We start from the raw sequence: 56,197 nt of genomic DNA, 5'->3' as shown, positions 1-56,197 counted from the left end.
TGGTGACCGGTTTCGCCCTGTCCGCCTCCAAGATCGTGCTGGACGGAGGCGTCGGCCGGATGCTCCAGATGGCCCGCTCCAACCTGCGCAACGTGCCCCGGCCGTAGGGGGTTCACCGGGGCCGGGGCTTCCAGCCGCGTGCCGAGGTGTCGTACTCGTAGTGGGGCAGGCCCTCGATGCCGCTGGTGCGGAACGGGCGGCCCCGGTCGTCGACGCGGACCGTGCCGGTACGGCCCTGCGAGGACCAGTCCAGCTCCAGGTACCAGCGGCAGTCGCAGTGCGCGGTCCGGGCGGTGACCAGCAGCACCTCCGGGTCGGTCGCGGAGACCCGGTAGGGCATCCGCACGGCCGGGATCGGCGTACCGGCGTCGTTCCCGGCGACCGCGCGGGCGAGGGGCCGGTCCTTGTCCAGGTCCACGTCGAAGTACCGCGGGGTGAGCGCGCCGCCGCAGCCCTGGTCCATGGCGTACGCGTTCCCCGGCGCGGGATCGGCGCGGCCGGCCACGCGGACGCGCAGCGCGGTGAGGACGACGGCCGTGTCGGAGGTGCCCTGCACCGACAGCTCCACCAGCGTCTCGCCCCCGTGCACGGCCGACTGCGTCGCCGCCCAGGTCCCGGCGTCCTGCGGGACCGGCGGCGGCGGGACCTGCTCCGGCGGCTTGGCCACGACGTAGTCGTGCCCGCATCCGTACGCCCAGGCATGCGAGTCGGCGGACCAGGTGAGCGGCGGCGCCCCGACGGGCGCGGACCCCTCCGGAGCCGTGGCGGGGGCGGAGGTGCTCCGTCGCGGCCCGGGGGAGGGAGAGGGGCGTTCCTCCGGTGTCGTGGAGCCCGGGGCGGACGGGGTGGGTGAGGGCGTGCGACCGCGCGGCGCGGCGGGACCGGTCGTCGCGGACGTGCCCGGGGGCGTGGCGGCGGGCCCTCGCCCGGCGGACGGCCTCTGCCCGTCCGGCAGCGCGGACAGACTCCCCACGGTCGCGAGCAACGCGCATACGGCGGCCAGGGCGACGGCGACCCGCTTGTGCCGCCGGTACCAGGGCCGCGGATGCCCCGCCCCCTCGTCCAACGGCCCGCTCACCACGTCCCCGTCGCCCGAGGGGGGACCCGCGGGCCCGGGGGGTTCGGCGGTCTGCCGTACCGGGGTGGCGGTCGCGTGCGGGCCGTCGGCGGCACCGTGTCCGGCGGGCCGGCCGCCGAGCCCGTCGGCCGACGGCCCACCGGTGACGTCGTCGGGCGTGCCCTCCCCGGCAGCCGACACCTCGGGGGCGGTGCGCTCTGCTTCCGGGGCGGCGGGGGCGCCGCCGTCCGTCCGTTCCCGCGGCGCGGTGCGCTGCTCGCCGGAGCCGGAGCCGGAGCCGGAGCCCGGCGCCACGTCCGCCTCGGCCGAACCGGTTGCCGTGCGCGGACGCCGGCGTGCCTCCACCGCGCGGAGCCAGCGGTGGTGGAGGTCCACGCGTTCCGCCCGCGACGCGCCGCACAGGGCGGCGAAGCGCTCCACGGGCGCGAAGTCGACGGGGACCGCCTCACCCGCGCAGTAGCGGTGCAGCGTCGAGGTGTTCATGCCGAGGCGGCGGGCCAGCGAGCCGTAACTGCGGTCCGTACGTTCCTTCAGCTCCCGCAGCAGCGCCGCGAACTCAGCCACGTCGTCCTGTGCCGACACCGTCACCCCGCACTCGTATGACCCCGACCGGGCCCTGGGACGGCATCCCAGGCACCCCCTGTACCTGCACGTCGGACGGGCTGGGACGGTTCCATGCCGGCGAAACCGGCGACGACGCTTGCGCCCGCCTCCTGAGGCGGCTGATGCTCTTGGTACCGCGAACCGCCCGACGGCCGCCGGACGGACCGTCCGGGCCGTCACGGCGCACCGCCCCGTCATTCCATCACGCACACCTCACGGGGGACATCCATGCCCATGCGCACCCGCGCCGCCACGCTCACGGCGCTCACCGTCGCCGCCCTCGCCGTCGGTACGGCACTCACCGCGCCGGCCGGCGCCGCGCCGCGGAAGGCGGCCCCGCCCGCGTTCCTCGCGGCCTCCGAGCTCCCCCCGCACCCGTCGTCCGCCTGGACGGCGGGCCCGGTCACCGACGGCTTCCCGTCGGAACTCGCCTACTGCCTGGGCGAGGGCGTACCCGCGTACGACTACCGGCACCGCGTCTTCCACACCGACCTGGACACCGGCGCCGTACAGGTCACCGTCGTCACGGGATCCGCCGCCAAGGGCAAGGCGCTGGCCGCCCTGCTGAACGAGGAGATCCGTACCTGCGCCGACCGGATCGAGCGGTCCTACCCGGACGTCGAGGCCACGGGCCGGTACTACGGCGAACTGCCGGTCGAGGAGGGCGCGCAGGTGCACGGGTTGCACACCGAGACCTCCTGGGGTGCCACGGACGTCCATCTGCTGTCCGTCGGACGCGACGGGAAGACCGTGACCGTCGTCGGCTGGGGGCAGCTGGGCGACTTCGGTGACGCCCCGGTGGGCGCGTTCAGGAAGACGACGACGAAGGCCGTCGACAAGCTGTACTGAGGCCGCACGGCCGCCACGACCACCATGGGAAGCCGGGGTCGTCCTCTCGCCACGGGGGTCGGGAGGACGGCCCCGCGCGTGTGCGTGGCCATCGCACTTCGGCCAACTACCGTTCGTGGCCGTCCGGCATGACTGGCGTGTGGGTGATCGGGCAAGGATTCCCGTGAAGGTGTTCGAGTACAGGGGGAATCGACATCGGCACGCGGGCGGGGGCCATGAAGAGTCAGGCTTCGGCGGATCGGCTGAGGCGCACACTGGGCCGGGCGGATCTGCGGGCGGTGCCCGAGTCCCGCAGGGCACTGCGGGAACTGCTCAGGCACTGGGGGACACCGGAGCGCTCCGCGGTCGCGGAACTGCTCACCAGCGAACTCGTCACCAACGCGCTCGTCCACACCGACCACGAGGCGGTCCTGACGGCCACGGTGGGGCCCCGTGGACTGCGGGTCGAGGTACGGGACTTCGTGGACCGGGAGCCCCGGCCGCGGGCACCGAGCACCGACGACGGCACGCACGGAAGGGGCCTGGTGCTGGTCGAGTCCCTCGCCGACGGATGGGGCGTCAGGAAGCACCGGGTGGGCAAGTCCGTCTGGTTCGAACTCGGCGCGGACGCGGCCTGAGGGGTGCGGTCCGCACCCCTCAGGCCGCGGCGGGGCCGTCAGCCGAACTGCTGCTCCAGGTCCTTGAGCTTGCGCTCCAGGGAGTCCAGGCGCGGCAGGGCCTGGGTGTCGTCCTCGGCGGTGAGGTCGACGGTCTTCGGGTCAGCGCCGGTGCGTACCGGCTGCAGGGAGGGACGCGCGCGGACGGGCAGGGACTCCGGCGCCGATATGGCAGGCTCCGCGGAGACCAGGTCGGAGTCGCGCTCCACCGTGGGGGCCTCCAGCTCGCGTCCACCGCCACGGCCCACGAAACCGCGGTGGCCGCGGCTGATCGCCTTCAGCCGGGCCCGCTCCACGCGCTGCTGGTCCCGCCGGCGCTGCTTCGCCTCGTTCTTGCGGGCCTTGTCCTCGCGTACTTCCTCGACCGCCTCGTCGAGGCTGCGCACGCCCTCCAGCAGCATCAGCGACCAGGCCCCGTAGGTCTCCCGGGGGGCGCGCAGCCAGCGGACGATACGGATCTGCGGCAACGGGCGCGGCACCAGGCCCTGTTCGCGCAGGGCGGCCCGGCGGGTCTGCTTCAGCGCGCGGTCGAACAGGACCGCCGCCGACAGGGACATGCCCGCGAAGAAGTGCGGGGCGCCGTCGTGTCCGATGCCCCGGGGAGCGTGCACCCAGTTGAACCAGGCCGCGGCGAAGGCGAACGTCCACACGAGTATCCGCGAACCGAGGGCCGCGTCACCGTGGCTGGCCTCGCGCACGGCGAGCACCGAGCAGAACATCGCCGCGCCGTCCAGCCCGAAGGGGACGAGGTACTGCCAGCCGCCGGACAGGCCGAGGTTCTGCTCGCCGAAGCCGACCAGGCCGTGGAAGGAGAGCGCGGCGGCCACCGCCGCACAGCAGAACAGGAGGACGTAGGAGACGGTGCCGTACAGGGCCTCCTTGCGCCTGCGGCGCTCCTCGCTGCGCTCCCACGAGTCGTCCGCGCTCGTGCTCTTGACCGAGGAGCGCTTCCCGCGCGCCAGCACCGCCACCGCCGTCAGCATGCCCAGGAGCAGCACGACGCCCGGAAGCAGCCAGTTCAGCGATATGTCGGTCAGTCTCATCTAAGGGGTCCCTTGCATTGGGATAGGGCGTGTAACGCCCGCCATAGTGGCCCAATCCCAGCGGCCCTCAGGGGGTTTCGGGGCAAGAGGCCGCCAAGGAAGTGTGAGGGGGATGCCCAGGGCGGCGTTCTGCTCGAACTGCCGCGTGAGGGGCGGGAGTTGAGTTCGAATAAGATTACCCGTACGGGTGGTTCCGCGGAAAGTTCCCGCGACGGGTGGGGGAATCGTGAAGCTCCTGTGACCTCTGCGGCGTACTCAACGGATGATCTTACGCGCCGGACGGGGGTGCCGCTGTCCGACGTGGTGTCAGCCGGCCTGCGCGACCGCCGCGGTGACCCGCTCGGCCGTCCGCCCGGTGGCGCAGGTGCGCGGGCAGGTGGCGCAGATGTCCGCGGGGCGCAGCGTGTAGAACATGCAGCAGCTGACCCGGTCCCGGGTGACGGGCGCCGGCTCCCCGCCGGGCCCGGCCGGCCGGCGGAAGGCCGCCGCGCCGACGTACGGCTCGGTCGCGCCCGGCAGCAGCAGCTCCAGCTCCCGCAGCCCCCGCTCCTCCTCGCCGAGCAGTTGGGAGACGTACCGCAGGCTCTCGACGATCTCGTCGGTCGCCATGCCCCACAGGGCCCGGCCGCGACGCCGCATCCGGGGGCCGAAACCGGCCAGCACGGGTTCGAGGTGCTGGGCGACCGCCTCGCGCACCTCCGCCCGCAGCGCCTCCTCGTCGGGCACCACCCGGGCGCCGGGCAGCGCGGCGGCGGGGTCGCCGGGCAGACAGGCGAAGCCGTCGGGCCGTACGGCCATGCGGCCCAGGGCGAAGCCGGCGGCGGTGCGGTCGAACGAGACGTGCGTCACGGGGTAGCGCGGCACGCGGCGGTGCAGGAACCACGGCACGGTGATCAGCAGGCAGGCGGGCCAGGCGTAGCGGTGCAGACCGAAGCCGGCGATCACGTCCGGACGGCCCTGCTGCCCGTAGTCCCGCAGCACCTGGGTGTCGTCCCAGGCGAGGAACCGCTCCAGCTCGGCCCCGCCCTCGGCGAGCCCCGACGCCGCGACCCAGCCGCCGCCCCGGGGTGCCGCCTCGCCGGCGCCGAGTTCGGTGATGCCCAGGGCGGGGAACGCCTCCGCCAGACGGGCGTACGCGTCCGCGACGGCCGAACCGGGCACCGGCATGGGGCCACCCCTTCACGTCTCGAGGAGCAGGGCAATAAAGGTAAGGCTCACCTTACCGAACATCGTGACGATATGAACCGGCGCCTCTGTGCGTTTATCGTGCTTGACGGACAGGTGACAACCCGCCGTAATGACCTCAAGTACCGAAACGTCCGCAGGAGGACCTTGTGAAGCAGGGCACGCAGGGCTCCGCAGCGACGGGGGACGCGGTGACCGGCCCGGCCGCCACGGGCCGGTTCCGGGTGCCCGCGCAGCCGGCGGGGCCGGACGCCGACCGGGAGCGTGACCGGCGTGACCGGCCGAGCTGTGCCGACGGCGGTGGCGCGCGCGGTGAGCACACGCACAGCGAGCCTGCTCTTCCCCGGCCCCGGCCCGTCGTCCAGCGGTCCTCCGTACGCGGACAGGTCCTCGACGCCCTGCGGACCGCGCTGGTGACGGGTGACCTGCGGCCCGGCGAGGTGTACTCCGCGCCCGTGCTGGCGGAGCGGTTCGGTGTCTCCGCCACGCCCGTGCGGGAGGCCATGCAGCAGCTCACGCTGGAGGGCGCGGTGGAGGTCGTGCCCAACCGGGGGTTCCGGGTCGTCGAGCGGGGCGCGCGGGAACTGGCCGAGCTCGCCGAGATCCGGGCGCTGATCGAGGTCCCGGTGATGATGCGGCTGGCGCGGACGGTGCCCGCCGAGCGGTGGGCCGAGCTGCGGCCGCTCGCGGAGGCCACGGTTCGGGCGGCGTCGTCCGGGTGCCGGGCCACGTACGCGGAGGCCGATCGGGTCTTTCACCGGGCGGTGCTCGCGCTCGCGGGCAACGAGCAGCTGGTCCGTATCGCCGAGGACCTTCACCGGCGGGCACAGTGGCCGCTGGTGGGGGGTGTCCCCGGTGGCCGCGGGCGGGCGGAGCTGGTGGCCGACGCCCATGAGCACACGGCGCTGCTGGACGCGTTGATCGCGGGGGATTTCGATGTGGTGCGCTCGCTGGTGGGGGAACATTTCAACGGGGCGGTGTGAGGGTGCCGGGTTTTCGCCCCCGCCGCCTCTTCCCGTCCCGACCCCGGGGCGCTGCCCCCGGACCCCCGCTCCTCAAACGCCGGAGGGGCTGGAAGTCAGCCCGTCCGGCGTTTGAGGACGAGGCCCGTTCAGGGCCGAAGGGGGGTCTGGGGGCGCAGCCCCCAAGGACGGGAAGGGAAGGGGCGGCGGGGCGACATCCCTACGCCGTCGCCGCCCCCGGTGGGGCCAGCTGGCGGGCCAGCCAGGTGGGGACGCCGCCCAGGAGGCGGAAGAGGCGGCGGGCCTCCTCGCGGAGGCGGGAGGCCTCCGGTTCGGTCTCCGTGTCGGCCAGGGAGACCAGGGCCGGGGCCGTGCCGACGAGGTAGCCCAACTCCTCGCGGATGCGCAGGGATTCGGCGAAGCCGTGCCGGGCCTCCGCCAACTCACCGTCACGCAGGGCGAGTCCGGCCAGGTGGCGCCAGGTCGCCGAGAGCAGCAGCGGGTCGGCGTGCGCGGTGGCGCCCGCGTGGGCGCGCCGGTACGCGGCCCGTGCCGCCTGCGGCGACCGGGTGAGGTTCTCGGCGATCAGCCCGCGCCGGAAGTCCAGCAGGGCCCGCCCCGCCGCGCCCGGAGCGATCAGCGCCGCCGCCCGGCCGAGCGCGGCCCGCGCCTCGTCGGCACGGTCGCGGACCTGGAACAGCGTGGCGGCGTAGGCCAGGTAGCCGCGTTCACAAGCGGCGGCCCCCCGTTCGTCGTCGCTGTGCGCCGACGCCTCGGCCGTACGCAGCGCGTCCTCGGCCTCCTCCCACCCCGCCTCGGTGTACAGGCACCGCTCCACCAGCAGCGACGCCCGCTGCAGCGCCGCGTCCGGGCCGGCCGGTTCGAGCAGGGCGGCGGCGTCGGCCCAGCAGGCGCGGGAGCGCAGCCGCCACACCGCCGTCTGGAGGGGGTCGTCATCGGCGGTCGTTCCGTCACCGGACATGGCGGTATGCGCCACGTTGCCCTCCCCGAGCACGCCATCGAGCTGTTGAGTGGTGGCCGCATCTCAGCACGAACCACCGGGCCCGGCCAAGAGGGTGGGTGAAGGATTTCACAAAGTCCTGGATCGCGGACGCGAATCGCGCGCCCGAATGCGCGCCCGCGTCCGGACGGGTTCAGCTCATCCGCAGCGCGAGGAAGAAGTCCAGCTTGTCCTCCAGCCGGGACAGGTCACGGCCCGTCAGCTGCTCGATGCGGCCGACGCGGTAGCGCAGCGTGTTGACGTGCAGGTGGAGACGGGACGCGCAGCGGGTCCAGGAGCCGTCGCAGTCGAGGAACGCCTCCAGGGTGGGGATCAGCTCGGCGCGGTGCCGGCGGTCGTAGTCCCGCAGGGGATCCAGGAGGCGGGCCGTGAAGGCGCGCCGTACGTCGTCGGGGACGAAGGGGAGCAGCAGGACGTGCGAGGCGAGCTCCTGGTGGCCGGCCGCGCAGACCCGGCCCTGACGGGCCGCGGCCACGCGCCGGGCGTGCCGTGCCTCCTCCAGCGCCCCGCGCAGTCCCTCCGCCGAGTGCACGGCGGCGGAGACGCCGAGGGTGAGCCGGCCGTCGCCGTCGAGCCCGGCCGTGAGCGGGTCGCGCACGGACGCGAGGAGCGCGTCGGCGAGGATGCCGGTACCGGGGCCGTCGTGCTCGCCGGTCACCGCGGGCAGCGGTACGAGGGCGACCGCCTCGTCGCCGGTGTGGGCCACCGCGATGCGGTCGGAGTGCTCGGGTCCCGTGGCCCCCGGGTCGACCAGGATCTCCTCCAGCAGCGCCTGGGCCACCGGCCCGCCGTCGACCTCCCCGCCGTCCCAGTCGACGTGGGCCACCACGACCTGCCAGTGCGGTGCGGCCCCGAGCCCGGGCAGCAGCACCGGCGCGGCCACCCGCAGCCGTGCCGCGATCTCGGCGGGTGCGGCGCCCGTCTGCACCAGCTCCAGCACCTCCTGCGCGAGCCGGCGCCGCACCGTGCGCGCCGCGTCCCTGCGGTCCCGTTCGACGGCGATCAGCTGGGTGACGCCCTGCAGCAGATCCAGCCGCTCCTCGGCCCAGTCCCCGGCGTCCGCCTCGACCGCCAGCACCCAGTCCGACAGCACCGTCTCGCGCACGTCATGCGACGCCGGAGCGGAACGCCCGCTGCCGCGCACCGGGAAGAGGCTGTACGTCGTCTGGCCCTGCGTGACCCGGTGCGGGCCGCGCCGGCCGGTGCGGGAGGCCGCCAGCTGCTCCGCGGCGAGCCGCGCGCACACGTCGGCGGGCAGGGACGGGCCCGCCGCCTTCGACCCCGCGATCAGCCGGCCCGTGGGCGAGAGCACCCACGCCCGCAGGTCCAGGTCCGAGCCCAGCAGGTCGAGCACGACCTCCGGGCCGCCGCCCGCCGGACCGGAGGTCATCATCCGCCGGTGCCGGTCCACCACGGCCGCCAGGTCACCGGCGCGCTCACCGGAGACCTGCCGCACGACATGCTCGGTGATGGTCGCGAAGGCCACCGACTCGTGCACCGCGAACAACGGCAGCCGGTGCCGCGCGCAGGCCACGACCAGGTCGTCCGGCACGTCGCCCAGCTCCGCCGTACCGGCCGCGACGGCGGCCACCCCGGCCTGCGCCAGGATCCGTACGAACGGCTCGGAGTCCGCCGCGTCCCGGCGCCAGGCCAGGCCCGTGAGCACCAGTTCCCCGCCGGAGAGATAGCGGCTGGGGTCTCTCAGGTCGGTGGTCATCACCCCGCGCACCCCGCGCTCCAGCTCGTCCTCGCCGCCGAGCAGCCTCAGGCCCAGCGCGTCGGTGTCCAGCAGTGCGCGCAGCCGCATTCTCGTCTCCGTCGTTTCTTGTCTCGATACCTGCGATGGACCGTGGAGGGATCTTCCGGAGAGGGCCCGTCGGGTGGCTGATCAGCGGTGTCGGCCGTGTCCTGGACCGTGGCCCCTGTTTCCGGAGGAAGGTGGGGAGGTTGCAGAGGACCTCCGTTCATACGAATCTACAAGATGCCCTCGCTGGCCAGCCAACTCCTTCATGGTTTCCGTGACTGACCCCCGTGGAGGGCACGGCGGTGTACTGGCCGCACTCCGAGTGAACCGCACAGGAACGAGCCGGGCCCGCCGCACACGGATTGGCTCGATCCGTACGCCCCACGAGACGAAGAAGAGAGCCGGTCATGGACTTCCTTCGCCCCGCCAGCTGGGAGGAGGCGCTCGCCGCGAAGGCCGAGCACCCCGCCGCTGTGCCGATCGCGGGCGGCACCGACGTGATGGTCGAGATCAACTTCGACCACCGCCGGCCCGAGTACCTCATGGACCTGAACCGCGTCGGCGACCTGTACGAGTGGGAGGTCGGCGAGGACAGCGTACGGCTCGGCGCCTCCGTCCCGTACGCGCGGATCATGGAGCACCTGCGCGCCGAGCTGCCGGGCCTCGCCCTCGCCTCCCACACGGTCGCCTCCCCGCAGATCCGCAACCGCGGCGGCGTCGGCGGCAACCTCGGCACCGCCTCACCGGCCGGCGACGCCCACCCGGCGCTGCTCGCCGCCGGAGCCGAGGTCGAGGCCGAGTCGGTGCGCGGCTCGCGGCGCATCCCCATCGACGCGTTCTACACGGGAGTGAAGCGCAACGCGCTGGCGCCCGACGAACTGATCCGCGCCGTCCACATCAAGAAGGCCGAAGGACCGCAGCAGTACTCCAAGGTCGGCACCCGCAACGCCATGGTCATCGCCGTGTGCGCCTTCGGCCTCGCCCTGCACCCCGGGACACGGACGGTGCGCACGGGCATCGGCTCGGCCGCCCCGACGCCCGTCCGGGCGCGGGCCGCCGAGGAGTTCCTGAACGCGGCGCTGGAGGAGGGCGGCTTCTGGGACAACGGGAAGGTCATCACCCCGTCCGTCGCGAAGCGGTTCGCGGACCTGTGCGCCGCCTCCTGCAACCCGATCGACGACGTGCGCGGCACCGCGGGCTACCGCCGTCACGCGGTCGGTGTCATGGCCCGCCGCACCCTGACCTGGACCTGGGAGTCGTACCGCGGCGCCCACCGCAGCACGGAGGGAGCCGCGTAATGCGCATCGACTTCACCGTCAACGGACGCCCCCAGGAAGCCGACGACGTCTGGGAGGGCGAGTCCCTGCTGTACGTGCTGCGCGAGCGGCTGGGCCTGCCGGGGTCCAAGAACGCCTGCGAGCAGGGCGAGTGCGGATCGTGCACCGTGCGGCTCGACGGCGTGCCCGTGTGCTCCTGTCTCGTCGCCGCCGGTCAGGTCCAGGGCCGCGAGGTCGTCACCGTGGAGGGCCTGGCGGACTTCGCCGAGCAGCGCTCCCGCGGCACCGGCGCCCGCGGCACCTCACTGGACGAGGCCCAGGGGTGGCAGGCCCGGGGCACCGACTCGCAGACCGGCGAGGGCACCGAACTCTCCCCGGTCCAGCAGGCGTTCATCGACGCCGGCGCCGTCCAGTGCGGCTTCTGCACCCCGGGTCTGCTGGTCGCCGCCGACGAGATGCTCGAGCGCAACCCCGATCCGACCGACGCGGACATCCGCGAGGCCCTGTCGGGCAACCTGTGCCGCTGCACCGGCTACGAGAAGATCATGGACGCGGTCCGCCTGGCCGCCGCCCGCCAGTCCGAGGGGGCCTGAGCATGCCGACGAACGGGATTCCCACCACGATCACACAGGGCTCGGGGACCAGGGGCGGCATCGGCGAGTCCACCCTCCGCCCCGACGGCACCCTCAAGGTCACCGGCGAGTTCGCGTACTCCTCCGACATGTGGCACGAGGACATGTTGTGGGGCCACATCCTGCGCTCCACCGTCGCCCACGCCGAGATCGTGTCGATCGACACCAGTGAGGCCCTCGCCACCCCCGGCGTGTACGCCGTGATGACGTACGACGACCTGCCGACCGACGTGAAGAACTACGGCCTGGAGATCCAGGACACCCCCGTCCTCGCCCACGGCAAGGTCCGCCACCACGGCGAACCGGTCGCGATCGTCGCCGCCGACCACCCGGAGACCGCCCGCCGCGCCGCCGCGAAGATCAAGGTCGAGTACCGCGACCTGCCCGTCATCACCGACGAGGCCTCCGCCCTCGCCCCCGACGCGGTCCTCGTCCACGAGAACCGCGACGACCACCACAGCGGCCACGTCCCGCACCCCAACATCGTCCACCGCCAGCCCATCGTGCGCGGCGACGTGGCCGCGGCCCGGCGCCGCGCGGACGTGATCGTCGAGGGCGAGTACACCTTCGGCATGCAGGACCAGGCCTTCCTCGGCCCCGAGTCCGGCCTCGCGGTCCCCGAGGAGGACGGCGGCGTCCACCTCTACATCGCCACCCAGTGGCTCCACTCCGACCTGCGCCAGATCGCGCCCGTCCTCGGCCTGCCCGAGGACAAGGTGCGGATGACCCTGGCCGGCGTCGGCGGCGCCTTCGGCGGACGTGAGGACCTGTCCATGCAGATCCACGCCTGCCTGCTGGCCCTGCGCACCGGCAAGCCCGTCAAGATCGTCTACAACCGCTTCGAGTCCTTCTTCGGCCACGTCCACCGCCACCCGGCCAAGCTGTACTACGAGCACGGGGCCACGCGTGAGGGCAAGCTGACCCACGTCACGTGCCGCATCGTCCTCGACGGCGGCGCGTACGCCTCCGCCTCCCCGGCCGTGGTCGGCAACGCCTCCTCGCTCGGCATCGGCCCGTACGTCGTCGACGACGTCGACATCGAGGCCCTCGCCCTCTACACCAACAACCCGCCCTGCGGCGCCATGCGCGGCTTCGGCGCGGTCCAGGCGTGCTTCGCGTACGAGGCGCAGATGGACAAGCTGGCGGCACGGCTCGGCATGGACCCGGTGGAGCTGAGGCAGCTCAACGCCATGGAGCAGGGCGCCCTCATGCCCACCGGGCAGCGTGTCGACTCCCCGGCGCCGGTCGCCGAACTCCTGCGCCGCGTCAAGGCGATGCCCATGCCGCCGGAGCGCCAGTGGGAGTCCAGCGAGGGCGCCGACGTGCGCCAGCTGCCGGGCGGCCTGTCCAACACCACGCACGGCGAGGGCGTCGTCCGCGGGGTCGGCTACGCCGTCGGCATCAAGAACGTCGGCTTCTCCGAGGGCTTCGACGACTACTCCACCGCCCGGGTCCGCATGGAGGTGGTCGGCGGCGAGCCGGTCGCGACCGTGCACACCGCGATGGCGGAGGTCGGCCAGGGCGGCGTCACCGTCCACGCGCAGATCGCCCGCACCGAGCTGGGCGTCGGCCAGGTGACCATCCACCCGGCGAACACGCGGGTGGGCTCGGCGGGTTCGACCTCCGCGTCCCGGCAGACGTACGTCACCGGCGGCGCGGTCAGGAACGCCTGCGAGCTCGTCCGGGAGAAGGTGCTGGAACTCGGCCGGCGCAGGTTCGGGTCGTACCACCCGGCCTGGGCGAGTGCCGAACTCCTCCTGGAGGGCGGCAAGGTCGTCACCGACGGCGGCGAAGTCCTCGCCGACCTGGCGGACGTCCTCGGCGACGAGGCCGTCGAGGTCGAGGAGGAGTGGCGGCACCGGCCGACCGAGCCCTTCGACCTGCGCACCGGGCAGGGCAACGGCCACGTCCAGTACTCCTTCGCCGCGCACCGCGCCGTCGTCGAGGTCGACACCGAACTCGGCCTGGTGAAGGTCGTCGAGCTGGCCTGCGCGCAGGACGTCGGCAAGGCGCTCAACCCGCTGTCCGTGATCGGCCAGATCCAGGGCGGCACCACCCAGGGCCTGGGCGTCGCGGTCATGGAGGAGATCGTCGTCGACCCGAAGACCGCGAAGGTACGCAACCCGTCCTTCACGGACTACCTCATCCCCACCATCCTCGACACCCCGACCATCCCCGTCGACGTACTCGAACTCGCCGACGACCACGCCCCGTACGGCCTCCGAGGCGTCGGAGAGGCCCCCACCCTGTCCTCGACCCCGGCGGTCCTGGCGGCCATCCGCGACGCGACGGGCCTGGAACTGAACAGAACCCCGGTCCGCCCGGAACACCTCACCGGAACCGTGTAGAGGCCGAGGCCCGCCGCGACAGGCAGACACGTGCCAACACCGCGCGCCGCTGCGGGCAGTCGTGCCGCAGGGCGGCACGGGTGGGCGGTGGGGGTACCTCCCGCTCGAGCGCAGCCGAGAGCGGGGGAGGCACCCCGACGCCGGGCAGGCGACCCCACCCCAAGGTCACCACCACCCCACGGTCGCCCCCGGCGCCGTACACCTTGTTCGTCTCGGGCCGTCCCCCGGGTCGTGCACCTCCCCACATCCCGACCCTGCCCCGAGCGGCAGCGTCAGGGTGCCCCTATGAACCTTGGGAGCAGGCCCACATGACCCAGCAGCCACTCAAGCCGGCGACCACCGCCGACGACGTGGACGCGGGACCCCGCGTCCCCGCCGGCCGGTCCTGGCTCGACCGGTACTTCCACATCACCCGCAGAGGATCCACCGTCGCCCGTGAAGTGCGCGGCGGCGTCACCACCTTCATGGCGATGGCGTACATCCTCCTCCTCAACCCTCTGATCCTGTCCGGCCAGGACGCCGCCGGGAACACCCTCGGCCGCACCGCCCTGATCACGGCGACCGCCTTCGCCGCCGCCCTCACCACGCTCCTGATGGGCCTCGTCGGCAGGGTGCCGCTCGCCCTCGCCGCCGGCCTCTCCGTCTCCGGAGTGCTCGCCTCGCAGGTCGCGCCCGTGATGACCTGGCCGCAGGCCATGGGCATGTGCGTGATGTACGGCGTGGTCATCATGCTGCTCGTGGTCACCGGCCTGCGCGAGATGATCATGAACGCGATCCCGCTCGCGTTGAAGCACGCGATCACCATGGGCATCGGCCTGTTCGTCGCCCTGATCGGCTTCTACAAGGCCGGCTTCGTGCACCAGGGCGAGGCGACCCCGGTCACCCTCGGCCCGGCGGGCGAACTGGCGGGCTGGCCGGTCCTGTTGTTCGCCGTCACCCTCCTCGCCGTCTTCATGCTCCAGGCGCGCGGCATCCCCGGCGCCATCCTGATCGGCATCGGCGGCGGCACCCTGCTGGCCGTCACGCTCAACGCGTTCGGGGTCGTCGACCCGGAGCAGTGGGCGAGCGGCGCCCCCGAACTGCACGGCGGTGCGGTCTCGATGCCCGACTTCTCGGCCTTCGGGGACGTCGAGTTCGGCGGCTGGGGCGAGGTCGGCGCGATGACGGTCGGCATGATCGTGTTCACGCTCGTCCTCGCCGGCTTCTTCGACGCGATGGCGACGATCATCGGCGTCGGCACCGAGGCGAAGCTCGCCGACGACAAGGGCCGGATGCCGGGCCTGTCCAAGGCGCTGTTCATCGACGGCGCCGGCGGTGCGATCGGCGGTGTCTCCGGCGCCTCGGGCCAGACGGTGTTCGTCGAGTCGGCGACCGGCGTCGGCGAGGGGGCCCGCACCGGCCTGTCCTCCGTCGTCACCGGGCTCTTCTTCGCCGCCTGCCTGTTCTTCACCCCGCTGACGGCGATCGTGCCGGGCGAGGTCGCCGCCGCCGCGCTGGTGGTGATCGGCGCGATGATGATGACGAACGCGCGCCATGTCGACTGGGCCGACCGCGCCACCGCGGTCCCGGTGTTCCTGACCGTGGTGATCATGCCGTTCACGTACTCGATCACCGCGGGCGTGGCCGCCGGGGTCATCTCCTACGTCGCCGTCAGGACCGCCCAGGGCAAGGCGCGGGAGATCGGGGCCTTCATGTGGGGCCTGACGCTGATCTTCGTCGTCCACTTCGCCCTCGCCCCGATCGAGAGCTGGCTGGGCGTGCGCTAGCCGCCGTTCACGGGCACCTGTCACGCAACCGCAGTCGAGGAGACCGAGACATGCTGGACATCGCCGAGGAGCTGAACCGGTGGACCGGGCAGGACCGCGACTTCGCGGTGGCCACCGTGGTGGCGGTCGGCGGCAGCGCGCCCCGCCGGCCCGGAGCCGCGCTGGCGGTGGACGCCGACGGCACGGCGATCGGCTCGGTCTCCGGCGGTTGCGTGGAGGGCGCGGTGTACGCGCTGTGCGAGCAGGCGCTGAGGGACGGCGGCACCGTCCTGGAGCGCTTCGGCTACAGCGACGAGGACGCCTTCGCCGTGGGTCTGACCTGCGGCGGGACCATCGACATCCTGGTCACACCGGTACGGGCGGCGGATCCCGTCCGTCCGGTGCTCGCGTCCGCGCTCGCCGCCGCCGCACGGGGGGAGGCGGTGGCGGTGGCGCGGATCGTGAGCGGACCGGCGGAGCTGACGGGCCGCGCGCTGACGGTCCGCCCGGACGGCTCGTACGAGGGCGGCTTCGGTGACCGTCCGGAGCTGGACCGCACGGTGGCCGCCGAGGCGGGCGCCTTCCTGGACGCCGGCCGCACCGGCACCCTGGAGATCGGAGAGGGGGGCTCGCGTTGCGGAGCACCGCTCACGCTGCTGGTCGAGTCCTCGCTCCCCCCGCCCCGGATGATCGTCTTCGGCGCGATCGACTTCGCGTCGGCGCTGGTCCGGGTGGGCAAGTTCCTCGGCCACCACGTCACGGTGTGCGACGCGCGGCCCGTCTTCGCCACGAAGGCCCGCTTCCCCGAGGCCGACGAGATCGTCGTCGAGTGGCCGCACGAGTACCTGGAGCGCACGTCGGTCGACGCGCGCACGGTGCTGTGCGTCCTGACCCACGACGCGAAGTTCGACGTACCGCTGCTGAAGCTCGCCCTGCGGCTGCCGGTGGCGTACGTCGGCGCCATGGGCTCCCGCCGCACCCACCTGGACCGCGACGCCCGGCTGCGCGAGGTCGGCGTGACCGAACCGGAGCTGGCCCGCCTGCGGTCACCGATCGGCCTGGACCTGGGCGCCCGCACACCGGAGGAGACGGCGCTGTCCATCGCGGCGGAGATCGTCGCGAGCCGGCGCGGCGGCAGCGGCGTGTCCCTCACCGGGGCCCACACCCCGATCCACCACGACAGCGCGTCCGGGCCGGCGGGCCGGACCGGGTCGGTGGCCTGAGCGCCCCGGAGCCCTCACGCCTGCCGCAGCAGGCGGTTCACCGCCCGCCCGAACATCCGGCGGCCCGCCCCCGCCAGTACCGCGTCGCAGAAGGAGGGCAGGAAGCGGACCCGGATGTCCTCCCGCCAGATCACCCGCGCCCGGCCGCCCGGCCCCGGCCGTACCTCGATCTCCGCCCAGCCGGTGACGACACGGCCGCGCTTCTCCAGACGGCAGTACCCCGGTGAGCCGTCCTCCGGGGGCCGCCACACCGTCACGTCCATCGGATCGTCGAAGGAGAGCGGGCCGAGGCCCGTGCGGGCGACGACCCTCGTGCCCTCGCCGACGGGCGGGGGAGTGGTCACCGTCATCCGGGTCAGCGGGACCACCTCGCCGTGGCGTGACCACGTCGTGAGTCGCCGCCAGGCCTCGTCGAGGGGGAGGGGCGCCGTGCGCTGGAGCTGGAAGGTGGCCACGGGGGAATCCTAGGAAATCCCCCTGGCCCGTCGGCACGTCCGGGTACGGGTCATCCGCCCGGCCCGGTCCCCGGTGGTACCGGCACCGCTCGCGCCCGGCGGCAGCACGCGGTGACGACGCTCACCGCGTTCCGAGGTCATGAGCGGTGCCGTCGGCGACGGCCTGGAGTTTGTCCGGGTTGGCCACGTTGTGGATGGCGGTGATACGGCCGTCGGCGTCGAAGTCGAAGGTGACGGTGGCGATCACGCGTTCCGGCCCGCTGAACACGATGCCCGGCCCACCGTTGATCCCGACGAGTTCGGCTTTCATGTCGGCGGGCTCGACGCCCTGGTAGGTGACGGTGCCGATGGCCGCGAACCAGGTGGCCACCGTGGCCGCGCCCACCACCGGGCGCAGGGCCTGGCGGACCTTGCCGCCGCCGTCGGTCCACAGGGTGACGTCCGGGGAAAGCAGTTCCATCAGGGCGTTGACGTCCCCGCCGGTCGCGGCGGCGAAGAACCGCTCGGTGGCCTCGCGCTGCCGCGACCGGTCGGCGGCGAAGCGCGGCCGCCGGGCCCGCACGTGCTCGCGGGCCCGGTGCGCGGCCTGCCGCACCGCGACTTCGGAACGCTCCACCGCCTCGGCGATCTCGGCGTGGCTGAAGTCGAAGACCTCCTTCAGCACGAACACCGCGCGCTCCAGCGGGCTGAGCGTCTCCAGCACCACCAGCATGGCCATCGACACCGACTCGGCGTCCGTGACGACCTCGGAGGCGTCCCCTCCGGTGAGGACGGGCTCCGGCAGCCACGGCCCCACATAGGTCTCCCGCTTGTGCCGGGTGGAGCGCAGCCGTTCCAGCGCCAGGTTCGAGACGATCCGTGTCAGGTACGCCTTGGGGTCGGCCACCTGCGAGCGGTCCGCGGCGGACCACTTGATCCAGGCGTCCTGGACCGCGTCCTCGGCGTCGGCGGCGCTGCCCAGGAGGCGGTAGGCCACGGAGAACAACAGCCGCCGGTGCTCGTGGAAGACCTGCTGGTCGGGGTGGGCGGGCAGGTCGGTCACTTGGTCCCCCGGGTCCGGGTGAAGCGGCCCCCGCGGGGCCAGAACGCGCCCGAGGCGGGCATCTTCTTCATACGGCCGTACGTCGGCCAGGGCGAGGCGGTCACCGTCTCCTTGTACCGGACGGCCGTGCGGCCGGTCAGGCAGAACCGGCGCGGGCTGTCGTCGGGCCGGGTGAACTGCACCACGGCGTCGCCGCGTCCCAGGCTCACCGGCGTGTGGTAGTAGCCGAAGCGGAACGGCTTGGGCTGCCTGCCCCCGAGCACCCGGTCGATCGACAGCGCGGCGTGCACCCCGGTCGGCATGCCGCCCTGGCAGGTGCCGTGCATGACGCCGTACCCCTGGCGAATCGCGGCCGCGTCGCCGATCGCGTACACCTCGGGGTGGGACACCGACCGCAGCGCGGCGTCGGTGACGATGCGTCCACGCTCATCGACGGTCAGCCCGGCGGCGGCCGCCAGCGGCGACACCCGCGTGCCGCTCGTCCACAGGACCGCGTCGGCGACGATGCTCTCCCCGTCCGCCAGTTCCACCGCGTCGGGCAGCACCTTCACCACCTCGACGCCGGCGCGCACCCGGACGCCCAACCGGTCGAGCGCGGCGTGCAGATACGCCTTGGCCTTCGGGTTCATGGCCGCACCGGGCTCCTGCCTGCCCAGCAGCACCACGCTCAGCCGCGGGTGCCGCTCGGCGATCTCCGCGGCCGACTCGATGCCGGTCAGCCCGCTGCCCGCGACCACCACCGTGCCGCTGCCGAGCCGCGCCAGCCGGTCGGCCAGCAGTTCGGCGTCCTGGGCGCCGCTCAGGGTGTACGCGTGGTCCTCGGCCCCCGGCACCGCCGAGGTGTCGGCGACGCCGCCCAGCCCGTACACCAGGGTGTCGTAGGGCAGTACCCGGTCGTCGTCGATCCGCACGGTCTTCGCGTCCGCGTCCACCGCCGTCACCCAGCCGCGCACGAACCGCGCGCCCGTGCCCTCCAGCAGCTCCGGGACGCTCAGCTCGGCGAGCCGCTGCCCGGTCGCCGTCATGTGCAGCCGCATGCGCTCGGTGAACCGCTCCTGCGCGTTCACCACCGTCACCCGCACCCCTTCGCGCCGCTTCACCCGGGCCGCGAGCTGAACGGCTGCGGCCACGCCCGCGTACCCGGCCCCCAGGATCACCACGCGGTGCGCGGTCGCCGTGCCGGTCTCCTGCCGTGTGCTCATGGTTCCGTCCTCCTCGGTTCGCTTGTCGACGCCCACCAGATGGGAGCAGGCGGCCCGGACGTGACACGGGTCGGATGTGATGCGCGACACAGGTCGAATCGGGGGTCCGCCGGAAGGTGGGCGAAGGGGTCCGCGAAGCCGTCACGACCCGGCGGGCGCGACGACTGCCGGTCCCCTCGGGGCAGAGGCCGACAGGGGTTTCCGGTCGAGCGGCGGAGGACTTCGCGACGCCCGCACCGGTGAGGTGGCGCTCGACCGCCGCGGTGTACGACGACGGCGGGGCGGACGGAAGCGCCACCCGGGCGCGTGGCACACGCGACGTGCTCTTGTTTCCGGGTCCGGTCCCCGGTGGTGCCGGTGCTACCGGTACACCTCCCCCGGCTCCGCCTCCCCCGGGGCCAGCAGCTGGGGAACCGTCACGAACACGTAGCCCCGTTTCTTCAGCTCGGCGATGATGCCGGGGACGGCCGGGACCGTGCCGTCGTAGAGGTCGTGGAGCAGGATGATGCCGTCGCGCGAGGCCTTGGCGAGGACGCGGCGGGTGATGAGGCCGGAGTCGGTGGTCGTGTAGTCCTTCGCGGTCACGCTCCACAGCACCTCCGACAGGCCCAGCTCGCGGCTGATGTCGTGCACGGTGTCGTCGGTGCGGCCCTGCGGCGGGCGCATGAGGGTGGGACGGCGGCCGGTGAGGCGTTCTATCTCCTCATTGGGGCGTTCGAGCTCCTCGCGTATCTCGTCCGGCTCCAGCTCCGTCAGGCGGCGGTGGGTCCAGGTGTGGTTGGCCACCTCGTGCCCCTCGTCGGCCATCCGCCGGACCAGCTCCGGGTACCGCTCGATGTGCCGCCTGCCCAGCAGGAAGAAGGTCGCCGGGACCTGCTCCTCCTTCAGGATGTCCAGCAGCCGCGCGGAGTGCTCGCTCGGACCCGCGTCGAACGTGAGCGCGATGCACTTGGCCTTGCGGCAGTCGACGGTGCCGAAGCGGGCCTGGACGTCGGTGGCGCGGACGGCGCTGGGGGCGGTCGTCTCCAGTCGCGTGCAGCCGCTCAGGGCCAGCGTCAGAACCGTGGTCGCGGCCATGACCGCCGCCGCCCGGAACGAGGTCCCCGTTTTCTTCATCTTCCTGGTCAGAGAAGGCATGGGCGGACTATACATATCGTCTATACACGTGATGTATAGTCTGTTTTGCGTGCCCGCGTTCGGGTGGTTCTCGCCGTGTGAGGGGCGTCACGCGCCGGGCGGTCGTTCCCTGGACCGATGCGGAAAAATGCCCGAACCGTGCACATGGGGCAAGCTGTGTCCAAGTGTTTGACACGACCGCGAATGCGGCACCCGCGTCCCGGTAGCAGCCCCACGCCTCAGAGGGACGGAGCACAGCCCCGATGCGCATCCTCGGTACCAGGGCCCGGAAAAGGGCGTTCGGATGACGTCGTACGCCGTCGTGATCCCCACCCTGCTGCGGGACACCCTCGCCGACTGCCTCGCCGCGCTGGCCGCGGCGCGCGGGCCGCGCCCCGACGAGATCGTCCTCGTCGACGACCGGCCCGACCCCGATCCCGCGCCCGACGCGCTGGCCCACGCGCTCACCGTCCTCGGTGACCTGCGCGAACGCACCACCACCGTCGCCACCGGCGGCCGGGGGCCCGCCGCCGCACGCAACACCGGACTGCGCACCGTCACCGCGCCCTGGGTCGCCTTCCTCGACGACGACGTCCAGGTGGGGCCGCACTGGTGCGCACAGCTCGTGCACGACCTGACGGAGGCGTCCCCCGACACCGCCGGCATCCAGGGCGTCATCACCGTGCCGCTGCCCGACGGGCGCCGCCCCACCGACTGGGAACGCGGCACCGCCAAACTCGCCCGGGCCCGCTGGATCACCGCCGACATGGCCTACCGCACCGAGGCCCTCCGGCAGGTCGGCGGCTTCGACGAACGCTTCCCCCGCGCCTTCCGCGAGGACGCCGACCTCGCGCTGCGCCTGCTCGACGCCGGCTGGCGCATCCGCAAGGGCCGCCGCACCACACTGCACCCGGTGCGCCCCGCCTCCCGCTGGGCGTCGGTGACGCAGCAGCGCGGCAACGCCGACGACGCCCTGATGCGGCACCTGCACGGCCCCGACTGGTGGGACAAGGCGGTCGCGCCGCGCGGCCGGATCCGCCGGCACGCCGCGATCACCGCCGCCGGTGCCGCCGCCTGCGCCCTCGCCGCCGCCGGGCACCGCCGGGCGGCCACCGCCTGCGCGCTCGGCTGGGCCGCCGGAACCGCCGAGTTCGCCCGCGCCCGCATCGTGCCCGGGCCGCGCACCCGCGACGAGGTGACGACCATGCTGGCCACCAGCGTCGTCATCCCGCCCGCCGCCACCTGGCACCGGCTGGCCGGGGCCTGGCGCCACCGCAACGCCCCGGCCTGGCAGGAGGTGGCCCGATGAGCCCGGTGAGGGCGGTGCTGTTCGACCGCGACGGCACGCTGGTCCACGACGTCCCCTACAACGCCGACCCCGACCTGGTACGGCCCGTCGACGGCGCCCGCGAGGCGCTCGACGCGCTCCGCGCCCGCGGCATCCGCACCGGCGTCGTCACCAACCAGTCCGGCATCGCGCGCGGACTGCTCACCGAGGCCGACGCCCGCCGCGTCAACCGGCGCGTCGACGAACTCCTCGGCCCCTTCGACGTCTGGGCCATGTGCCCGCACGGCCCCGACGACGGCTGCCACTGCCGCAAACCCCGGCCGGGCATGATCCTCCGGGCCGCCGGCCGCATCCGCACGGACCCGGCCGACTGCGTCGTCGTCGGTGACATCGGCGCCGACGTGGAGGCCGCGCGACGCGCCGGCGCCCACGCCATCCTCGTCCCCACGCCGCAGACCCGACCCGAGGAGACCTCCACCGCTCCCCACCTGGCTCCGGACCTGCCGGCGGCGGTGCGCCTGCTCCTCACCGCCCCGCCCTGGGACCGGCCGGACGCGGACGCCCGCGGGACCGGGCGGCCGCTGCGGGGGAGGTCCGTGTGAAAGCCCTCGTCACCCGGCTCGACAGCTTCGGCGACGTGCTGCTCGCCGGGCCCGCCGTGCGGGCCGTCGCCGCCCGGGCCGACACCGTGACCCTGCTGTGCGGGCCGCACGGGGCGCCCGCCGCGCGGCTGCTGCCCGGGGTGGACGAGGTGCTCGTCTGGGACTCGCCGTGGACCGGGTTCCAGCCGCCCGAGGTCAGCCGGGCGGAGATCGACGCCGTCGTCGACGCCGTCGACGCCGTCGACGCCGACAGTGCGCTGATCCTCACCTCCTTCCACCAGTCCCCGCTGCCCACCGCCCTCCTCCTGCGCCTGGCCGGCGTCCGCTTCATCGCCGCCGACAGCGAGGACCATCCCGGCTCCCTCCTCGACGTACGCCACCACCGCGCCCCCCACGCCCACGAGGTGGAGGCCGCGCTCGACCTCGCCGAAGCCGCCGGTTTCCCCCGGGCCGACGACGGACGGCTGCGGGTGCTCCCGCCGCCCGCGACCGGCGCGCTGACCGGCCTCGGGGAAGGGGAGTACGTCGTCGTCCACCCGGGCGCCAGCGTGCCCGCCCGCGCCTGGAGCCCCGACCGCTGCGCGCAGGCGGTGCGCGAACTCACCGCCGCCGGACGCCGGGTGGTCGTCACCGGCGGCGCGGGGGAGCGGGACCTGACCGCGTACGTCGCGGGCGACCGGGCCGTCGACCTCGGCGGCCGCACCGGAGCCGCCGAACTCGCCGGCGTGCTCGCCGGGGCCGCCTGCGCGGTCACCGGCAACACCGGTCCCGCCCATCTCGCCGCCGCCGTCGGCACCCCGGTGGTGTCCCTGTTCGCGCCGGTCGTCCCCGCCGAGCGCTGGCGCCCGTACGGGGTGCCGTACGTGCTGCTCGGCGACCAGGACGCGCCGTGCGCCGGGACCCGCGCCCGGCGCTGCCCCGTACCCGGGCATCCCTGCCTGGACACCGTGACCGCGCTCGACGTCGTCGCCGCCGTCGACAAGCTCGTGGAGGTGACATGAGGATCCTGCTGTGGCACGTGCACGGGTCGTGGACCACGGCCTTCGTGCAGGGCCCGCACACCTGCCTCGTCCCCGTCACCCCGGACCGCGGCCCCGACGGACTCGGCCGCGCCCGCACCTTCGACTGGCCCGACTCGGTCGTCGAGGTGCCCCCGGAACGCCTGCGCGAGGAGCACGTCGACGTCGTCGTCCTGCAACGGCCGCACGAACTCGCCCTGGTCGACCGGTGGCTGGGCCGCCGCCCGCCGCTGGTCTACCTCGAGCACAACGCCCCGCACGGCGACGTGCCCGACACCCGACACCCGGCGGCGGACATCCCCGGCGTCACCCTCGTCCACGTCACCCACTTCAACCGCCTGATGTGGGATGCCGGGAGTACGGGGACCACCGTCATCGAGCACGGCATCGTCGACCCCGGACCGCGGTGGACCGGTGAACTCCCGCACGCCGCCGTCGTCGTCAACGAGCCGGTGCGGCGCGGCCGCACCACCGGCACCGACCTGCTGCCGGCCTTCGCCGACGCCGCGCCCCTCGACGTCTTCGGGATGAAGACCGACGGGCTCGCCGGCCACCTCGGCCTGCCCGCCGACCGCTGCCGCTCGTACGAGCTGGTCCAGGCGGACCTGCACGCGGCGCTGGCCCGCCGCCGGGTCTACGTCCACCCCGTGCGCTGGACCTCCCTCGGCCTGTCCCTGCTGGAGGCGATGCACCTGGGCATGCCCGTCGTCGCCCTCGCCACCACCGAGGTCACCGAGGCGGTACCGCCCGGCGCCGGCGTGGTGTCCAACCGGATCGACGTACTGACCGACGCCGTACGGGACTTCGCCGCCGACCCGCAGCACGCCCGCCGCACCGGTGAGCGCGCCCGCGCGGCGGCGCTCGCCCGCTACGGGCTGTCCCGCTTCCTGGACGACTGGGAGCGGCTGCTCAAGGAGGTGACCCGATGAGGATCGCCATGGTGTCCGAGCACGCGAGCCCGCTCGCCGCGCCCGGCGGCGTCGACGTCGGCGGCCAGAACGTGTACGTGGCGCGGCTCGGCGAGGAGCTGGCCCGGCGCGGCCACCGCGTCACGGTGTACACCCGCCGTGACGCGGCCGGCCTGCCCGACCGGGTGGAGCTGCCCGGCGGCGCGGTCGTCGAGCACGTGCCCGCCGGACCGCCCGAATCCGTGCCCAAGGACGAACTGCTGCCCCACATGCCCGCCTTCGGCGCGTACCTCGCCCGGGCCTGGCGCCGGGAGCGGCCGGACGTCGTGCACGCCCACTTCTGGATGTCCGGCCTCGCCGCCCGGTTCGGCGCACGCCCGCACGGCCTCCCGGTCGTGCAGACGTACCACGCCCTCGGCACCGTCGAGCGCCGCCACCAGGGCCACCGGGACACCAGCCCGCCCGAACGGCTCGGCGTCGAACGGCACATCGGCCGCACCTGCGCCCGCGTCCTCGCCACCTGCACCGACGAGGTGAACGAACTCGCCGCCATGGGAGTGCCCGGACAGCACGTGTCGGTGGTGCCGTGCGGCGTGGACGCCGGCCGCTTCCGCCCCGGCGCCGACGGCACGTCCGCACCCCCGCGCCGCGCGCGCCACCGGCTGCTCGCCTGCGGCCGGCTGGTCCGCCGCAAGGGCTACGACCAGGCCGTCCGCGCACTGACGAGGATCCCGGACACCGAACTCGTCATCGCCGGCGGTCCCGCCGCCGGACGGCTCTCCCGCGAGCCGGAGGCCCGGAGGCTGTGGCACCTCGCGCACCGCTCCGGCGTCGCCGGCCGGGTGCGGCTGCTCGGCGCGGTCGACCCGGCCGGCATGCCCGCCCTCGTCGGCAGCGCCGACCTGGTGCTGTGCACCCCCGTCTACGAGCCGTTCGGCATCGTGCCGCTGGAGGCGATGGCGTGCGGTGTCCCCGTCGTCGCCACCGACGTCGGCGGCCACCGCGACAGCGTCGTCGACGGCACCACCGGCCGGCTGGTCCCGCCGCAGGACCCCGGCGCGGTCGCCGCCGCCGTGCGGGAACTCCTCGCCGACGCCGCGCTCCGCCGCCGCCACGGCACCGCCGGACGCGCACGCGTGCTGGCCCACTACACCTGGGACCGCGTCGCCGACGGTGTCGAGGACGTCCACCGGCAGGTGCTGACCGCACACACGACACCGGAAGAGGTGGCCTGATGACCGCGCACCCGCCCGTGACCGGACACGGCGGCCGGCTCCGCGACGGCCCGCGGGCGTCGTACGCCGCACTCCCGGTGCCCGGCCGCGACAGCGGCACGCACGGCCCCGACGCCGGACCGCGGGCCGGTGCCGGGCGGCGGGCCCGGCGCGGTGCGGGGCGGCGGGCCCGGCGCGGTGCGGGGCGTGCCGGGCGGTGCGGCCCCCGTGCCGTCCGGGCGACGCGGCGCCACCGCCCGGCCGCCGGGGCGCGGTCCGGTCACGGCCGGGCCGGGTGAAGGACGGGTGTCCACGGCCGCGGAACACGGGCCGGTGCCGGGGCGCGGACCCGGGCCGGCACCGGGAGGCGCCGACGCGGCGCCCGCCCCGTCCGCCCGACGGGACACCGCCGGCCCACGGCCACGGCTCCTGGTGCTGCGCGCCCTCGGGCTCGGTGACCTGCTCGCCGGGGTTCCCGCGCTGCGGGCGCTGCGGCGCGGGTTCCCCGGGCACGAACTCGTGCTGGCGGCGCCCGCCGGGCTCGCGCCGGTCGCCGGGGCCACGGGAGCGGTCGACCGGGTGCTGCCCGCCTCCGCGCCCGGGCGGACCGTACCCCGCGCCCTCGACTGGACCGGGCCGCCCCCGGACGTCGCCGTGGACCTGCACGGCAACGGGCCGCCCAGCCACCGCCTGCTGCAGGACCTGCGCCCCCTGCGACTGCTCGCGTTCGCGCACCCCGGGACACCGGAGATCGAGGGCCCGCCCTGGTACGCGGACGAACACGAACGGGACCGCTGGTGCCGGCTGCTCCGCTCGTACGGCATCGACGCCGACCCCACCGACCTGCTGCTCCCCCGGCCGGCCGCCGCGTCCCCCGCCCCCGGCGCCGTCGTCCTGCACCCCGGCGCGGGGGCACCCGCGCGCCGCTGGCCCGTGGAGCGGTACGCGACCGTCGCGGGGGTCCTGCGCGGGCGCGGGCTGCGGGTGGTGGTCACCGGGGGAGCGGACGAGGACGACCTGGTGGCGCGGCTCGCCAAGGAGGCCCGGCTGCCCGACACCGACGTCTTCGCCGGCGGCCTGCCCTTCGGCCGGCTCTCCGCGCTCGTCGCCGGCGCCCGCGCCGTCGTCAGCGGCGACACCGGCATCGCCCACCTGGCGGTCGCCCACGCCACCGCGACGGTCACCCTCTTCGGCCCGGTCCCGCCCACCCGGTGGGGTCCGCCCGCGCACCCCCGCCACATCCCCCTGTGGCACGGCCCGGAGGGCGACCCCCACGGCCACCACCCCGACCCGGCCCTCCTGCGGATCACCCCCGACGAGGTCCTGCACGCCCTCGGCCGGCTCCCCGGCGGACGCCTCCCGGAAAGGGCGATCACCCCATGACCGTCCCGCCCACGGGCCACCGCCGACGGCCCGGACGCGCGCTGCCGGGACCCGTCCCGGCGGCTGTGGGGCGGCCGGCCGGCGGAAGGGAGCACGCGTCATGACCCGTCGCCCGCGTCTCGGCGTCGTCATCGCCACCCGCGACCGCCGCGAGCGGCTCGCCGTCACCCTCCGGCAGCTGCGCTCCCTGCCCGAGCGGCCCGAGATCCTCGTCGCCGACAACGCCTCCACCGACGGCACCCGCGCCATGATCACCCGGGACTTCCCCGGGGTGCGGGTGCTGGCGCTGCCCGTCAACCACGGCGCGCTCGCCCGCAACCACGGGGCCCGCGCCCTCGACACCCCGTACGTGGCGTTCAGCGACGACGACTCCTGGTGGGCGCCCGGTGCCCTCGGCCGGGCGGCCGAGCTGTTCGACGCCCATCCCCGGCTCGGCCTGCTCGCCGCCCGCACCCTCGTCGGCCCGGACGCGGACCCCGACCCGCTCAACGACGTCCTCGCCGGCTCCCCCCTCGGCCCGGCCACCGATCTCCCCGGCACCCAGGTGCTCGGCTTCCTCGCCTGCGGTGCCGTCGTCCGCCGGTACGCCTATCTCGACGCGGGCGGCTTCCACCGGCTGCTGTTCTTCGGCGGCGAGGAGACCCTGCTCGCCTACGACCTGGCCGCGCGCGGCTGGGGCGTCACCCACTGCCCCGACGTCGTCGCCCACCACCACCCGGCCCCCGCGGTCCGCCCCGGCCGCCCGGCGCTCCAGCGCCGCAACGCGGTCCTGACCGCCTGGCTGCGCCGCCCCGTCCCGTACGCCCTCGCCCGCACCGGAGCCCTCGCGGCCGAGGCGCGCGGCGACGACCAGGCCCGGCGCGCCCTGCGGGAGACCCTCACCCGCCTCCCGGCGGCCCTGCGCGAGCGCAGGCCGCTGCCCCCGCACGTGGAACGGGCCGCCCGCCTGCTGGAGCCGGAGAGGACGACCGCATGACCGACCCCCGCACGACCGTCGTCGTCATCACCCACGACCGGCGCCCCGAACTGCTGCGCACCCTCGGCGAACTCGCCGCCCTCCCCGAGGAACCCCCGGTGATCGTCACCGACAACGGCTCCACCGACGGCACCGCGGAAGCCGTCGCCCGCCACCACCCGGACGTCCGCCTGCTGCGCCCCGGCCGCAACCTCGGCGCCGTCGGCCGCAACCTCGCCGTACGGGACGTCCGCACGCCGTACGTCGCCTTCTGCGACGACGACTCCTGGTGGTCGCCCGGCTCCCTCGCCGGCGCCGCCGACCTGCTCGACCGGCACCCCGCGCTCGGCTCGGTCACGGCGCGGATCATCGTCGAACCGGACGGCACCGACGACCCGATCGTCCGCGAACTGCGCGAATCGCCCGTCCCCGGCCCGCCCTGGCTGCCCGGCCCCGCCCTCGGCTCCTTCCTGGCCGCCGCGACCGTCCTGCGCGCCGACGCCTTCCGCACCGCCGGCGGCTTCCACCCGCGCCTCTGGCTCGGCGGCGAGGAGGAGCTGCTGGCCGCCGACCTGGCGGCCGACGGCTGGTGGCTCACCTACGCCGATCACCTGACGGTCCACCACCAGGCGTCGGCCGCGCGGGACGCCACCCTGCGCCGGGTGCACGGCATCCGCAACACCCTGTGGTTCACCTGGCTGCGCCGCCCGGCCCGTTCCGCCCTGCGCCGCACCCTGCACCTGGCCCGCACCGTCCCCCGGGACACCGCCTCCCTGCGCGCCTTCGCCGAGGCCGCCGCGGCCCTGCCCTGGGTCCTGCGCGAACGCCGGGTCCTCCCCCACGAGGTCGAGTCCCGCCTGCGCCTCCTGGAACCCGCCCAGCGCACCTCCACGGCCCGCCGCTACACCGGCTGAGCCCGCGCTCCCCGGGCGTTCGCCCTTGGGGCCGCGTCCGCGTCCGCGTTCCGTGCGCGGGCCGCGGCTGCGCCGGCCTTCGCCCTCCCGCAGTTCCTCGTCGGCGGCCGTGTCGGCGTCCTGGCCGGAGACCCCGGAGTCCTCGGCGTCCTTGCGGAGCCGGGCCCGGCGGGTGTCGTACGTCTTGCGTCCGGGTGCCCGGGAGCCGTCCCGCCTAACCGGTGCCGGCGCGCGGCGCCAGCACCTCCACCAGCCGGTCCGCCCCGTCCGGCACCCGCCCCTCACGGAACGCGTCGCGCACCTGCCGGGCGGCCACCCGGCCCGAGGTCAGACACCAGTCCCACCACCGCTCCAGCCGGCGCGCGTCCAGCCGCTCGGCGGCGAGCAGGGCGGGCCAGCCGCAGGCCCGGGCCTGCGCGGTCACCTTGGCGCCGCCCGCCACCGGGTCCACCGCCAGCACCGGCGTGCCGACCCGCAGCGCCAGCACCAGCCCGTGCAGCCGGTCGGTGACGACGAGGTCGAGCCGGGCCAGCACCGACTGCACCTGCGCGGGCGTCGCGCTCAGATGCCAGTCACGGGTGTCCAGCCGGGTCTCCAGCTCCAGCCGGGCACAGTCCTTCCCGGCCAGCCAGCGCGTCACCTGCTCCGCGACCTGCCCGTGCCGCCGCTGCCGCCCGTACTCCTGCTGCCCGTGGGTGAGGATCACCCCGACCACGGGCCGCGCGGGCACCGCCGGGGCGCGCGCCGCCAGGTCCTCGGACGGCTCGCTGCCGGGGGCGTCGCGCGCCAGCACGCGGTGGAAGCCGGTCACGGCCGCGCTGCCCGGGTCGACCACCGACGTCCCCACGGCGATCCGCACGCAGTGCGCGAAGCGCCGGTGCAGCTCCTCGACCTGCGGCCCGTGCAGCGGCCCGCACACGAACACCAGGTGCGAGTAGTCGCCGGGCCGTACGTCGTCGAAGTGCGGCGCCTCCGGCCGGAAAACGGGGCTCCAGACGACGTCGTACGCCATCCCGGCGCCCCGCAGCACCTCCTCCACGCGGCGCAGCGCCAGCACGTCCCCGGCGGTCGCCTCCCCGTCGCGGAAGCTGAACCACCCGGTCAGCAGGACCCTGCGCGGTCCCGGTCGCTCTCGCCCGTACACAGTGCGCCCCGGGTGCCCGCTCCGGCGGGAGGCAATCAGCACCGCACGCCCGCGGCCATCGCGGACAGCATCCGACCGCGACGGCCGCTAGCGTGCGGACATGACGACGACGAAGCAGGCGCTCGGCACGCGGGCGCTGAACCGGGCCACCCTCGAGCGGCAACTGCTGCTGCGCCGCTCGCCGATGTCCGCCGAGGACGCGGTCGCGCACCTGGTCGGGCTCCAGGCGCAGAACGTCAAGCCGCCCTACTACGCGCTCGCCGCCCGCCTCGACGGCTTCACTCCCGAGGCGCTGTCCCGGCCGATGGCCGACCGCGCCGTCGCCCGCATCGTCACCCTGCGCTCGACCATCCACACCCACACCGCCCGCGACTGCCTCACCCTGCGGCCCCTGGTGCAGCCCGCCCGCGACCGCGAGCTGACCCAGTTCCGCAAGGGGCTCGCGGGCGTCGACCTGGACCGGCTCGCCGCCCTGGCCCGTGAACTCGTCGAGGCGGAACCGCGCACCATGAAGCAGCTGCGCGAGGCCCTGCTGAAGGAGTGGCCCGACGCCGACCCGGGGTCCCTCTCCGTCGCCGCCCGCTGCAAGCTCCCCCTCGTGCAGATCACCCCGCGCGGGCTGTGGGGCCGTAGTGGCCAGGTCACGCTCACCACCGCCGAGCACTGGCTGGGCGGGCCCGCCGAGCCGGCGCCGGCGCCGGACGCCACCGTGCTGCGCTACCTCGCCGCCTTCGGACCGGCCTCCGTGAAGGACATGCAGACCTGGGCCGGCCTGACCCGGCTGCGCGAGGCCTTCGAACGCCTCCGCCCGGACCTCGTCACCTTCCGCGACGAGACCGGCGTCGAGCTCTTCGACCTGCCGGACGCGCCCCGCCCCGACCCGGACACCCCCGCCCCGCCGCGCTTCCTGCCCGAGTTCGACAACCTGCTCCTCTCCCACGCCGACCGCACCCGCGTCGTGCCGCCCGAGTACCGGGGCCGCCACTGGCAGGGCAACATCGCCCACCGCACCCTCCTCGTCGACGGGTTCCTGGCGGGGCTGTGGCGGCTGGACGAACACGCCCTCGTCATCGAGCCGTTCGGCCGGCTCGGCGGGCGGCAGCGGGACGAGGTCGTCGCGGAGGGGGAGCGGATGCTCCGCGTGCTGCACCCGGGGACGGCGCACGACATCCGCTTCGGGACCGTACGGGGGTGAACGCGGGCATGGAGAGGGGGCGTTGCGGGCTGCTCGTGGAAGCCCGCAACGCCCCCTGGTCTGCCACCTGAGGGGTGCTCAGGAACTCATGGGGGTGTCCGTCACCCGTTGACCTGTGCCGTCACGTCCGCGGAGAACGTGGTCAGCCGGGTGTAGACGCCCGGGTAGCCGGCCGCCGCGCAGCCGTCGCCCCAGGAGGTGATCCCCGCCAGCCGGCCGCCGATCAGCAGCGGTCCGCCGCTGTCGCCCTGACAGGTGTCCACACCGCCGGAGGAGTAGCCGGCGCACACCATGTCGCTCTGCACGTACCGGCTGCCGTAGGAGCCGCGGCAGCTGGTGTCGGAGACGGTCGGCACGGTCGCGGTGCGCAGCTGGTTGGAGGAGCTGCCGTTGGAGGAGGTGGTGCCCCAGCCGACGATGCGGGCGGTCGTGCCGGCCGCGTACACCGAGGTGTCGGAGGAGGAGACGTAGGGCGCCGTGGTGTACGGCATCGACGTCGACAGGGTCAGCACGGCCACGTCGTCGCCCCGGGTGACGCTTCTGTAGCTGGGGTGGATCCATATCCGGCTGACTCTGGCGACCGTGCCGTTGGTGCCGTTGCGGTAGGTGCGCCCGCCGACCACGCGCACGCTGCTCGTGGTCTCGCCGACCATGCAGTGCGCGGCCGTGACCACCTTGGTGGGCGAGACGAGGGTGCCGCCGCAGAACTGGTTCTGCGAGGCGTCGGTGATCTGCATCATGAACGGGTACGCGGACGTCGTGGTCGTCGTACCGCCGACGATCGGCTGCGGGGCGGCGACGGCGGAGGGGGCGGCGATCAACGCCGTCGCGGCGGCGGCAGCGGTGGCCGCGACGGCGGCGGCGGCCTTCTTGGCACGGGTGAGCCCGGACATGGGTCTCCTCATGGGTTGCCGGTGGGGGTCGCGCGGGGTGGGGGTCGAGCACGAGGGCCTCGGGGCCGGCCCCCGTGTGCCCGGCGAGCGGCACGCCGTTACGCTACGACCCGGAGCGCGATCGTCCCAATGAGGGAACCCCCTAGGTGAGTTGGGGCAGGGAAAACCCTCGGTCGCCCCGGTGGCGCCCGCGGGGCTACGTCGTGCGACGGCCCGCGGCCAGGCGGACGATGTCGACCCGGGAGCGGATGCCCAGCTTGCGATAGACCCGGGTGAGGGTCGCCTCGACGGTCTTGACGCTGATGAACAGCCGGCCGGCGATCTCCCGGTTGGTGGCGCCCTCCATCACCAGCGCGGCGACCTGCCGTTCCATCGTGGCCAGCCCGTCCAGGGCGCCCGGCGTCGCGGCGGGCACGGTCTCCGCCTCCGTGGGACCTGCGGCCACGGCCCGGTCCACCTGGCGCAGCCACGGCAGCGCGCGGCAGCGCCGGAACAGCCGGGCGGCCTCGTCGTACGCCGCCGGCGCCGGCCCCCGCCCGCGCAGCCGGGCCAGCGCGAAGGCGGCCCGCGCCTCCTCCAGGCCGTACCCCAGCTTGGCGAGCCGCTCCTGCGCCGACGCCAACTGCGCCTGCGCCGCCTGGCGTTCGCCGCGTGCCGCGCGCACCAGCGCCTCGGCGCGGTCGAGCACCGCGAGGACACTCGCGCGGTTCAGACGCAGCGCGTGCACCCGGGTGACGTCGATGAGTTCCTGCGCCTCGCCGGGCTCACCGATCCGCACCAGCGCCTCGGCGAGGTCGCCCTGCCAGCGGCCCCGTGCCGGGTCGCTGACGCCCATGCCCTGCTCCAGCTCCCGCACCCGGCGCAGCGAACGGACCGCGGCCTGCGCGTCCCCCGCCACCAACTGGGCGTACCCCAGGGCGGCCAGGGCGAGGGAGAGGTACAACTGGTCGCCGTCCACCTCGGCGTGGTCCGCCGCCTCCCGGGCCAGCGTCAGCGCCCGCTCCACGTCCCCGCCCGACGCCTCCGCGAGCGAGGCGAGCATGGCCGAGGCGCTCTCGCCGATCCCGGAGTCCCGGGCCAGCCGCAGGCTCTCGCGGGCCAGGTCCAGGGCCCGGCCGCAGTGCCCGAAGCGCAGCTCGGTGTCGGCGAGCAGCCGCGAGAAGTGCACCTCGCTCTCCACCATGCCGCGCCGCCGCGCCTCCCGCAGCAGCGCGGTGATGGCCGTACGAGCCTCCGGCAACTGGTCGCTCATCAGCAGCCAGCGGAACCTCGCCATGGCGGCGCCGTTGTGGTGGCAGGCCACATCGGGGTCCTGGGGCTCCTGGAGCGCCCGCTGGATGGTCGCGGGGGCGTCGGGGTGGCCCATCAGGGTCTCGGTGGACGACTGGAAGGCGAGCGCCATCAGCTCGGTGCGCCGGTCGCCGCCCCGCGCGGCCAGCTCCGCCGCGTGCGCGGCCTCCTGGCGGGACTTGGCGAAGTCGCCGTCCACCACCACCTCCCGCCAGGCCAGCTGGTAGTGGACGAGGGCCAGCAGCCGGGGGTCGTCGCCGGCGTCGGCCAGCACCTGCGGGAAGACGGCGTCGACCTCGCCGAGCGCCTGCCCGGCCGCCTCGATGACCACCATCCACGCCCGCACCCGCTCCGCCGGCACCGTCGCCCGGGTCAGCACCTCGCGCGCTATGTCCCGGGCCAGGTCGGCCTCGCCCGCGGTGATCGCGTCCTCGGCGGCCTGCAGCCGCCGCTCGTCGGGACCCGGCCCGCCGTCGGCCGGGGTGTGCCGGGCGGCGAGCAGCCCGAGCGAGGCGGCGACCGAGGGCGCCCCGCGGTCCCGGGCCAGCGCGGCGGCCTCGGCGAGCCGGGCCGCCACCTCCGGATCGGGGCCGGTGGCGGCCAGCGCCAGGTGCCGGGCCCGCTCGATGGGGTCGGAGGCCGCCGTGGACAGCGCCGTGTGCACGGCCCGCCGCTCCCGCGCCGGCGCCTCCGCGTACAGGGCGGCCGAGATCAGCGGATGCGCGAACCGCAGCGCCGGCTCCTCGGAGTCCGTCGCCAGCAGCCCCAACGCGGCGGCCTGCGCCGTCTCCGCCTCGGCGTTGTCCCGGCCGGCCGCGTGCAGCAGCGCCAGGGTGGGACGGGCGCCCGCGCTGGCCACCAGCAGGGTGCGGCGCGCCTCGTCCGACAGCATCTCCAGGCGGCTCAGCACCAGGGCCCGCAGCGAGGTCGGCACCGGCAGCGGCTCGCCCGGTCTGGGCCGGGTGGGGCTCTCGGCGAGGGCGCGGCCCAGTTCGAGGGCGAACAGCGGGTTGCCGCCGCTGGTGCGGTGGATGTCACGGGCCGTGGAGCGGGACAGACCGGTGTAGCCGCGGTGGTCGAGCAGCGCGGACACCTGGGTCCGGGAGAACGGGCCCAGCCGCACCGCGAGCGTGTCCGGCGGGCAGGCGCGCAGATGACGGTCGTACTCCTCGCCGTCCGTGCGCACCGCGCACAGCATCCGCACCGGGCTGTCGCCGAGCCGCCGGGCGGCGAAGCCGAGGAGTTCGGCACTGGCGGAATCCAGCCACTGGAGGTCGTCGGCGACGACGAGGACCGGCCCCTCGGCGGCCAGCGCCCGCAGCGTGGACAGCACCGCGAGGCGCAACGCGAGGCCGTCCCGCTGGAGGGAGGACTCGCCGCGCCCGGTGAGCGCCGACTCCAGGGCGGTGTGCTGGGCGGCGGGCAGCCGGGCGGACACTTTGTCGAGAACCAGACCGAACAGATCGGCCAGGGCCAGGAACGGAAGATGGGATTCGGACTCCGTGGCCGAGCAGCGCAACACCGTCCCCGTCGTACCGGCGTTTTCGGCCGCAAGTGCCCGCAGCACGGTCGACTTTCCTATTCCCGCCGGGCCGTGCAGCAGCACGCTGCCCCCTCGGGCGAGTTGCTCCCGCGCCTCGGAGTACAGCTCCTCCCGGCCTATGACCAGGTCGGGGCGGCACCTGGCAGGCTCCTTGAAGTCCCGTCGCACGGTCACCGCTCCCCTCCGTGTGGCGTGTCCTGGCCAATATTAGGCAACAGGTTCCTTAATTCCGGGCGGACCGTGTAGTGAGGCAAATTACAGCGGGCCGGGCAACGGTAAATCCAAAGTCGTACCGTTGGTAATACCCGTCAGGGGAAAACAGCGCAAACCTATGGCAACCACCCCGCCCGGCGGGCCGCGACCACGGCCTGCCCCCGGGTCCGCACCCCCAGCTTCCGCATCGCCGACCGCAGGTACGCCTTGACGGTCTCGGCCGTCACCCCCAGCCGCTCCGCGGCCACGCTGTTGGTCGCCCCCGCCGCCACACAGGCGAGCACGTCCACCTCCCGGGGCGCGAGCCGCACCGCCGGGGACGGGGCGGTGCCCGCGGTGAGCAGGGCGCACGCGTCGAGCAGTTCGGCCCGCAGCACGGGATCCGCGATCCGCGGCGCCAGCGCCCGCAGCGCCGCGTGCGCCTCCCGCACCTGTTCCCGGGCCGCCCCGGACCCGTCCGGCACCCCGGACGCCGGGCCCGCCTGCGCCGCCGCCACCAGCGCCGCCGCCTCCTCCCGCACCACCAGCGCCTGCTCCACGTCCCGCGCCGCCTGGACCGCCGCGCCGAGCGTCCGGTCCCCCAGGGGGTGCGCCGCGCGCAGGGCGCCGTAGAGCACGGCCCGCACCCGACGCCGTACGACCACCGGCACGGCGACGACGGCGCGCAGGCCCTCGGCGGCGACCGGGACGTCGTACTCGTGGCTGATCCGCCGCGAGACGGAGTAGTCCGTCACCGCGCACGGCCGGGCCAGCGCCACCGCCTTGCCGCCCAGACCGTTGCCCGGGGTCACCGCGAGCGCGCTCAGCGCGGGCGTCGCGGTGCCGCTCAGCTCGCTGATGCGCACCTGCCGCCGGCCGGGTTCCACCAGTCCGCCGAAGGCGACCGGCAGCCCGGTCGCGCGCCGCAGCCGGGCCAGCGCCCCGCGGATCTCCACCGCGTCGCCCGCCCTCATCGGGTCAGCGTTCACCTGTTCGCCCCTTCGTCACGGCCTCCGCGCGGGCGCACACCCCCGTTCGGGGGTAGTGAGACCTCCGTCACGGATTACACGATGGCGGGGAGCCGCCCGGCAATGGTCCGGCACGAGGAGGAGACATGACGACGGCGACGGAGGCGTTCCGCAGGGCCCGGGACTTCCTGCTGGAACACCGCGAGGACTACGCCACCGCCTACCGGGACTTCGCCTGGCCCCGGCCCGAGCGGTTCAACTGGGCGCTCGACTGGTTCGACGTGATCGCGGACGGCAACGACCGCACCGCCCTGCACCTCGTCGAGGAGGACGGCGACGGGACCCGGCTGTCCTTCGCCGCGCTGGCCCGCCGCTCCGACCAGGTGGCCAACTGGCTGCGGCAGCGGGGCGTGGCCGCCGAGGACCGGGTGCTGGTGATGCTCGGCAACCAGGCCGAGCTGTGGGAGACCGCCCTGGCCGCCATGAAGCTGCGCGCCGTGGTCATCCCGGCCACCCCGCTGCTCGGCCCCGCCGACCTGCGCGACCGCGTCGAGAGGGGCCGCGTCCGCCATGTGATCGTGCGCGCCGCGGACGCCGCGAAGTTCGACGAGGTGCCCGGCGACTACACCCGGATCGCGGTGGGGGAGGGGGCCGGCGGGAGCTGGCAGCCGTACGCGGACGCGTACGGCGCAGCCGAGCACTTCGCGCCCGACGGGCCCACCCTCTCCGACGACCCGCTGATGCTGTACTTCACCTCCGGCACCACCGCCCGTCCCAAGCTGGTCGAGCACACCCACACCTCGTACCCGATCGGCCATCTGGCGACCATGTACTGGATCGGCCTGCGCCCCGGCGACGTGCACCTCAACATCTCCTCGCCCGGCTGGGCCAAGCACGCCTGGTCCAACCTGTTCGCCCCGTGGAACGCCGAGGCGACCGTCTTCCTGCACAACTACACCCGCTTCGACGCGCCCCGCCTGATGGCCGAGATGGACAAGGCCGGCGTCACCACGTTCTGCGCCCCGCCGACCGTGTGGCGCATGCTCATCCAGTCCGACCTGGGCCGGCTGCGCACCCCGCCCCGTGAGGTCGTCGCCGCCGGTGAGCCGCTCAACCCCGAGGTCATCGAGCAGGTCCGACGCGCCTGGGGCGTCACCATCCGGGACGGCTTCGGCCAGACCGAGACCGCCGTACAGGTCTCCAACAGCCCCGGCCAGGTCCTCAAGACCGGTTCCATGGGCCGTCCCAGCCCCGGCTACCGCGTCGAACTCCTCGACCCGGTGTCCGGCGCGCCCGGCGCCGCCGAGGGCGAGATCGCGCTGGACCTCTCCGACCGCCCGGTGGGCCTGATGACCGGCTACCACGGCGACCCGGACCGTACGGCCGAGGCGATGGCCGGCGGCTACTACCGGACGGGGGACATCGGCGCATGGGACGAAGACGGATATCTTACGTATATCGGTCGAAGTGACGACGTCTTCAAGGCGAGCGACTACAAGATCAGCCCCTTCGAGCTGGAGAGCGCCCTGCTGGAGCACGAGGCGGTCGCCGAGGCGGCCGTCGTGCCCGCCCCGGACGAGCTGCGGCTGGCCGTCCCCAAGGCGTACATCGTGCTCGCGGAGGGCTGGCAGCCCGGCCCGGACACCGCGAAGGTGCTCTTCGAGCACTCCCGCGAGGCGCTCGCCCCCTACAAGCGGATCCGCCGCCTGGAGTTCGGCGAACTGCCCAAGACGGTCTCCGGCAAGATCCGCCGCATCGAGCTGCGCGAGGCCACGGCCGCCGGCTCCACCGCCGAGTACCGCGAGGAGGACTTCCGGTGACCGAGCTCTCCTACACGCACGGGACCAGTACGACCCCCCTGCTCGGCGACACCATCGGCGCCGACCTCGGCCGGGCGATCGCCGCGTGGCCCGACCGCGAGGCCCTCGTCGACGTGCCCTCCGGACGGCGCTGGACCTACGCCGAGTTCGGCGCCGCCGTCGACGAGGTGGCGCGCGGACTGCTGGCGAAGGGCGTCGGGACGGGCGACCGGGTCGGCATCTGGGCGGTCAACTGCCCGGAGTGGGTCCTCGTGCAGTACGCCACCGCCCGCATCGGCGTCATCATGGTGAACATCAACCCGGCCTACCGGGCGCACGAGTTGGAGTACGTGCTCAAGCAGTCCGGTGTCTCGCTGCTGGTCTCCTCGCTCGCCCACAAGGGCAGCGACTACCGGGCGCTGGTGGACCAAGTGCGCGGAGCATGCCCCGACCTGCGGGAGACCGTCTACATCGGCGACCCGTCCTGGGACGCGCTGACCGAGGGCGCGTCCGCCGTGCCACCGGAGCGACTCGACGAGATCGCCGCCGGGCTGAGCTGCGACGACCCGGTCAACATCCAGTACACCTCGGGCACGACGGGCTTCCCGAAGGGCGCCACGCTCTCCCATCACAACATCCTCAACAACGGCTACTGGGTGGGCCGCACCGTCGGCTACACCGAACAGGACCGGGTCTGTCTGCCGGTGCCGTTCTACCACTGCTTCGGCATGGTCATGGGGAACCTGGGCGCCACCTCCCACGGCGCCTGCATCGTCATCCCGGCCCCCTCCTTCGAGCCGAAGGCCACCCTGGAGGCCGTCCAGCGGGAGCGCTGCACCTCGCTCTACGGCGTGCCCACCATGTTCATCGCCGAGCTGAACCTGCCCGACTTCGCGTCGTACGACCTCACCTCGCTGCGCACCGGCATCATGGCGGGCTCCCCGTGCCCGGTGGAGGTGATGAAGCGGGTGGTCGCCGAGATGCACATGGAGGAGGTCTCCATCTGCTACGGCATGACCGAGACCTCCCCGGTCTCCCTGCAGACCCGCAGGGACGACGACCTGGAGCACCGCACCGGCACCGTCGGCCGGGTGCTGCCGCACATCGAGGTCAAGGTCGTCGACCCGGCCACCGGGGTGACTCAACCACGAGGAACCGCAGGGGAGTTGTGCACCCGCGGCTACAGCGTGATGCTCGGTTACTGGAACGAGCCGGAGAAGACCGCCGAGGCCGTCGACGCGGGCCGCTGGATGCACACCGGGGACCTCGCGGTGATGCGCGAGGACGGGTACGTGGAGATCGTCGGCCGCATCAAGGACATGATCATCCGGGGCGGGGAGAACATCTACCCGCGCGAGATCGAGGAGTTCCTCTACGCCCACCCGAAGATCGCGGACGTCCAGGTCGTCGGGATCGCGCACGAGCGGTACGGCGAGGAGGTGCTCGCCTGTGTCGTCCCGCGCGACCCGGCCGACCCGCTCACCCTGGAGGAACTGCGCGCGTTCTGCGCGGACCGCCTCGCCCACTACAAGATCCCGAGCCGGCTCCAGCTCCTCGACGCCTTCCCGATGACGGTGTCCGGGAAGGTGCGCAAGGTGGAGCTGCGGGAGCGGTACGCGGCGGGTTAGCGCGCCGTCAGGCGACCGTCCGCCGGAAGACCTGTCGTGAGCCGCCCTCCGGACCCGGAGCGGCGGCCTCGGCGGGGGAGAAGCCGAGACGCTCGTAGAAGACGCGGGCGCCGCTGGCGACGGCACCGGGGTGGTCGGCCCCGAAGGTGACCACCTCGATCTCTCCCGGCCCGTGCACCCATCGGCGCGTCGCCTCCGCCATCAGCGCGCCGCCGACGCCCGTCCCCCGCGCCCGGTGCGAGACGACGAGCCAGTGCACGTGATACGTCGGCGCCTCGCCCCCGAACAGCAGTCCGCCGAGGAGATCCGGCCCCGAGGACTCGGCGACGAGCGCCAGGGAGCCGGCGATGTGCTCACGCACCGCGTCGTGGAAGCCCGGCTCCTCGACCATCGGGCCGAACCACTGCTCGACCTGGGCCGCCAGGCCGAGGAAACCGGGGAAGTCCTGCTCGCGCGCCGGTCTGATCGTCATCCGGGCGGTCCGGCACGCGTGCCGCCGGTGCGGGGGAACGTCCTTGCGCATGCACACGCGCGGCCACCGGTCGAGTCCGTGCCCGGCCTCCTCGGCGCGGATCCGCCGCAGGCCCGGCGTGAGTTCGGGCTCGCCCAGCGTGCGGAAGCCGAGGCGTGCGTAGTACGGGGCGTTCCACGGGACGTCGGCGAACGTGGTCAGCGTCAGCGCGGTCAGGCCCTGCTCGCGGGCGTGGGCGGCGGCGTGGTCGAGCAGGGCCCGGCCCACGCCCCGGCGTGCGGCATCCGGGTGGACGGAGACCTGCTCCACATGGAGGGCGTCGTCCACGGGTTCGGCGATCAAGTACGCCACGGGCCGGTCCCGTTCGTCGGCCGCCACCCAGCAGCGGCCCGCCCGCCGGTAGCGCTCCAGCACGTCCGGGGCGGGTGGTTCGTCGTCCGCGACGTCCGGCATGCCGACGTCGCGGAACGGGGCGCCGGCGGCCCGCTCGACGTCCTGGAGGGCGGGCAGTTCAGCGGGGGCGGCGGGACGGATGCGCATCCGCCGAGTATCGGGCGCCCGTGGCGGGTTCGTCGCCGGGTTTTCAAGCCCCGTCGGCGTCCAACGTGTCGGCGGGACCGTTCGCCGGTCGCGGGGTGCCGGTGAGGTCGAGCAGGAACAGCGGGACCCCCAGGGCGTCGGCGCGGACCTGGGTCTCCTCGTCGTACCCGCCCACGGAGAAGTACAGGCACGCCGCGGATTCCGTCATCGCCGCCAGCCACAGGCACTCCACGTCCCGCGCGGTCGCGGGACGCGCCGACGGGTCGACCTGGGCGAGCACGCCGCGGCCCACCAGGCCGATGCCGGACGGGGAACGCCGGTCGGCGCGGTGGACGTCCTCGTGACCGAGTCGGCGCAGGTACCGTACGGCGGCCGTGACCGCGTCCCGCGCGGTGCGGACCGGCGCGGAACGGGCGGCGGGGTGCTCGGGCCGCTCCGCCGGCACGGACGCCCGCGGGCCGGTCACCGGGATCAGCAGCACCGTCCCGCACGGGCACCCCAGTTCCGGCCGGGGCCACTCGCCGCGGAGCCCGCAGTGTTCGCACCGCACGGTGACCCACTCCTCGTCCCAGGCGCGGTGCCCGGCCGGGCTGGGCACCCCGTCCAGATCCAGCGGCGGCGCGACGGGCGCGCCGCACGCGCAGGGGTACGACGGCGCCGTGTAGCGGTGCGAGCGCCGACAGGCGGGACAGCGCACCGGCACGCTCTCGGGCATGGTCTCCCTCCCGTGTTCTCGAGGCGGTGTCCATCGTCCTCCACCGGTCCGCCGGGTGTCCGGCACTTGCCCCTCTCTTGACGGGTCCCTCCACCAACCCTACATTCATTCCAGATAGCAGAAAAAAATTTCCGCAATACGGAAGAGCTCACCGCGGGGCGCGACGGGAGCGCGAATCCGACAGCCGAAGCAGGAGTACTCGATGGCTCGCATGACCGCTGCCCGCGCGGCAGTCGAAATCCTCAGGCGCGAGGGCGTCACCGACGCGTTCGGTGTCCCCGGCGCGGCGATCAACCCCTTCTACGCGGCGCTCAAGGCCTCCGGCGGCATCACCCACACCCTCGCCCGCCATGTCGAGGGCGCCTCGCACATGGCCGAGGGCTACACCCGCGCCCGCCCCGGCAACATCGGCGTGTGCGTCGGCACGTCGGGACCGGCCGGCACCGACATGATCACCGGCCTGTACTCCGCGACCGGCGACTCCGTCCCGATCCTGTGCGTCACCGGCCAGGCGCCGACCGCCGTGCTCCACAAGGAGGACTTCCAGGCCGTCGACATCGCCTCCATAGCCAGGCCGGTCACCAAGATGGCGGTCACCGTCCTGGAGGCCGCGCAGGTCCCCGGCGTCTTCCAGCAGGCCTTCCACCTCATGCGCTCCGGCCGCCCCGGCCCCGTCCTGATCGACCTGCCGGTCGACGTCCAGCTGACGGAGATCGAGTTCGACCCGGACACCTACGAGCCGCTCCCGGTCTACAAGCCCGCCGCGAGCCGCGCCCAGATCGAGAAGGCGCTCGGCATGCTGAACGCCGCCGAGCGCCCGCTGATCGTCGCGGGCGGCGGGGTCGTCAACGCGGACGCGGCCGAACTGCTCGTCCAGTTCGCCGAGTTGACCGGCACCCCGGTCGTGCCGACCCTGATGGGCTGGGGCGTCATCCCCGACGACCACGAGCTCAACGCCGGCATGGTCGGCCTGCAGACCTCGCACCGCTACGGCAACGCCACCTTCCTGGAGTCCGACTTCGTCCTCGGCATCGGCAACCGCTGGGCCAACCGCCACACCGGAAGGCTCGACGTCTACACGGCCGGGCGGACGTTCGTCCACGTCGACGTCGAACCCACCCAGATCGGCAGGATCTTCGCCCCCGACTACGGCATCGCCTCCGACGCGCGCGCCGCGCTGGAGCTGTTCGTGGAGGCGGCGAAGGAGCTGAAGGCCGAGGGCGGGCTGCCCGACCGCTCCGCCTGGGCGGCCGCCGCGCAGGAGAAGCGGGCCACGCTCCAGCGCCGTACGCACTTCGACGACGTCCCGATCAAGCCGCAGCGGGTCTACGAGGAGATGAACAAGGCCTTCGGCCCCGAGACCCGGTACGTCTCCACCATCGGCCTCTCACAGATCGCCGGCGCGCAGCTGCTGCACGTCTACCGGCCCCGGCACTGGATCAACTGCGGCCAGGCGGGCCCGCTCGGCTGGACCGTCCCCGCCGCACTCGGCGTGGCGAAGGCCGACCCCGAGGCGCAGGTCGTCGCCCTGTCCGGCGACTACGACTTCCAGTTCATGATCGAGGAACTGGCGGTCGGGGCGCAGCACAAGATCCCGTACGTCCACGTCCTGGTCAACAACGCCTACCTGGGCCTGATCCGGCAGGCACAGCGGGCGTTCGACATCGACTTCCAGGTCAAGCTGGAGTTCGAGAACATCAACTCCCCGGAGCTGGGCGTCTACGGCGTCGACCACGTCAAGGTCGCCGAGGGCCTGGGCTGCAAGGCGATCCGGGTGACCGACCCGAACGAACTGGGCGCCGCCCTGGAGCGGGCCAAGAAGCTCGCGGCCGAGTTCCGGGTGCCGGTCGTCGTCGAGGCGATCCTGGAACGCGTCACCGACATCTCCATGTCGACGACCAACGACATAGGAAACGTCACCGAGTTCGAGGAACTGGCGACCGAACCGGGACACGCCCCGACGTCGATCAGGACGCTGAAGGTCTGACGCGCACGCGCGCACGTGAGGGGCGGCCCGTCCGGGGACGGGCCGCCCCTCACGTGCTTTCCGGTCCGGCCGGCGAGGCCCCTTCCAGGCGTCGCCGACCCGACCGGGCCCCCTCGTACGCCGGGCGCGTCGCCCTCGCTTCCCGTCGCGCGGCGGACCACGCGCGGCGCGGGTGCCGGGCGGCGACGCCCGCTCGCGGTGGCGAGGCCCGCTCGCGGTGGCGGCGCCCCGAAAGGCGCGGGGCCGGCCGGGCGCGCCGTGGATCCGTTCGGCCTGGATCCGTTCGGTTCGGATCCGTCGGACGAGCCCCGGCCGTGCTCAGTCCGAGCCGCCTCCGCCGCCACAGCCTCCGCCGCCTCCGCAGTACGTATGGCCCGCGCCGCCGTAGGTGCCGCTGCCCGGGGAGTGGCGGAGCCCCTTGTCCCTGATGCCGACCCGGTCGGTCAGGCCCGCCCGGAGGGCGAAGCGGGGGACGAGGACTCTCAGGGCGGGCTTGCCGTGCAGGGCGACGGCGAGCAGTTTCCTGTCGTCGGGCAGGGCGTGCCTGCTCGACGGCACCGGGAACGCCTTCCGCAGGACCTTCACCCGTCGGCGGGCGGCCCTGTTCGGCCCGAGCAGCGGGGCGCGCAGCATCCCCGCCTCCGCCAGCCCGACCCGCACCTCGGCCAGCGCCCAGCGGACGTCCGGGTGCCGCAGCAGCTCCCGTATCTCGGAGGGCTCCTCCAGACAGTGGTAGACCGCGCTCTCCAGGTACAACGCGCGCACCTGGCCCGTGAGGGCGTCCACCCGTCCCACGGCGACCTCGGCCGCCACGTCCAGCGAGACCCCCGGCGGCGGCAGCGGGGGGAGGGCACGTCCCGCCTCCCCGTCGACCGCCCGGATCGTGCCCGGTGCGCCCGCCTCCACCGCGCCCCGCAGATGCAGGGCGACGACGGCCACCGTGACCGCGGCGCGCGGACCGCCGGACAGCAGGGCGATCTCGTGCGGTGTCCCCTGGACGCCTCCGCTGCTGTTCATGGCGTGTCACCCCCTGGACCGGGGCCCGCCGCCCCCGTGCCGGCGGGCCCCGTGTGCCAGGAGTGTGCCCGCCCGTGGTGGTGGTCGAAGCCTTTCCGGCCGCCTTCAGAGGTTCATTTGAGGGTGGCGTAGCCGGTGTACGGCCGATGCCGTAGCGGTGCTCAGGTCGTCTCGTGGTGCTCGGACAGCCCCGGCCAGTCGTCGGGGCCGCCGCCCTGCCACTCGATCAGGTCCGTCCCCTCGACATCGGTGACGTACAGGTCGGCCAGCCGCAGGATCTCGGCCACGTCGTCGACGTGCGTGGCGATGCCCAGCGTGTCGTCGCCGGAGGTGACCCGCCGGGACCCGTCCAGGGCCGGGGAGTGCACCACGATGTGCGGATGCTCCGTCGGATGTGCCATGCCCCCAGGCTGCTGCGCACCGGACGGATCCGCACCCCGGACGCGGAGGAGCGCCCGGATACGGAGGAGCGCCCGGATACGGAGGAGCGCCCGGATACGGGACCGTCCGCATCCGGGCGTCGCCCCGGGTGGTGACCGTCCGGCGGCGCGAGGCCGGGCGCGACAGGACGTTCGCGCCGCCGGACGGGGCTCGTGGGAGGGGATCGGGCTCGGGACCGCGGCGGATGCGACGGCCCCGGAACCCCTCCCCTCACGTCGAAGGAGGAGTCCCGCGGCCTTCACCACCGCACTGGCTCGCACACCGCCGCGGCGCCCTCGCCCGCCCGCGGTGCCTCGTCCGGCCACCTCTCGTCCGGGCCGTACGACGTCACCGCGGGCCGCGCGTACGGACCCGACCTCCCGTCAGGGGCCGTACGCGAGTCGCTGTGCCCTGCCGGGCCGTGTTCCGGGCGGCGCCGTCGCCTCGGGCGCGACAGGACAGGTGTCGGCGCCGGCGCCGCCCGGAGGTCGGTGAAGGGCGCGGGCCGGTCAGACCCGCGCGCCGGACAGCCGCTCGACCGCCCGCAGCAGCGCGGAGTGGTCCAGTCCGCCGTCGCCCTGTGCCCGCAGGCTCGCCACCAGCTGCGCGACCACCGCGCCGACGGGCAGCGCCGCGCCGACGGCGCGGGCGGCGTCGGTGACGATGCCCATGTCCTTGTGGTGCAGGTCGATACGGAAGCCCGGCTCGAAGTCCCGGTTCAGGAAGTTGTCCCTCTTGCGGGTCAGCACGGTCGAGCCGGCGAGGCCGCCGTTCAGGACGTCGAGCGCCGCCGTCAGGTCCACGCCGGACTTCTCCAGGAAGACCACGGCCTCGGCGCACGCCTGGATGTTGACGGCGACGATCAGCTGGTTGGCGGCCTTCACGGTCTGCCCGGAGCCGTGCGGACCGCACAGCACGACGGTCCTGCCGAGCGCCTCGAAGAGGGGCCTGGCCTCGTCGAAGTCGGCCTGCTCACCGCCGACCATGATGGACAGCACCGCCTCGATCGCGCCCGCCTCACCGCCCGACACGGGGGCGTCCAGCACCCGTATGCCTTTGTCCTTCGCGGCGGCGGCCAGGTCGATCGAGGTCCCCGGGGTGATCGAGGACATGTCAATCAGCAGGGCCCCGGGCCGGGCGTTCTCCAGGATGCCGTCGGGGCCGTACGCGATGGCCTCGACCTGCGGGGACGCCGGGACCATCGTGATGATCACGTCGGCGTCCCGTACCGCCTCGGCGATCGAGTCGGCCGCGGTGCCGCCGGCGGCGGCCAGCCGGTCCAGCTTCTCCTGCTCCAGGGTGTGGCCGGTGACGTCGTACCCGGCCTTGACCAGGTTCTCGGACATGGGGGAGCCCATGATGCCGAGACCGATCCAACTGACCTTGGGAAGGTTGCTCATCGGGAGTGCCTCTCAGTACAGGGGGGTGGTCAACGGGGCAGCCAGCCGAAGGCCTCCGCGCCGGTACGCTCGCCGGGCTTGTACTCCAGGCCGACCAGGCCGTCGTATCCGGCCTTGCGCAGCCGGTCGAGAAGGTCTTCGAGCGGGAGCGAGCCGGTGCCGGGGGCGCCGCGGCCGGGGCTGTCGGCGATCTGCACGTGCCCGGTCCTTCCGGCGTACCGGTCGATCACCGCCGGCAGGTCCTCGCCGTTCATCGCCAGGTGGTACAGGTCCATCAGGAAGCGGGCGTTGCCCAGCCCCGTGGCCGCGTCGACCTTGTCGACGACACCCACGGCGGCCTGCGCCGACACCAGCGGGTACAGGGGCGACTCGGGTTCGTTCAGCGCCTCGATCAGCAGGACCGCGCCGATCCGGTCGGCGGCCCGGGCCGCGAGGACCAGGTTCTCCAGCGCGAGCGCGTCCTGCTCGGCCGGGTCCACGCCGTCGACCCGGTTGCCGTACAGCGCGTTCAGGGCCGTACAACCCAGGGACCCGGCGAAATCGGCGGCCACGTCGACGTTGGCGCGGAACCGCTCCGACTCCTCGCCGGGCACGGACAGCGCGCCCCGGTCGGGGCCGGGCAGCCGTCCGGCGTAGAAGTTCAGGCCCGTGAGCCGTACGCCCGCGTCCTGGACCGCCTTCCGCAACGCGTCGAGTTCGGACCGCCCGGGGGTGGGGGAGTCGGCCCAGGGCCACCACAGCTCGACCGCGGTGAAGCCGGCCGCGGCGGCTGCCGCCGGGCGCTCCAGGAGCGGGAGTTCCGTGAAGAGGATCGACAGGTTGACGGTGAAGCGCTGGTCTGCGAATCCCATCGGATGCACCCTTCCTGAATTTCGTATCGCGGAAGTCTATTTCTGCTTAATGGAAGACTGTCGTCGGTTCTCCGGGCTTGTCAAGAGGGCCGGACCGCCGGTGGTCTCCGTCCCGCTTCCCGGCGGTCTCAAAAACCGTGCCGCGCGTTAGGTTGTGCGCGTGCGATTGAGAGTGGAGTTCACGACCGAGCCCTTCGACCTCGACGAGGCGCCCGCGCACGCGGTGGTGGCCCGCGAGGTCATCGAGGCGGCCGAGCTGGACGCGGTGGACGTCGGACCGTTCGGCAACACCGCCGAGGGCGGCGCCGACGCGGTGCTCGGCGCCGTCGACGCGATGCTGCGCAGGACGCTGACGGCCGGTGCCACGCGCATCTCGCTCCAGGTCAACGTCGTCGAGGACGGCGACCGGTGACCGGTACCGGTGACGAGGCCTTCATCGCGGCGGTGAAGCCGCTGGTCGACGCCATGGGCGGCGAGATGATCCCGCCGGACGAGGCCGGAACCGACGACGTGGTGCTCTCCTGGGAGGGCGTCGGCGTCGTCGCCGTACGGCTGCCCCAGCTCGCGGACTCCCTCGACCACATCCTCGCGGCGCTGGAACGCAGGAAGGGCAGGCCGCTCGCGGACCTGGACCGCAAGACCAAGCAGGAGATCGTGCGCGGCCTGGAGGCGCGCGGCGCCTTCGCCGTGCGGCACGGCGTGGAGACCGTGGCGAGCGCGCTGGGGGTCAGCCGCTTCACCGTCTACAACTACCTCAACCGCGAGAAGGGCGCCTGAACCTCCTCCCGGCCGGCGGCGCTCCCCTTTCTCCCTCCGAATTTTCAACAAACTGTTGACGTGTTGTTCGTGACGGCGTTCACTGTCGGCACGCCCGTTCGACACGAAGGCCGCTCGCGGCCACGGAGGCTTCCGTGACGTCGACTTCCCCACCCCCGGGCCTGGCCCGCTTCAACGCCCTGGAGGAGCACGCGGCCCTCGCCGCACTCCACGAGGCGTGCGCCTCCACGGCATGGGCCCGGCGACTGCTCACCGCCCGCCCCTACCCCACCGCCGATCACCTGTACGCCGCCAGTGACGCCGCCATGGCCGACCTGACCCCGGCCGACCTGGAAGAGGCGATGGCCGGGCACCCGCCGATCGGCCGCCCGAAACCGGGGGACCCGACCTCCGCCCGGGAACAGAGCGGCATGGCCGGCGCCCCGGAGGGGCTGAGGACCGAGATGCTCGAACTGAACCTGGCCTACCAGGAGAGGTTCGGCCATGTGTTCCTCATCTGCGCCACCGGCCGGACCGGCGAGCAGATGCGCGACGCCGTCAGGGAACGCCTCGGCAACGCGCCGGAGCGGGAGCGGGAGATCGTCCGCTCCGAACTGGGGAAGATCAACCGCATCCGGCTGGCCCGACTCGTCGAAGCCGAAGCCGAAGCCGAAGCCGAAGCCGAAACCGAAGCCGACGTCGAAGAGGACTGACGCACATGAGCACCGACACCACCGCCTCCGTGTCCACGCACATCCTGGACACTAGCGCCGGCCGCCCCGCCGAGGGCGTCGCCGTCCGCCTCGCCGCCCGCTCGGGCCGGGACGCGGAGTGGCAGGCGCTCGGCGGCTCCGCGACCGACGCGGACGGGCGGTGCAAGGACCTGCCGGCCCTGCCGGAGGGGACCACCCACGTACGGCTCGACTTCGCGGTCGAGGCGTACTTCGAACCGTCAGCGAGGAACCAAGCCGAGGCACAGCAGGACGCCCCCGCGCATCGGGACAGCGGCTCCGGAGTGTTCTTCCCGGAGGTGGCGATCACGTTCGCCGTCGTACCGGGCGAGCACTACCACGTACCGCTGCTGCTCAACCCGTTCGGCTACTCCGTATACCGAGGGAGCTAGCTACATGCCGACCATCCTGGGTCAGAACCAGTACGGCAAGGCAGAGAACCGAGTCGTCAGGATCACGCGGGACGGCACCACCCACCACATCAAGGACCTGAACGTCTCCGTCGCCCTGTCCGGCGACATGGACGAGGTCCACTACTCCGGCTCCAACGCCAACGTCCTGCCGACCGACACCACCAAGAACACCGTGTACGCCTTCGCCAAGGAGCACGGCATCGAGTCCGCCGAACAGTTCGGCATCCACCTCGCCCGTCACTTCGTCACCTCGCAGGAGCCCATCCACCGGGCGCGCATACGCATCGAGGAGTACGCCTGGGAGCGGATCGAGACCTCCGACGCCGGTGGAACCAAGAAGCACTCCTTCGTCCGCAAGGGCCAGGAGACCCGGCTCGCCCAGATCACGTACGACGGCCGGAAGTGGGAGGTCGTCTCCGGTCTGAAGGACCTGACGGTGCTGAACTCCACCGACTCCGAGTTCTGGGGCTACGTCAAGGACGGGTACACGACGCTCAAGGAGACCCACGACCGCATCCTCGCCACCTCGGTCTCCGGCCGCTGGCGGTTCAACTGGACCGACGACGGGCAGGGGATGCCCGACTGGGAGACGTCCTACGAGGAGACCAGGAAGCACATGCTCCAGGCCTTCGCCGAGACCTACTCCCTGTCCCTGCAGCAGACGATGTACCAGATGGGCACGCGGATCATCGACCACCGCGACGAGATCGACGAGGTCCGCTTCTCCCTCCCCAACAGCCACCACTTCCTGGTGGACCTGGAGCCGTTCGGCCTCAAGAACGACAACGAGGTGTACTTCGCCGCCGACCGCCCCTACGGCCTGATCGAGGCCACCGTCCTGCGGGACGGCTGCGAGGCGCGGATACCGGTGGACCTCACCAACCTGTAAGCCCGCGACTCCCTTTCGGCACCCGTGGCCGGACGGCCCGCCGACCGGCCACGGCACTCAAACCTCCAGGGTCCTGCCGTGCCCTCTCCACGTACGCGAAAAGGACGAACCATGGCAGCAGACCATCGGCGCATCGTCATCGAGAACTGCGCGATCGCGACCGTCGACGCGAAGGACACCGAGTACGCGTCGGGACACGTCGTCCTCGCCGGCCACCGCATCGAGTCGCTCGGCGCGGGCACGGCCCCCGAGGGCCTGGAGAACGTCGCCCGCCGGATCGACGCCACCGGGCACCTGGTGACCCCCGGCCTGGTCAACACCCACCACCACTTCTACCAGTGGATCACCCGGGGCCTGGCCACCGACCACAACCTGTTCGACTGGCTCGTCGCCCTCTACCCGACCTGGGCGCGCATCGACGAGCCGATGGTGCGTGCGGCGGCCCAGGGCTCGCTCGCGATGATGGCCCGCGGCGGCGTCACCACCGCCATGGACCACCACTACGTCTTCCCGCGGGGCACCGGCGACCTGTCCGGCGCCATCATCCGCGCCGCCCGTGACATGGGCGTCCGCTTCACCCTCGCCCGCGGCTCCATGGACCGCGGCGAGAAGGACGGCGGACTGCCCCCGGACTTCGCCGTCGAGACCCTCGACGACGCGCTCGCCGCCACCGAGGAAACGGTACGCCGCCACCACGACGCCTCCTCCGACGCCATGACCCAGGTCGCCGTCGCCCCCTGCTCGCCCTTCTCCGTCTCCACCGCACTCATGCGGGACGGCGCGGAACTGGCCCGGCGCCTCGGCGTACGCCTGCACACCCACGGCTCGGAGACCGTGGAGGAGGAGAAGTTCTGCCACGAGCTGTTCGGCATGGGTCCGACCGACTACTTCGAGTCCACCGGCTGGCTCGGCGAGGACGTCTGGATGGCGCACTGCGTCCACATGAACGACTCCGACATCGCCGCCTTCGCCCGTACGGGAACGGGAGTCGCCCACTGCCCGTCCTCCAACGCGCGCCTCGCGGCGGGCATCGCCCGCGTCCCCGACATGCTCGCCGCCGGCGTCCCGGTCGGCCTCGGGGTCGACGGCACGGCGTCCAACGAGTCCGGCGAACTCCACACCGAACTGCGCAACGCCCTGCTCGTCAACCGCCTCGGCGCCCACCGCGAGGCCGCCCTGAACGCCCGGCAGGCGCTGCGCCTCGGCACGTACGGCGGAGCGCGGGTGCTCGGCCGGGCGGGCGAGATCGGCTCCCTGGAGCCGGGCAAGCTCGCCGACCTGGTGCTGTGGCGGATGGACACCCTCGCCCACGCCTCCATCGCCGACCCGGTGACCGCGCTGGTGTTCGGCGCGGCGGCCCCGGTCACCGCGTCCTTCGTGGGCGGCCGGCAGATCGTGGAGAACGGCCGGCTGCTCACCGCCGACGAGGACGCGATCGCCCGCTCGACCCGTGCCGAGGCCCAGCGGCTGGCCCGGATCACCGCACAGGGCTGAGCACCCCGAGGTCTCCGGCCGGGAGGGACGGCTCCCGGCCGGTGCCCGCGGACCCCGGTCAGGGGTCCGCGACGGCCGTCTCCGGGGCGCGCGTGGACGCGCGCCCCGGAACGGTCACCACCGTCCCCGGTCCCTCCCCCACTCTCGACTTCGCTCGAGCGGGAGGTACCCCCATGCCCGCCCGCACCACCTCCTTGACACCCGCGTCAGAGCCGACGTGTACCCGACCGGAGGAGAGCCGCAGTGGCCGACCACCCCGTTGACGAGAAACTCCCCGCGTTCAAGATGGCGACGACCGGCCTGCAGCACGTGGCCGCCATGTACGCGGGCGTCGTCGCCCCACCCCTGATCGTCGGCGCGGCCATCGGTCTCACCGGCACCGAACTCACCTTCCTCACCGGCGCCTGCCTGTTCACCGCGGGCCTCGCCACCTTCCTGCAGACCCTCGGCATCTGGAAGATCGGCGCCCGCCTGCCCTTCGTCAACGGCGTCACCTTCGCCGGTGTCGCTCCGATGACCGCGATCGTCGCCTCCACCGACGACAGGAACGACGCCCTGCCGGTCATCTTCGGCGCGGTGATCGTCGCCGGCCTCCTCGGCTTCCTCGCGGCGCCCTTCTTCAGCAAGGCGGTCCGCTTCTTCCCGCCGGTCGTCACCGGCACGGTGATCACCCTGATCGGCGTCTCCCTGCTGCCGGTCGCCTTCGGCTGGGCGCAGGGGTCCAGCCCGACGGCGGACGACTTCGGTTCGGCGACCAACCTGGGCCTCGCCGCCGCCACCCTCCTGATCGTCCTGCTGCTGCGCCGCTTCACCAGCGGCTTCGTCAAGCAGATCGCCGTCCTGCTCGGCATGGTGGCCGGTACCCTCCTCGCGATCCCGTTCGGGGTCACCGACTTCTCCCCGGTCGCGGAGGCGGACGTCGTCGGCTTCCCGACCCCGTTCCACTTCGGAGCGCCGCAGTTCCAGCTCGCCGCGATCCTCTCGCTGTGCGTGGTGATGGTGGTGTCGATGACCGAGTCCACCGCCGACATGCTGGCGCTGGGCGAGATAGTCGACCGTCCGGCCGACGAGAGGACCATCGCGGCCGGACTGCGCGCCGACACCCTCGGTTCCGCGATCAGCCCGCTGTTCAACGGCTTCATGTGCAGCGCCTTCGCCCAGAACATCGGCCTGGTCGCGATGACGAGAATCCGCAGTCGGTACGTCGTCGCCACCGGCGGAGGCTTCCTCGTCCTGATGGGCCTGTGCCCGATGGCCGCCTCGCTGATCGCCGTCGTACCGCGCCCGGTGCTCGGCGGCGCGGGCGTGGTCCTCTTCGGCTCCGTCGCGGCCAGCGGCATCCAGACCCTGGTCAAGGCAGGTCTGGACAAGGACAACAACGTCCTGATCGTGGCCGTCTCACTGGCCGTCGGCATCATCCCGATCAGCGCGCCGGAGTTCTACCACTCCTTCCCGGAGACGGCCCGGATCGTCCTGGACTCCGGGATCTCCACGGGCTGCGTGGTGGCGGTCCTGCTGAACTTCGTCTTCAACCACCTCGGCGACGGCCGCCGCGAGGCCGCCGACGTCACCCACCCGATGGAACCGGGCGAGGAGCTCACGGGCGCGAAGGCCCCGGCCACACCATGAGGTTGGCGAACAGTTCGGCCTGCTCGATCGCGTCGTCGAGGGCGTGGTGCGTGTGCCGGCGCCGCGACAGCAGTTCGCGCGGCATGGTGCCCTTCGCCACCGCCCGCAGCGGCAGCCCCGCCTTGGTGGCGTACAGGGTCTTCATGTCCAGACAGCCCGAGTGCCCGAAGGGACTGGAACCGGTGAAGCGGATCAGGTACCAGTACAGGAACGTCCAGTCGTACGACGCCGGGTAACCGCACATCACCGGCTGGGCGCCCGCCCCCACTTCACGCACCCAGTCGGTGAACTCCCGCATCGCCCGGACCGGTTCGGCGCCCTCGGCACCGAGCCGGTCCCGGTCGAGGCCGCTCACCGCCAGCGCCTCGGGGACGAACTCCTCGCTGATCGGCCGCAGTTCGCGGTAGAACGTCCGCTCCTCCGGGTCGGCCGCCCGGAACCCGTCGGCGTCCTGCACCCCGGCGACGGAGGCGCCCAGGCTCAGCATGGAGTACGGCCCGGGGATGGGCCCGTCGGCCTCGATGTCGACGGAGACGTACAGGCTGGGTTTAAGGCGTCGTGGGGCCATGGGACGTAAGGATCGCAGGCCGGGGCGCGCCGCCGCATCCGAATTCCGCCGCCGGTCAGGCCGTCCGGGCCGCCGCCACCTCCTCCCGCAGCCGGGGCAGCATGTCGTGGTACACGCCCGGGCAGAGGGTCTCGCCGTAGTCCTTGTGGCCGTAGAGCTGCGCGGACGGGATGCCGTACCGCGCGCACACGTACGCGCACAGGATCACCAGGACGTCCCACTGGGCGGCGGGCGGCACCGCGCCCGCGTGGTACGCGCCCTCGCACGCGATGCCGATGGCCTGGTCGTTCTGCCCGGAGGTGTGGGAGCCGAGGACGAAGGTCCGGCCGCCGGTGAGCGCCCGGAGGCTGCCGTGCCGGCCCTCGGTGATCCAGCCGCCCCGGCTGACCAGGAAGTGGTAGCCGGTGTCGACCCAGCCGTTCTTGTCCAGGTGCAGGTCCTGCACCCAGTGGGCGTGGGCGTGCGCCTGGGCGCGGGAGAAGTCGGTGGAGTTGGTGCTCACCGTGTGGTGGATGACGATCCGGCTCGGCCGGTACTGGAGGAGGCTGATGGTCCCCTGCGGGGAGCGGGCGCCCCAGGCCGTGGTGGAGTCGATGTCCGGTTCGATCACGTCGGCGTCTCGCGCGTGCGCCGCGCCCGGCAGGGCGGTGGCGGCGGCCAGACCGGCCGCACCGGAGAGCAACAGACGGCGCCGGAGGGCGTTCTCGGGATGCACGGTCACTCCTCGTGGAGGGGAGCGGGCGGGGGAGGCGGTGGAGCCGGCGACGGACGGCCGCCGCTCCACCGCGTGATCGTGTACGCGCCGGGGCCTACGCCGTCACGTGTTGTTGGCGAGCGCCAGCAGCCGGTCGCGGGAGCCGTTGAACTGGTTGCGGTCCACGTTGCCGGAGACACCGGAGACCGAACCGGTGCTGGTGTACTGCCACACCGTCCAGGTGGGGAATCCGCTGGGGATGGTCGGGGACGCCGCAGAGGTCCAGTGCGCCACCCACAGCGGGCTCTTGCTGTACATGCCGGTCCAGTTGCCGGTGCAGGTGTTCCACCAGCTCGCCGTCGTGTAGATGACGACGTCACGGCTCGTGCGCGACTTGTACGTGTTGTAGAAGTCGTTGATCCAGCTGCGCATCTGCGTGGTGGACAGGCCGTAGCACATCGCCCCGTACGGGTTGTGCTCGATGTCCAGGACGCCGGGCAGGGTGAGGTTGTCGCGCGACCAGCCGCCGCCGCTGTTGACGAAGTGGTTCGCCTGGGTGGCGCCGCTGGAGGCGTTGGGGAGCGCGAAGTGGTACGCGCCGCGGATCACGCCGGCGCGGTAGGCGGCGGGATAGTTGGTGTTGAAGCTCGGGTCCTTGTAGGTGGTGCCCTCGGTCGCCTTCATCCAGGCGAACTGGATGCCGGAGTTCCGCACCGAGGTCCAGTTGATGGCGCCCTGCCAGTGCGAGACGTCGACGCCCTGGACGCCGTCGGTGGGGGCCAGGGCGACCGACGACGACGCCCCGGCGGGGGCGCCTTCGTGGATGCGGGTGCCCACACCCATGTACGCCTCGCCGGGTTCCACGTGGACACGGTCCCGGTCGGGCTCCGGTGCGGCGGTCGCGCCGCCGGCGGTGGTGGCCGTCAGCGCGAGGGCGGCACCGAGGACGCCGAGCGCCGTGGCCATCCGTCTGCGGGGGCCGGTTAAGGGGCGGGGGAGAGAGAACATGGGCTGCCTCCTGACACATGTGGGGATGAGCGAAGGAGGTGACGTCGGCCGCTGCCACCTGGGCAGATCTAGCTGTTTGACGTGCGCGCGTCATTAGTTACGCACGTAGACTCCGCGGGTGTAAAGGGCTTCCGGTTCCCTCTGGTGGTCTGGTCCACTGTAGGAGCGGATGGCCAGGAAACTCGGGATTCGCGCGGCGGAAACTTTCAGCGCGTGAAACCTCGGCTACAGCCCGAACAGGCCCGGGTCCTTCGCCAGGTCCCGGAAGACCTCCTGCGGATTCGGCACGAGCTTGCGCTGCTTGAGGTCCAGCAGGCCGCCGACGGCTGTGATCTCGGCGGCCACGGTGCCGTCCGCCTTGGTGATCGTCTGCTCGATGGTGAAGACCTTGCCGCCGCCCCAGGTGAAGGCGCAGCTCACGTCGGCCTCGTCACCGGCGAGCAGCTCCCGCTTGTAGCGGATGGTGGTCTCCAGCGCGACCGGTCCCACACCCTGGGAGATGAGACCGGACTGGCTGATCCCGGCCTCCTGGAGCAGCGACCAGCGCGCGTGCTCCGCGTAGTTGAGGTAGACGGCCTGGTTGAGGTGGCCCTGGACGTCGGTCTCGTATCCGCGCACGGTCACCCGTACGGAGAACGGCTCGCTCACTGCGTCTGTCCCCTTCACACCTGCTCGGTTCGTCGTCCGACCCACCGATCCTGACATGCCCCTCACACCCGGCGCGGCGAGGCCAGCAGATAGCGCGCCCGCGTCCTCGGCTCCGTGTACTCCCCGACCTGCCAGCCGGCCCCCTCCAGCGTGGCCGCACAGGCCCGCAGCGCCTCGCCGTCCGGCTCGTACACGGCGACCGCCTCCGGCTGCGGGGTCTCCCGCACCCGGTAACCGCCCTCGCCGTCGGTGGCCGGGCGATGTCCGGCGGCCTCCAGGGCCAGCGCGGCGGCCTGCACCAGATGCGAGCGTTCCCAGCCGCACGGCCGGTCCGTCGCACCGTCGGGATTGGTCATCCTGCGCAGCTCCAGCATGCCCTGCCAGGCGCCGCGCACCTCCCGGAGCCGGGCGGGGCCCGACTCCGGCGCGGGGTGTTCGCCGCCGACGCGCGCGGCGAACACCCCGGTCGCGGCCGGTGCCTTCACCGGCTCGGGCGCCGCCTCCGCCTCCGCCTCACGCGCCCGATGCCCCGCCGGGGTCAGGAAATGATCGTGCGGCGGCCTCGGATGCCGGAACGCGAGCCCGCGCTTCACCAGCGCGGCGAGCTGCGTCGGCGTGCCGCCGGTGAGCCGCCCGGTGTCGGGATCGGCGGCGTCGACGAGGCGGCGCTGCGCGGCGGTGAGCGGTCGGGTCATCGGCGTCCGGAGGCGTAGGGGAGGAAGGCGGTCCACTGGTGGGGGGCGAAGGTCAGGCGGGGGCCCTGTATGCGCTTCGAGTCCCGTACGTGGATGGTTGCGGGGGCGAAGGCGACCTCGACGCACTCGGGGCCGTCAGCAGTGCTGTAGCTGC

Annotated in this window: 54 protein-coding genes and 1 pseudogene (2 of these 55 only partly in view); 29 read left to right on the top strand and 26 right to left on the bottom strand. The window is 73.7% G+C overall.

Going from position 1 to position 56,197, the window contains the following annotated elements; all coding sequences use genetic code 11:
- Positions 1-107, top strand: partial view of a pyruvate dehydrogenase gene (locus tag KUM38_RS07685; RefSeq protein ID WP_217128522.1) — the end only. It extends 1,636 nt beyond the left edge of the window; 107 of the gene's 1,743 nt are visible here — the last part of the coding sequence; its start codon lies off the left edge, out of view; its stop codon occupies positions 105-107.
- A 5-nt stretch (positions 108-112) separates the two neighbouring features.
- Here KUM38_RS07685 and KUM38_RS07680 read toward each other — a convergent pair whose 3' ends face one another.
- Positions 113-1,879: a helix-turn-helix domain-containing protein gene (locus tag KUM38_RS07680; protein WP_374227043.1), complete on the bottom strand. Its 1,767-nt coding sequence runs from the start codon at positions 1,877-1,879 to the stop codon at positions 113-115.
- 30 nt (positions 1,880-1,909) lie between these two features.
- On the opposite strand from KUM38_RS07680, the gene KUM38_RS07675 reads away from it, so the two are divergent.
- Both KUM38_RS07675 and KUM38_RS07670 read left to right on the top strand, forming a co-directional pair.
- Positions 1,910-2,530 (top strand): hypothetical protein, encoded by a 621-nt coding sequence (locus tag KUM38_RS07675; RefSeq protein ID WP_217128521.1) that lies wholly within the window; start codon positions 1,910-1,912, stop codon positions 2,528-2,530.
- Positions 2,531-2,745: 215 nt separating this feature from the next.
- A complete protein-coding gene (locus tag KUM38_RS07670; protein ID WP_217128520.1) occupies positions 2,746-3,147 on the top strand; it encodes an ATP-binding protein in 402 nt (133 codons plus the stop codon).
- A gap of 38 nt (positions 3,148-3,185) precedes the next feature.
- On the opposite strand, the gene KUM38_RS07665 is transcribed toward KUM38_RS07670, so the two are convergent.
- Positions 3,186-4,229 carry a DUF2637 domain-containing protein gene (locus tag KUM38_RS07665; RefSeq protein ID WP_217128519.1) on the bottom strand — a complete coding sequence of 348 codons (1,044 nt, stop codon included), beginning with the start codon at positions 4,227-4,229 and terminating at the stop codon, positions 3,186-3,188.
- A 306-nt stretch (positions 4,230-4,535) separates the two neighbouring features.
- The gene (locus KUM38_RS07660) at positions 4,536-5,396 is read right to left on the bottom strand and encodes a (2Fe-2S)-binding protein (RefSeq protein ID WP_217128518.1); all 861 of its coding nucleotides are present in this window, start codon (positions 5,394-5,396) and stop codon (positions 4,536-4,538) included.
- Positions 5,397-5,563: 167 nt separating this feature from the next.
- Here KUM38_RS07660 and KUM38_RS07655 point away from each other — a divergent pair, with 167 nt between their 5' ends.
- The gene (locus tag KUM38_RS07655; protein ID WP_217128517.1) at positions 5,564-6,397 is read left to right on the top strand and encodes a GntR family transcriptional regulator; all 834 of its coding nucleotides are present in this window, start codon (positions 5,564-5,566) and stop codon (positions 6,395-6,397) included.
- A 199-nt stretch (positions 6,398-6,596) separates the two neighbouring features.
- On the opposite strand, the gene KUM38_RS07650 is transcribed toward KUM38_RS07655, so the two are convergent.
- The gene (locus tag KUM38_RS07650) at positions 6,597-7,373 is read right to left on the bottom strand and encodes a hypothetical protein (RefSeq protein WP_217128516.1); all 777 of its coding nucleotides are present in this window, start codon (positions 7,371-7,373) and stop codon (positions 6,597-6,599) included.
- A gap of 157 nt (positions 7,374-7,530) precedes the next feature.
- Positions 7,531-9,204, bottom strand: a complete 1,674-nt coding sequence (locus KUM38_RS07645; protein ID WP_217128515.1) for a PucR family transcriptional regulator ligand-binding domain-containing protein — start codon at positions 9,202-9,204, stop codon at positions 7,531-7,533.
- Positions 9,205-9,548: 344 nt separating this feature from the next.
- Here KUM38_RS07645 and KUM38_RS07640 point away from each other — a divergent pair, with 344 nt between their 5' ends.
- From KUM38_RS07640 to KUM38_RS07620, 5 genes are all read left to right on the top strand, one after another.
- Positions 9,549-10,439 (top strand): xanthine dehydrogenase family protein subunit M, encoded by an 891-nt coding sequence (locus KUM38_RS07640; protein WP_217128514.1) that lies wholly within the window; start codon positions 9,549-9,551, stop codon positions 10,437-10,439.
- Complete coding sequence (locus KUM38_RS07635; protein ID WP_217128513.1) at positions 10,439-11,011, top strand: (2Fe-2S)-binding protein; 573 nt, start codon at positions 10,439-10,441, stop codon at positions 11,009-11,011. Before KUM38_RS07640 ends, KUM38_RS07635 begins: the two co-directional genes overlap by 1 nt.
- Positions 11,012-11,013: 2 nt before the next feature.
- On the top strand, positions 11,014-13,398 hold the full coding sequence (locus tag KUM38_RS07630; protein WP_217128512.1) for a xanthine dehydrogenase family protein molybdopterin-binding subunit: 2,385 nt from the start codon (positions 11,014-11,016) through the stop codon (positions 13,396-13,398).
- Positions 13,399-13,706: 308 nt separating this feature from the next.
- Complete coding sequence (locus KUM38_RS07625) at positions 13,707-15,164, top strand: NCS2 family permease (RefSeq protein ID WP_217128511.1); 1,458 nt, start codon at positions 13,707-13,709, stop codon at positions 15,162-15,164.
- Between the two features lie 50 nt (positions 15,165-15,214).
- Positions 15,215-16,366 (top strand): XdhC family protein, encoded by a 1,152-nt coding sequence (locus tag KUM38_RS07620; protein ID WP_217128510.1) that lies wholly within the window; start codon positions 15,215-15,217, stop codon positions 16,364-16,366.
- A 14-nt stretch (positions 16,367-16,380) separates the two neighbouring features.
- Here the strand turns inward: KUM38_RS07620 and KUM38_RS07615 are convergent, their stop codons facing one another.
- The 4 genes from KUM38_RS07615 to KUM38_RS07600 all read right to left on the bottom strand — a co-directional run bounded on the left by KUM38_RS07615 (position 16,381) and on the right by KUM38_RS07600 (position 20,202).
- Positions 16,381-16,821 (bottom strand): SRPBCC family protein, encoded by a 441-nt coding sequence (locus tag KUM38_RS07615; protein ID WP_217128509.1) that lies wholly within the window; start codon positions 16,819-16,821, stop codon positions 16,381-16,383.
- 121 nt (positions 16,822-16,942) lie between these two features.
- A complete protein-coding gene (locus KUM38_RS07610; RefSeq protein WP_217128508.1) occupies positions 16,943-17,863 on the bottom strand; it encodes an RNA polymerase sigma-70 factor in 921 nt (306 codons plus the stop codon).
- Entirely contained in the window at positions 17,860-19,065 is a 1,206-nt protein-coding gene (locus KUM38_RS07605; protein WP_217128507.1) for an NAD(P)/FAD-dependent oxidoreductase, read from the bottom strand. The genes KUM38_RS07610 and KUM38_RS07605 overlap by 4 nt, the downstream gene beginning before the upstream one ends.
- A 360-nt stretch (positions 19,066-19,425) precedes the next feature.
- On the bottom strand, positions 19,426-20,202 hold the full coding sequence (locus KUM38_RS07600) for a polysaccharide deacetylase family protein (RefSeq protein ID WP_217128506.1): 777 nt from the start codon (positions 20,200-20,202) through the stop codon (positions 19,426-19,428).
- A gap of 283 nt (positions 20,203-20,485) precedes the next feature.
- On the opposite strand from KUM38_RS07600, the gene KUM38_RS07595 reads away from it, so the two are divergent.
- From KUM38_RS07595 to KUM38_RS07555, 9 genes are all read left to right on the top strand, one after another.
- Positions 20,486-21,490 (top strand): glycosyltransferase family 2 protein, encoded by a 1,005-nt coding sequence (locus tag KUM38_RS07595; protein WP_217128505.1) that lies wholly within the window; start codon positions 20,486-20,488, stop codon positions 21,488-21,490.
- Positions 21,487-22,071 carry an HAD-IIIA family hydrolase gene (locus tag KUM38_RS07590; protein ID WP_217128504.1) on the top strand — a complete coding sequence of 195 codons (585 nt, stop codon included), beginning with the start codon at positions 21,487-21,489 and terminating at the stop codon, positions 22,069-22,071. Before KUM38_RS07595 ends, KUM38_RS07590 begins: the two co-directional genes overlap by 4 nt.
- Positions 22,068-23,072 (top strand): glycosyltransferase family 9 protein, encoded by a 1,005-nt coding sequence (locus tag KUM38_RS07585; RefSeq protein ID WP_217128503.1) that lies wholly within the window; start codon positions 22,068-22,070, stop codon positions 23,070-23,072. Before KUM38_RS07590 ends, KUM38_RS07585 begins: the two co-directional genes overlap by 4 nt.
- A complete protein-coding gene (locus tag KUM38_RS07580; protein WP_217128502.1) occupies positions 23,069-24,019 on the top strand; it encodes a glycosyltransferase in 951 nt (316 codons plus the stop codon). Before KUM38_RS07585 ends, KUM38_RS07580 begins: the two co-directional genes overlap by 4 nt.
- Complete coding sequence (locus tag KUM38_RS07575) at positions 24,016-25,233, top strand: glycosyltransferase (protein ID WP_217128501.1); 1,218 nt, start codon at positions 24,016-24,018, stop codon at positions 25,231-25,233. The genes KUM38_RS07580 and KUM38_RS07575 overlap by 4 nt, the downstream gene beginning before the upstream one ends.
- The gene (locus tag KUM38_RS07570) at positions 25,233-25,511 is read left to right on the top strand and encodes a hypothetical protein (protein ID WP_217128500.1); all 279 of its coding nucleotides are present in this window, start codon (positions 25,233-25,235) and stop codon (positions 25,509-25,511) included. The genes KUM38_RS07575 and KUM38_RS07570 overlap by 1 nt, the downstream gene beginning before the upstream one ends.
- 130 nt (positions 25,512-25,641) lie before the next feature.
- Entirely contained in the window at positions 25,642-26,595 is a 954-nt protein-coding gene (locus KUM38_RS07565; protein ID WP_217128527.1) for a glycosyltransferase family 9 protein, read from the top strand.
- Between the two features lie 100 nt (positions 26,596-26,695).
- Positions 26,696-27,571, top strand: a complete 876-nt coding sequence (locus KUM38_RS07560; RefSeq protein WP_217128499.1) for a glycosyltransferase family 2 protein — start codon at positions 26,696-26,698, stop codon at positions 27,569-27,571.
- A complete protein-coding gene (locus KUM38_RS07555; RefSeq protein WP_217128498.1) occupies positions 27,568-28,464 on the top strand; it encodes a glycosyltransferase family 2 protein in 897 nt (298 codons plus the stop codon). The genes KUM38_RS07560 and KUM38_RS07555 overlap by 4 nt, the downstream gene beginning before the upstream one ends.
- A 214-nt stretch (positions 28,465-28,678) precedes the next feature.
- Here KUM38_RS07555 and KUM38_RS07550 read toward each other — a convergent pair whose 3' ends face one another.
- Positions 28,679-29,608, bottom strand: coding sequence for a polysaccharide pyruvyl transferase family protein (locus KUM38_RS07550; RefSeq protein ID WP_217128497.1), 930 nt, complete (start codon positions 29,606-29,608; stop codon positions 28,679-28,681).
- Positions 29,609-29,708: 100 nt separating this feature from the next.
- Between KUM38_RS07550 and KUM38_RS07545 the strand changes: the two genes are divergently transcribed.
- A complete protein-coding gene (locus tag KUM38_RS07545; RefSeq protein WP_217128496.1) occupies positions 29,709-30,803 on the top strand; it encodes a winged helix DNA-binding domain-containing protein in 1,095 nt (364 codons plus the stop codon).
- Between the two features lie 101 nt (positions 30,804-30,904).
- Here the strand turns inward: KUM38_RS07545 and KUM38_RS07540 are convergent, their stop codons facing one another.
- The 3 genes from KUM38_RS07540 to KUM38_RS07530 all read right to left on the bottom strand — a co-directional run bounded on the left by KUM38_RS07540 (position 30,905) and on the right by KUM38_RS07530 (position 35,695).
- Positions 30,905-31,696 carry a trypsin-like serine protease gene (locus tag KUM38_RS07540; protein WP_217128495.1) on the bottom strand — a complete coding sequence of 264 codons (792 nt, stop codon included), beginning with the start codon at positions 31,694-31,696 and terminating at the stop codon, positions 30,905-30,907.
- Between the two features lie 196 nt (positions 31,697-31,892).
- A complete protein-coding gene (locus KUM38_RS07535) occupies positions 31,893-34,703 on the bottom strand; it encodes a LuxR family transcriptional regulator (RefSeq protein ID WP_217128494.1) in 2,811 nt (936 codons plus the stop codon).
- Between the two features lie 155 nt (positions 34,704-34,858).
- A complete protein-coding gene (locus KUM38_RS07530) occupies positions 34,859-35,695 on the bottom strand; it encodes a LuxR C-terminal-related transcriptional regulator (protein WP_217128526.1) in 837 nt (278 codons plus the stop codon).
- Positions 35,696-35,835: 140 nt separating this feature from the next.
- On the opposite strand from KUM38_RS07530, the gene KUM38_RS07525 reads away from it, so the two are divergent.
- Together KUM38_RS07525 and KUM38_RS07520 are read left to right on the top strand one after the other, a co-directional pair.
- The gene (locus KUM38_RS07525; protein WP_217128493.1) at positions 35,836-37,509 is read left to right on the top strand and encodes an AMP-binding protein; all 1,674 of its coding nucleotides are present in this window, start codon (positions 35,836-35,838) and stop codon (positions 37,507-37,509) included.
- Positions 37,506-39,116 carry an AMP-binding protein gene (locus KUM38_RS07520; RefSeq protein ID WP_217128492.1) on the top strand — a complete coding sequence of 537 codons (1,611 nt, stop codon included), beginning with the start codon at positions 37,506-37,508 and terminating at the stop codon, positions 39,114-39,116. Before KUM38_RS07525 ends, KUM38_RS07520 begins: the two co-directional genes overlap by 4 nt.
- Before the next feature lie 7 nt (positions 39,117-39,123).
- Here KUM38_RS07520 and KUM38_RS41645 read toward each other — a convergent pair whose 3' ends face one another.
- The 3 genes and pseudogenes from KUM38_RS41645 to KUM38_RS07510 form a co-directional block, all read right to left on the bottom strand.
- Positions 39,124-39,588, bottom strand: coding sequence for a GNAT family N-acetyltransferase (locus KUM38_RS41645; protein WP_254396830.1), 465 nt, complete (start codon positions 39,586-39,588; stop codon positions 39,124-39,126).
- A gap of 168 nt (positions 39,589-39,756) precedes the next feature.
- Positions 39,757-40,041 (bottom strand): annotated as a pseudogene (locus KUM38_RS41640) (GNAT family N-acetyltransferase); the annotation flags it as partial.
- Positions 40,042-40,171: 130 nt separating this feature from the next.
- A complete protein-coding gene (locus tag KUM38_RS07510) occupies positions 40,172-40,843 on the bottom strand; it encodes a hypothetical protein (protein ID WP_217128490.1) in 672 nt (223 codons plus the stop codon).
- Between the two features lie 202 nt (positions 40,844-41,045).
- Between KUM38_RS07510 and gcl the strand changes: the two genes are divergently transcribed.
- Positions 41,046-42,830, top strand: coding sequence for a glyoxylate carboligase (gcl, locus tag KUM38_RS07505; RefSeq protein ID WP_217128489.1), 1,785 nt, complete (start codon positions 41,046-41,048; stop codon positions 42,828-42,830).
- A 318-nt stretch (positions 42,831-43,148) separates the two neighbouring features.
- Here the strand turns inward: gcl and KUM38_RS07500 are convergent, their stop codons facing one another.
- The 4 genes from KUM38_RS07500 to KUM38_RS07485 all read right to left on the bottom strand — a co-directional run bounded on the left by KUM38_RS07500 (position 43,149) and on the right by KUM38_RS07485 (position 46,518).
- Complete coding sequence (locus tag KUM38_RS07500) at positions 43,149-43,847, bottom strand: TIGR04222 domain-containing membrane protein (RefSeq protein ID WP_217128488.1); 699 nt, start codon at positions 43,845-43,847, stop codon at positions 43,149-43,151.
- Between the two features lie 161 nt (positions 43,848-44,008).
- The gene (locus tag KUM38_RS07495; protein WP_217128487.1) at positions 44,009-44,248 is read right to left on the bottom strand and encodes a hypothetical protein; all 240 of its coding nucleotides are present in this window, start codon (positions 44,246-44,248) and stop codon (positions 44,009-44,011) included.
- Between the two features lie 528 nt (positions 44,249-44,776).
- Positions 44,777-45,667: a 2-hydroxy-3-oxopropionate reductase gene (locus KUM38_RS07490; RefSeq protein ID WP_217128486.1), complete on the bottom strand. Its 891-nt coding sequence runs from the start codon at positions 45,665-45,667 to the stop codon at positions 44,777-44,779.
- A gap of 29 nt (positions 45,668-45,696) precedes the next feature.
- Positions 45,697-46,518 (bottom strand): TIM barrel protein, encoded by an 822-nt coding sequence (locus KUM38_RS07485; protein WP_217128485.1) that lies wholly within the window; start codon positions 46,516-46,518, stop codon positions 45,697-45,699.
- A gap of 160 nt (positions 46,519-46,678) precedes the next feature.
- Here KUM38_RS07485 and KUM38_RS07480 point away from each other — a divergent pair, with 160 nt between their 5' ends.
- The 7 genes from KUM38_RS07480 to KUM38_RS07450 all read left to right on the top strand — a co-directional run bounded on the left by KUM38_RS07480 (position 46,679) and on the right by KUM38_RS07450 (position 52,430).
- Positions 46,679-46,930, top strand: a complete 252-nt coding sequence (locus KUM38_RS07480; protein WP_217128484.1) for a thiamine-binding protein — start codon at positions 46,679-46,681, stop codon at positions 46,928-46,930.
- Complete coding sequence (locus KUM38_RS07475) at positions 46,927-47,295, top strand: helix-turn-helix domain-containing protein (RefSeq protein WP_217128483.1); 369 nt, start codon at positions 46,927-46,929, stop codon at positions 47,293-47,295. The genes KUM38_RS07480 and KUM38_RS07475 overlap by 4 nt, the downstream gene beginning before the upstream one ends.
- 134 nt (positions 47,296-47,429) lie before the next feature.
- Positions 47,430-47,987, top strand: a complete 558-nt coding sequence (gene uraD / locus KUM38_RS07470; RefSeq protein ID WP_217128482.1) for a 2-oxo-4-hydroxy-4-carboxy-5-ureidoimidazoline decarboxylase — start codon at positions 47,430-47,432, stop codon at positions 47,985-47,987.
- Positions 47,988-47,992: 5 nt separating this feature from the next.
- On the top strand, positions 47,993-48,397 hold the full coding sequence (gene uraH, locus KUM38_RS07465) for a hydroxyisourate hydrolase (RefSeq protein WP_217128481.1): 405 nt from the start codon (positions 47,993-47,995) through the stop codon (positions 48,395-48,397).
- 4 nt (positions 48,398-48,401) lie between these two features.
- Positions 48,402-49,307 (top strand): factor-independent urate hydroxylase, encoded by a 906-nt coding sequence (gene pucL, locus KUM38_RS07460; RefSeq protein ID WP_217128480.1) that lies wholly within the window; start codon positions 48,402-48,404, stop codon positions 49,305-49,307.
- Positions 49,308-49,418: 111 nt separating this feature from the next.
- Positions 49,419-50,801: an 8-oxoguanine deaminase gene (locus KUM38_RS07455; RefSeq protein WP_217128479.1), complete on the top strand. Its 1,383-nt coding sequence runs from the start codon at positions 49,419-49,421 to the stop codon at positions 50,799-50,801.
- A 243-nt stretch (positions 50,802-51,044) separates the two neighbouring features.
- The gene (locus KUM38_RS07450; protein ID WP_217128478.1) at positions 51,045-52,430 is read left to right on the top strand and encodes a nucleobase:cation symporter-2 family protein; all 1,386 of its coding nucleotides are present in this window, start codon (positions 51,045-51,047) and stop codon (positions 52,428-52,430) included.
- On the opposite strand, the gene KUM38_RS07445 is transcribed toward KUM38_RS07450, so the two are convergent.
- From KUM38_RS07445 to KUM38_RS07420, 6 genes are all read right to left on the bottom strand, one after another.
- The gene (locus KUM38_RS07445) at positions 52,399-52,998 is read right to left on the bottom strand and encodes a 3'-5' exoribonuclease domain-containing protein (protein ID WP_217128477.1); all 600 of its coding nucleotides are present in this window, start codon (positions 52,996-52,998) and stop codon (positions 52,399-52,401) included. The genes KUM38_RS07450 and KUM38_RS07445 overlap by 32 nt on opposite strands.
- 55 nt (positions 52,999-53,053) lie before the next feature.
- Entirely contained in the window at positions 53,054-53,713 is a 660-nt protein-coding gene (locus KUM38_RS07440; RefSeq protein WP_217128476.1) for a peptidoglycan recognition family protein, read from the bottom strand.
- Between the two features lie 102 nt (positions 53,714-53,815).
- Positions 53,816-54,700 carry a lysozyme gene (locus KUM38_RS07435; protein ID WP_217128475.1) on the bottom strand — a complete coding sequence of 295 codons (885 nt, stop codon included), beginning with the start codon at positions 54,698-54,700 and terminating at the stop codon, positions 53,816-53,818.
- A 225-nt stretch (positions 54,701-54,925) separates the two neighbouring features.
- Complete coding sequence (locus KUM38_RS07430) at positions 54,926-55,348, bottom strand: thioesterase family protein (protein ID WP_217128474.1); 423 nt, start codon at positions 55,346-55,348, stop codon at positions 54,926-54,928.
- Between the two features lie 62 nt (positions 55,349-55,410).
- Complete coding sequence (locus KUM38_RS07425; RefSeq protein WP_217128473.1) at positions 55,411-56,043, bottom strand: hypothetical protein; 633 nt, start codon at positions 56,041-56,043, stop codon at positions 55,411-55,413.
- Positions 56,040-56,197, bottom strand: the 3' portion of a protein-coding gene (locus tag KUM38_RS07420) for a DUF397 domain-containing protein (protein ID WP_217128525.1). 49 nt of this gene lie beyond the right edge of the window; only the last 158 of its 207 coding nucleotides appear in the window; the start codon falls outside the window, past its right edge — the gene reads right to left on this strand; the stop codon is at positions 56,040-56,042. Before KUM38_RS07420 ends, KUM38_RS07425 begins: the two co-directional genes overlap by 4 nt.

The sequence above is a fragment of the Streptomyces sp. AC558_RSS880 genome (genome assembly GCF_019049255.1).
Classification (GTDB): domain Bacteria; phylum Actinomycetota; class Actinomycetes; order Streptomycetales; family Streptomycetaceae; genus Streptomyces.
Note: the sequence above shows the minus strand (reverse complement) of the source record. Positions and strands in the feature narration are given on the sequence as shown.

Coding starts and splice junctions, on each gene's coding strand:
- gcl (WP_217128489.1), top strand. CDS start 41,046: ATGGCTCGCATGACCGCTGCCCGCGCGGCAGTCGAAATCCTCAGGCGC.
- KUM38_RS07665 (WP_217128519.1), bottom strand. CDS start 4,229: ATGAGACTGACCGACATATCGCTGAACTGGCTGCTTCCGGGCGTCGTG.
- KUM38_RS41645 (WP_254396830.1), bottom strand. CDS start 39,588: ATGACGATCAGACCGGCGCGCGAGCAGGACTTCCCCGGTTTCCTCGGC.
- KUM38_RS07680 (WP_374227043.1), bottom strand. CDS start 1,879: ATGACGGGGCGGTGCGCCGTGACGGCCCGGACGGTCCGTCCGGCGGCC.
- KUM38_RS07575 (WP_217128501.1), top strand. CDS start 24,016: ATGAGGATCGCCATGGTGTCCGAGCACGCGAGCCCGCTCGCCGCGCCC.
- KUM38_RS07600 (WP_217128506.1), bottom strand. CDS start 20,202: ATGCCTTCTCTGACCAGGAAGATGAAGAAAACGGGGACCTCGTTCCGG.
- KUM38_RS07485 (WP_217128485.1), bottom strand. CDS start 46,518: ATGGGATTCGCAGACCAGCGCTTCACCGTCAACCTGTCGATCCTCTTC.
- KUM38_RS07595 (WP_217128505.1), top strand. CDS start 20,486: ATGACGTCGTACGCCGTCGTGATCCCCACCCTGCTGCGGGACACCCTC.
- KUM38_RS07635 (WP_217128513.1), top strand. CDS start 10,439: ATGCGCATCGACTTCACCGTCAACGGACGCCCCCAGGAAGCCGACGAC.
- KUM38_RS07630 (WP_217128512.1), top strand. CDS start 11,014: ATGCCGACGAACGGGATTCCCACCACGATCACACAGGGCTCGGGGACC.
- KUM38_RS07510 (WP_217128490.1), bottom strand. CDS start 40,843: ATGCCCGAGAGCGTGCCGGTGCGCTGTCCCGCCTGTCGGCGCTCGCAC.
- KUM38_RS07555 (WP_217128498.1), top strand. CDS start 27,568: ATGACCGACCCCCGCACGACCGTCGTCGTCATCACCCACGACCGGCGC.
- KUM38_RS07500 (WP_217128488.1), bottom strand. CDS start 43,847: ATGAACAGCAGCGGAGGCGTCCAGGGGACACCGCACGAGATCGCCCTG.
- KUM38_RS07640 (WP_217128514.1), top strand. CDS start 9,549: ATGGACTTCCTTCGCCCCGCCAGCTGGGAGGAGGCGCTCGCCGCGAAG.
- KUM38_RS07530 (WP_217128526.1), bottom strand. CDS start 35,695: ATGAGGGCGGGCGACGCGGTGGAGATCCGCGGGGCGCTGGCCCGGCTG.
- KUM38_RS07625 (WP_217128511.1), top strand. CDS start 13,707: ATGACCCAGCAGCCACTCAAGCCGGCGACCACCGCCGACGACGTGGAC.
- KUM38_RS07435 (WP_217128475.1), bottom strand. CDS start 54,700: ATGTTCTCTCTCCCCCGCCCCTTAACCGGCCCCCGCAGACGGATGGCC.
- KUM38_RS07570 (WP_217128500.1), top strand. CDS start 25,233: ATGACCGCGCACCCGCCCGTGACCGGACACGGCGGCCGGCTCCGCGAC.
- KUM38_RS07425 (WP_217128473.1), bottom strand. CDS start 56,043: ATGACCCGACCGCTCACCGCCGCGCAGCGCCGCCTCGTCGACGCCGCC.
- KUM38_RS07525 (WP_217128493.1), top strand. CDS start 35,836: ATGACGACGGCGACGGAGGCGTTCCGCAGGGCCCGGGACTTCCTGCTG.
- KUM38_RS07675 (WP_217128521.1), top strand. CDS start 1,910: ATGCCCATGCGCACCCGCGCCGCCACGCTCACGGCGCTCACCGTCGCC.
- KUM38_RS07660 (WP_217128518.1), bottom strand. CDS start 5,396: ATGCCGGTGCCCGGTTCGGCCGTCGCGGACGCGTACGCCCGTCTGGCG.
- KUM38_RS07490 (WP_217128486.1), bottom strand. CDS start 45,667: ATGAGCAACCTTCCCAAGGTCAGTTGGATCGGTCTCGGCATCATGGGC.
- KUM38_RS07445 (WP_217128477.1), bottom strand. CDS start 52,998: ATGGCCCCACGACGCCTTAAACCCAGCCTGTACGTCTCCGTCGACATC.
- KUM38_RS07645 (WP_217128515.1), bottom strand. CDS start 9,204: ATGCGGCTGCGCGCACTGCTGGACACCGACGCGCTGGGCCTGAGGCTG.
- KUM38_RS07580 (WP_217128502.1), top strand. CDS start 23,069: ATGAGGATCCTGCTGTGGCACGTGCACGGGTCGTGGACCACGGCCTTC.
- KUM38_RS07605 (WP_217128507.1), bottom strand. CDS start 19,065: ATGAGCACACGGCAGGAGACCGGCACGGCGACCGCGCACCGCGTGGTG.
- KUM38_RS07560 (WP_217128499.1), top strand. CDS start 26,696: ATGACCCGTCGCCCGCGTCTCGGCGTCGTCATCGCCACCCGCGACCGC.
- KUM38_RS07590 (WP_217128504.1), top strand. CDS start 21,487: ATGAGCCCGGTGAGGGCGGTGCTGTTCGACCGCGACGGCACGCTGGTC.
- pucL (WP_217128480.1), top strand. CDS start 48,402: ATGCCGACCATCCTGGGTCAGAACCAGTACGGCAAGGCAGAGAACCGA.
- KUM38_RS07540 (WP_217128495.1), bottom strand. CDS start 31,696: ATGTCCGGGCTCACCCGTGCCAAGAAGGCCGCCGCCGCCGTCGCGGCC.
- KUM38_RS07495 (WP_217128487.1), bottom strand. CDS start 44,248: ATGGCACATCCGACGGAGCATCCGCACATCGTGGTGCACTCCCCGGCC.
- uraH (WP_217128481.1), top strand. CDS start 47,993: ATGAGCACCGACACCACCGCCTCCGTGTCCACGCACATCCTGGACACT.
- KUM38_RS07620 (WP_217128510.1), top strand. CDS start 15,215: ATGCTGGACATCGCCGAGGAGCTGAACCGGTGGACCGGGCAGGACCGC.
- KUM38_RS07455 (WP_217128479.1), top strand. CDS start 49,419: ATGGCAGCAGACCATCGGCGCATCGTCATCGAGAACTGCGCGATCGCG.
- KUM38_RS07670 (WP_217128520.1), top strand. CDS start 2,746: ATGAAGAGTCAGGCTTCGGCGGATCGGCTGAGGCGCACACTGGGCCGG.
- KUM38_RS07545 (WP_217128496.1), top strand. CDS start 29,709: ATGACGACGACGAAGCAGGCGCTCGGCACGCGGGCGCTGAACCGGGCC.